Annotated in this window: 51 protein-coding genes and 1 riboswitch (2 of these 52 cut by a window edge); of the genes, 18 read left to right on the top strand and 33 right to left on the bottom strand. The window is 40.4% G+C overall.

What is annotated here, in order from left to right; genetic code table 11:
• Nucleotides 1-1,431 carry the 3' portion of an energy-dependent translational throttle protein EttA gene (gene ettA / locus AAEZ18_RS08560; RefSeq protein WP_011328882.1) on the top strand. The gene continues 243 nt to the left of window position 1, outside the view, so only the last 1,431 of its 1,674 coding nucleotides appear in the window; its start codon lies off the left edge, out of view; the stop codon is at nucleotides 1,429-1,431.
• An 86-nt stretch (nucleotides 1,432-1,517) separates the two neighbouring features.
• Complete coding sequence (locus AAEZ18_RS08555) at nucleotides 1,518-2,426, top strand: histone deacetylase family protein (RefSeq protein WP_011328883.1); 909 nt, start codon at nucleotides 1,518-1,520, stop codon at nucleotides 2,424-2,426.
• A 158-nt stretch (nucleotides 2,427-2,584) separates the two neighbouring features.
• Here the strand turns inward: AAEZ18_RS08555 and cyoE are convergent, their stop codons facing one another.
• The 17 genes from cyoE to AAEZ18_RS08470 form a co-directional block, all read right to left on the bottom strand.
• Nucleotides 2,585-3,469, bottom strand: a complete 885-nt coding sequence (gene cyoE, locus AAEZ18_RS08550) for a heme o synthase (protein ID WP_011328884.1) — start codon at nucleotides 3,467-3,469, stop codon at nucleotides 2,585-2,587.
• Between the two features lie 9 nt (nucleotides 3,470-3,478).
• Nucleotides 3,479-3,838, bottom strand: a complete 360-nt coding sequence (gene cyoD / locus AAEZ18_RS08545; RefSeq protein ID WP_011328885.1) for a cytochrome o ubiquinol oxidase subunit IV — start codon at nucleotides 3,836-3,838, stop codon at nucleotides 3,479-3,481.
• The gene (gene cyoC, locus AAEZ18_RS08540; RefSeq protein ID WP_350594415.1) at nucleotides 3,838-4,485 is read right to left on the bottom strand and encodes a cytochrome o ubiquinol oxidase subunit III; all 648 of its coding nucleotides are present in this window, start codon (nucleotides 4,483-4,485) and stop codon (nucleotides 3,838-3,840) included. The genes cyoD and cyoC overlap by 1 nt, the downstream gene beginning before the upstream one ends.
• Nucleotides 4,482-6,485 (bottom strand): cytochrome o ubiquinol oxidase subunit I, encoded by a 2,004-nt coding sequence (gene cyoB / locus AAEZ18_RS08535; RefSeq protein ID WP_350594414.1) that lies wholly within the window; start codon nucleotides 6,483-6,485, stop codon nucleotides 4,482-4,484. The genes cyoC and cyoB overlap by 4 nt, the downstream gene beginning before the upstream one ends.
• Nucleotides 6,486-6,487: 2 nt before the next feature.
• A complete protein-coding gene (cyoA, locus tag AAEZ18_RS08530; protein ID WP_058373916.1) occupies nucleotides 6,488-7,402 on the bottom strand; it encodes a ubiquinol oxidase subunit II in 915 nt (304 codons plus the stop codon).
• A 315-nt stretch (nucleotides 7,403-7,717) separates the two neighbouring features.
• Nucleotides 7,718-8,137, bottom strand: a complete 420-nt coding sequence (locus AAEZ18_RS08525; RefSeq protein WP_041454755.1) for a hypothetical protein — start codon at nucleotides 8,135-8,137, stop codon at nucleotides 7,718-7,720.
• A gap of 453 nt (nucleotides 8,138-8,590) precedes the next feature.
• Nucleotides 8,591-8,803: a (Na+)-NQR maturation NqrM gene (gene nqrM, locus AAEZ18_RS08520; protein ID WP_011328891.1), complete on the bottom strand. Its 213-nt coding sequence runs from the start codon at nucleotides 8,801-8,803 to the stop codon at nucleotides 8,591-8,593.
• 94 nt (nucleotides 8,804-8,897) lie between these two features.
• Nucleotides 8,898-9,929, bottom strand: a complete 1,032-nt coding sequence (locus AAEZ18_RS08515) for an FAD:protein FMN transferase (protein ID WP_011328892.1) — start codon at nucleotides 9,927-9,929, stop codon at nucleotides 8,898-8,900.
• A 159-nt stretch (nucleotides 9,930-10,088) separates the two neighbouring features.
• On the bottom strand, nucleotides 10,089-11,321 hold the full coding sequence (gene nqrF / locus AAEZ18_RS08510) for an NADH:ubiquinone reductase (Na(+)-transporting) subunit F (RefSeq protein ID WP_011328893.1): 1,233 nt from the start codon (nucleotides 11,319-11,321) through the stop codon (nucleotides 10,089-10,091).
• Between the two features lie 18 nt (nucleotides 11,322-11,339).
• Entirely contained in the window at nucleotides 11,340-11,948 is a 609-nt protein-coding gene (nqrE, locus tag AAEZ18_RS08505; protein ID WP_011328894.1) for an NADH:ubiquinone reductase (Na(+)-transporting) subunit E, read from the bottom strand.
• Nucleotides 11,949-11,958: 10 nt separating this feature from the next.
• Complete coding sequence (locus AAEZ18_RS08500; RefSeq protein WP_011328895.1) at nucleotides 11,959-12,591, bottom strand: NADH:ubiquinone reductase (Na(+)-transporting) subunit D; 633 nt, start codon at nucleotides 12,589-12,591, stop codon at nucleotides 11,959-11,961.
• Nucleotides 12,591-13,364, bottom strand: a complete 774-nt coding sequence (locus AAEZ18_RS08495; RefSeq protein WP_011328896.1) for a Na(+)-translocating NADH-quinone reductase subunit C — start codon at nucleotides 13,362-13,364, stop codon at nucleotides 12,591-12,593. Before AAEZ18_RS08495 ends, AAEZ18_RS08500 begins: the two co-directional genes overlap by 1 nt.
• On the bottom strand, nucleotides 13,357-14,559 hold the full coding sequence (locus tag AAEZ18_RS08490) for an NADH:ubiquinone reductase (Na(+)-transporting) subunit B (protein ID WP_011328897.1): 1,203 nt from the start codon (nucleotides 14,557-14,559) through the stop codon (nucleotides 13,357-13,359). The genes AAEZ18_RS08495 and AAEZ18_RS08490 overlap by 8 nt, the downstream gene beginning before the upstream one ends.
• 4 nt (nucleotides 14,560-14,563) lie before the next feature.
• Nucleotides 14,564-15,907, bottom strand: a complete 1,344-nt coding sequence (locus tag AAEZ18_RS08485) for a Na(+)-translocating NADH-quinone reductase subunit A (RefSeq protein ID WP_011328898.1) — start codon at nucleotides 15,905-15,907, stop codon at nucleotides 14,564-14,566.
• A gap of 345 nt (nucleotides 15,908-16,252) precedes the next feature.
• Complete coding sequence (gene fabV / locus AAEZ18_RS08480) at nucleotides 16,253-17,446, bottom strand: enoyl-ACP reductase FabV (protein ID WP_086993907.1); 1,194 nt, start codon at nucleotides 17,444-17,446, stop codon at nucleotides 16,253-16,255.
• A gap of 116 nt (nucleotides 17,447-17,562) precedes the next feature.
• Nucleotides 17,563-17,868, bottom strand: coding sequence for a BolA family protein (locus AAEZ18_RS08475; RefSeq protein WP_011328900.1), 306 nt, complete (start codon nucleotides 17,866-17,868; stop codon nucleotides 17,563-17,565).
• A gap of 62 nt (nucleotides 17,869-17,930) precedes the next feature.
• On the bottom strand, nucleotides 17,931-18,521 hold the full coding sequence (locus AAEZ18_RS08470) for an alpha-ketoglutarate-dependent dioxygenase AlkB family protein (protein ID WP_011328901.1): 591 nt from the start codon (nucleotides 18,519-18,521) through the stop codon (nucleotides 17,931-17,933).
• 43 nt (nucleotides 18,522-18,564) lie between these two features.
• Here AAEZ18_RS08470 and AAEZ18_RS08465 point away from each other — a divergent pair, with 43 nt between their 5' ends.
• The 4 genes from AAEZ18_RS08465 to AAEZ18_RS08450 are packed head-to-tail and all read left to right on the top strand — an operon-like array spanning nucleotide 18,565 to nucleotide 22,327.
• Nucleotides 18,565-19,713 (top strand): methyltransferase, encoded by a 1,149-nt coding sequence (locus tag AAEZ18_RS08465; RefSeq protein WP_011328902.1) that lies wholly within the window; start codon nucleotides 18,565-18,567, stop codon nucleotides 19,711-19,713.
• The gene (locus AAEZ18_RS08460; protein ID WP_182678696.1) at nucleotides 19,714-20,274 is read left to right on the top strand and encodes a YajG family lipoprotein; all 561 of its coding nucleotides are present in this window, start codon (nucleotides 19,714-19,716) and stop codon (nucleotides 20,272-20,274) included. It abuts the gene before it with no gap.
• Nucleotides 20,275-20,276: 2 nt separating this feature from the next.
• Nucleotides 20,277-20,897, top strand: coding sequence for a peptidylprolyl isomerase (locus tag AAEZ18_RS08455; protein WP_011328904.1), 621 nt, complete (start codon nucleotides 20,277-20,279; stop codon nucleotides 20,895-20,897).
• 50 nt (nucleotides 20,898-20,947) lie between these two features.
• Complete coding sequence (locus AAEZ18_RS08450) at nucleotides 20,948-22,327, top strand: AmpG family muropeptide MFS transporter (protein ID WP_011328905.1); 1,380 nt, start codon at nucleotides 20,948-20,950, stop codon at nucleotides 22,325-22,327.
• A 75-nt stretch (nucleotides 22,328-22,402) separates the two neighbouring features.
• Here AAEZ18_RS08450 and AAEZ18_RS08445 read toward each other — a convergent pair whose 3' ends face one another.
• Entirely contained in the window at nucleotides 22,403-22,642 is a 240-nt protein-coding gene (locus tag AAEZ18_RS08445) for a helix-turn-helix domain-containing protein (protein ID WP_011328906.1), read from the bottom strand.
• A 387-nt stretch (nucleotides 22,643-23,029) separates the two neighbouring features.
• Here AAEZ18_RS08445 and AAEZ18_RS08440 point away from each other — a divergent pair, with 387 nt between their 5' ends.
• Nucleotides 23,030-23,218 (top strand): hypothetical protein, encoded by a 189-nt coding sequence (locus AAEZ18_RS08440; RefSeq protein ID WP_011328907.1) that lies wholly within the window; start codon nucleotides 23,030-23,032, stop codon nucleotides 23,216-23,218.
• A gap of 315 nt (nucleotides 23,219-23,533) precedes the next feature.
• On the opposite strand, the gene erpA is transcribed toward AAEZ18_RS08440, so the two are convergent.
• Nucleotides 23,534-23,872, bottom strand: coding sequence for an iron-sulfur cluster insertion protein ErpA (gene erpA, locus AAEZ18_RS08435; RefSeq protein WP_011328908.1), 339 nt, complete (start codon nucleotides 23,870-23,872; stop codon nucleotides 23,534-23,536).
• Nucleotides 23,873-24,125: 253 nt separating this feature from the next.
• On the opposite strand from erpA, the gene AAEZ18_RS08430 reads away from it, so the two are divergent.
• From AAEZ18_RS08430 to hemL, 4 genes are all read left to right on the top strand, one after another.
• A complete protein-coding gene (locus AAEZ18_RS08430; protein WP_058373927.1) occupies nucleotides 24,126-25,808 on the top strand; it encodes a chloride channel protein in 1,683 nt (560 codons plus the stop codon).
• Between the two features lie 16 nt (nucleotides 25,809-25,824).
• Nucleotides 25,825-26,259, top strand: a complete 435-nt coding sequence (locus AAEZ18_RS08425) for a CopD family protein (RefSeq protein ID WP_011328910.1) — start codon at nucleotides 25,825-25,827, stop codon at nucleotides 26,257-26,259.
• Nucleotides 26,260-26,376: 117 nt separating this feature from the next.
• Nucleotides 26,377-27,393: an aspartate carbamoyltransferase gene (locus tag AAEZ18_RS08420; RefSeq protein WP_011328911.1), complete on the top strand. Its 1,017-nt coding sequence runs from the start codon at nucleotides 26,377-26,379 to the stop codon at nucleotides 27,391-27,393.
• Nucleotides 27,394-27,429: 36 nt separating this feature from the next.
• Complete coding sequence (gene hemL / locus AAEZ18_RS08415; RefSeq protein ID WP_011328912.1) at nucleotides 27,430-28,710, top strand: glutamate-1-semialdehyde 2,1-aminomutase; 1,281 nt, start codon at nucleotides 27,430-27,432, stop codon at nucleotides 28,708-28,710.
• Nucleotides 28,711-28,784: 74 nt separating this feature from the next.
• Here the strand turns inward: hemL and mrcB are convergent, their stop codons facing one another.
• The 4 genes from mrcB to AAEZ18_RS08395 form a co-directional block, all read right to left on the bottom strand.
• Nucleotides 28,785-31,127 (bottom strand): penicillin-binding protein 1B, encoded by a 2,343-nt coding sequence (gene mrcB, locus AAEZ18_RS08410; protein WP_182684582.1) that lies wholly within the window; start codon nucleotides 31,125-31,127, stop codon nucleotides 28,785-28,787.
• 176 nt (nucleotides 31,128-31,303) lie between these two features.
• Nucleotides 31,304-32,533, bottom strand: coding sequence for an ammonium transporter AmtB (locus AAEZ18_RS08405; RefSeq protein WP_011328914.1), 1,230 nt, complete (start codon nucleotides 32,531-32,533; stop codon nucleotides 31,304-31,306).
• Nucleotides 32,534-32,542: 9 nt separating this feature from the next.
• Nucleotides 32,543-32,881: a P-II family nitrogen regulator gene (locus AAEZ18_RS08400; RefSeq protein ID WP_011328915.1), complete on the bottom strand. Its 339-nt coding sequence runs from the start codon at nucleotides 32,879-32,881 to the stop codon at nucleotides 32,543-32,545.
• Nucleotides 32,882-33,062: 181 nt separating this feature from the next.
• Nucleotides 33,063-34,328 carry a GGDEF domain-containing response regulator gene (locus AAEZ18_RS08395; RefSeq protein WP_011328916.1) on the bottom strand — a complete coding sequence of 422 codons (1,266 nt, stop codon included), beginning with the start codon at nucleotides 34,326-34,328 and terminating at the stop codon, nucleotides 33,063-33,065.
• 351 nt (nucleotides 34,329-34,679) lie between these two features.
• Here AAEZ18_RS08395 and AAEZ18_RS08390 point away from each other — a divergent pair, with 351 nt between their 5' ends.
• A complete protein-coding gene (locus AAEZ18_RS08390) occupies nucleotides 34,680-36,200 on the top strand; it encodes a S10 family peptidase (protein ID WP_011328917.1) in 1,521 nt (506 codons plus the stop codon).
• Between the two features lie 60 nt (nucleotides 36,201-36,260).
• Here the strand turns inward: AAEZ18_RS08390 and AAEZ18_RS08385 are convergent, their stop codons facing one another.
• Nucleotides 36,261-37,781 (bottom strand): CYTH and CHAD domain-containing protein, encoded by a 1,521-nt coding sequence (locus AAEZ18_RS08385; RefSeq protein WP_182684338.1) that lies wholly within the window; start codon nucleotides 37,779-37,781, stop codon nucleotides 36,261-36,263.
• 216 nt (nucleotides 37,782-37,997) lie between these two features.
• On the opposite strand from AAEZ18_RS08385, the gene AAEZ18_RS08380 reads away from it, so the two are divergent.
• Nucleotides 37,998-38,603, top strand: a complete 606-nt coding sequence (locus AAEZ18_RS08380) for a TIGR04211 family SH3 domain-containing protein (RefSeq protein ID WP_011328919.1) — start codon at nucleotides 37,998-38,000, stop codon at nucleotides 38,601-38,603.
• 67 nt (nucleotides 38,604-38,670) lie between these two features.
• Here AAEZ18_RS08380 and AAEZ18_RS08375 read toward each other — a convergent pair whose 3' ends face one another.
• The gene (locus tag AAEZ18_RS08375) at nucleotides 38,671-39,153 is read right to left on the bottom strand and encodes a winged helix-turn-helix transcriptional regulator (RefSeq protein WP_011328920.1); all 483 of its coding nucleotides are present in this window, start codon (nucleotides 39,151-39,153) and stop codon (nucleotides 38,671-38,673) included.
• 169 nt (nucleotides 39,154-39,322) lie between these two features.
• Between AAEZ18_RS08375 and putA the strand changes: the two genes are divergently transcribed.
• Nucleotides 39,323-43,126 (top strand): bifunctional proline dehydrogenase/L-glutamate gamma-semialdehyde dehydrogenase PutA, encoded by a 3,804-nt coding sequence (gene putA / locus AAEZ18_RS08370; RefSeq protein WP_179808038.1) that lies wholly within the window; start codon nucleotides 39,323-39,325, stop codon nucleotides 43,124-43,126.
• A 120-nt stretch (nucleotides 43,127-43,246) separates the two neighbouring features.
• Complete coding sequence (locus tag AAEZ18_RS08365; RefSeq protein WP_182677831.1) at nucleotides 43,247-44,440, top strand: cyclic di-GMP phosphodiesterase; 1,194 nt, start codon at nucleotides 43,247-43,249, stop codon at nucleotides 44,438-44,440.
• Nucleotides 44,441-44,447: 7 nt separating this feature from the next.
• Here the strand turns inward: AAEZ18_RS08365 and AAEZ18_RS08360 are convergent, their stop codons facing one another.
• From AAEZ18_RS08360 to AAEZ18_RS08335, 6 genes are all read right to left on the bottom strand, one after another.
• Nucleotides 44,448-45,563 (bottom strand): general secretion pathway protein GspB, encoded by a 1,116-nt coding sequence (locus tag AAEZ18_RS08360; protein WP_182677833.1) that lies wholly within the window; start codon nucleotides 45,561-45,563, stop codon nucleotides 44,448-44,450.
• An 11-nt stretch (nucleotides 45,564-45,574) separates the two neighbouring features.
• Entirely contained in the window at nucleotides 45,575-46,492 is a 918-nt protein-coding gene (locus AAEZ18_RS08355) for an ExeA family protein (RefSeq protein WP_089368647.1), read from the bottom strand.
• 147 nt (nucleotides 46,493-46,639) lie between these two features.
• Nucleotides 46,640-47,155, bottom strand: coding sequence for an Lcl C-terminal domain-containing protein (locus AAEZ18_RS08350; protein ID WP_089368648.1), 516 nt, complete (start codon nucleotides 47,153-47,155; stop codon nucleotides 46,640-46,642).
• 9 nt (nucleotides 47,156-47,164) lie between these two features.
• Nucleotides 47,165-48,826, bottom strand: a complete 1,662-nt coding sequence (locus AAEZ18_RS08345) for an Lcl C-terminal domain-containing protein (protein WP_350594410.1) — start codon at nucleotides 48,824-48,826, stop codon at nucleotides 47,165-47,167.
• Nucleotides 48,827-48,893: 67 nt separating this feature from the next.
• Complete coding sequence (locus tag AAEZ18_RS08340; protein WP_011328927.1) at nucleotides 48,894-49,226, bottom strand: hypothetical protein; 333 nt, start codon at nucleotides 49,224-49,226, stop codon at nucleotides 48,894-48,896.
• A gap of 21 nt (nucleotides 49,227-49,247) precedes the next feature.
• On the bottom strand, nucleotides 49,248-49,955 hold the full coding sequence (locus tag AAEZ18_RS08335; protein WP_179808032.1) for a DUF2982 domain-containing protein: 708 nt from the start codon (nucleotides 49,953-49,955) through the stop codon (nucleotides 49,248-49,250).
• Between the two features lie 244 nt (nucleotides 49,956-50,199).
• On the opposite strand from AAEZ18_RS08335, the gene AAEZ18_RS08330 reads away from it, so the two are divergent.
• The 3 genes from AAEZ18_RS08330 to msrA all read left to right on the top strand — a co-directional run bounded on the left by AAEZ18_RS08330 (nucleotide 50,200) and on the right by msrA (nucleotide 54,978).
• The gene (locus AAEZ18_RS08330; RefSeq protein ID WP_350594408.1) at nucleotides 50,200-51,252 is read left to right on the top strand and encodes an efflux RND transporter periplasmic adaptor subunit; all 1,053 of its coding nucleotides are present in this window, start codon (nucleotides 50,200-50,202) and stop codon (nucleotides 51,250-51,252) included.
• Between the two features lie 3 nt (nucleotides 51,253-51,255).
• On the top strand, nucleotides 51,256-54,354 hold the full coding sequence (locus AAEZ18_RS08325) for an efflux RND transporter permease subunit (protein WP_089368652.1): 3,099 nt from the start codon (nucleotides 51,256-51,258) through the stop codon (nucleotides 54,352-54,354).
• A gap of 87 nt (nucleotides 54,355-54,441) precedes the next feature.
• A complete protein-coding gene (gene msrA, locus AAEZ18_RS08320) occupies nucleotides 54,442-54,978 on the top strand; it encodes a peptide-methionine (S)-S-oxide reductase MsrA (RefSeq protein ID WP_350594406.1) in 537 nt (178 codons plus the stop codon).
• A 70-nt stretch (nucleotides 54,979-55,048) separates the two neighbouring features.
• On the opposite strand, the gene AAEZ18_RS08315 is transcribed toward msrA, so the two are convergent.
• Both AAEZ18_RS08315 and AAEZ18_RS08310 read right to left on the bottom strand, forming a co-directional pair.
• On the bottom strand, nucleotides 55,049-56,887 hold the full coding sequence (locus tag AAEZ18_RS08315) for a TonB-dependent receptor domain-containing protein (protein WP_350594404.1): 1,839 nt from the start codon (nucleotides 56,885-56,887) through the stop codon (nucleotides 55,049-55,051).
• Between the two features lie 37 nt (nucleotides 56,888-56,924).
• Nucleotides 56,925-57,089: riboswitch (cobalamin riboswitch) on the bottom strand.
• Nucleotides 57,090-57,338: 249 nt separating this feature from the next.
• Nucleotides 57,339-57,671: the 3' portion of a YajQ family cyclic di-GMP-binding protein gene (locus AAEZ18_RS08310; RefSeq protein WP_011328934.1), read on the bottom strand. The gene runs 150 nt beyond the window's last position; only the last 333 of its 483 coding nucleotides appear in the window; its start codon lies beyond the right edge, outside the window; the stop codon is at nucleotides 57,339-57,341.

Genomic DNA, 57,671 nt, shown 5'->3' with positions numbered 1-57,671 from the left:
GTTTTAGACGAAAGCAAAACCGTACGCGAAATCGTTGAGCAAGCTGTTGGCGAAGTTAAATACGCGCTTAAACGCCTTGACGAAGTGTATAACGAATACGCCATGGAAGACGCTGACTTTGACGCACTTGCAAAAGAGCAAGGCGAGCTTGAAGCGGTTATTCAAGCGCACGATGGTCATAACATAGACAACGTTTTAGAGCGCGCTGCCGATGCACTACGTTTACCTGAGTGGGATGCTAAAATTGAGCACCTTTCGGGTGGTGAACGCCGCCGTGTTGCTATATGCCGACTGTTACTTGAAAAACCAGACATGCTTATTCTCGATGAGCCAACTAACCACTTAGACGCTGAGTCGGTTGCCTGGTTAGAGCGCTTCTTACACGATTACGAAGGCACAGTTGTGGCGGTAACGCATGACCGTTACTTCCTAGATAATGTAGCAGGTTGGATTTTAGAGCTTGACCGTGGTGAAGGTATTCCATGGGAAGGTAACTACTCTTCGTGGTTAGAGCAAAAAGATGCGCGCCTACAACAAGAGCAAAAATCTGAAAAAGCACGTCAAAAGTCAATTGCGCAAGAGCTTGAATGGGTTCGTTCAAACCCTAAAGGCCGCCAAGCTAAGTCAAAAGCACGTATGGCGCAGTTTACCGAAATGCAGCAGTCTGATTATCAAAAACGTAACGAAACCAACGAAATGTTTATTCCGCCTGGCCCACGTTTAGGGGATCAAGTGCTTGAAATAACTAACTTACGTAAAAGCTTTGGCGACCGTGTATTAATCGACGATTTAAGCTTTAGCATGCCAAAAGGTGCCATTGTGGGCATTATTGGTGCTAACGGCGCGGGTAAATCAACACTGTTTAAAATGATCAGCGGCGAGCAACAGCAAGACAGCGGCAACATCACCATAGGTGAAAGCGTACACATTGCAACGGTTGATCAGTTCCGTGACGGTATGGACGAAAGCAAAACTGTTTTCCAAGAAATATCTGACGGGCAAGACGTACTTAAAATTGGTAATTTTGAGTTCCCAAGCCGTGCTTACGTTAGCCGTTTTAACTTTAAAGGTAACGATCAGCAAAAGTTTGTTAAAGACCTATCGGGTGGTGAACGTAACCGTTTACACCTTGCTAAGTTATTAAAAGCTGGCGGTAACGTGTTACTACTCGATGAGCCAACTAACGACTTGGACGTTGAAACACTACGTGCACTAGAAAACGCTATTTTAGAGTTTCCTGGTTGTGTAATGTGTATATCGCATGACCGTTGGTTCCTTGACCGTATTGCTACACATATTTTAGATTACCGCGACGAAGGCCAAATTAACTTCTTTGATGGTAACTACACTGAGTACGAAGAGTGGCTTAAAAAGACCTTAGGTGCTGAGGCAACTCAACCTAAGCGTATTAAGTACAAAAAGATTGGTTAATAGCTAATTTTAAGCTCTAGGCAATAATTAAGCCCTGCATTTATGTAGGGCTTTTGTTTTATAACTATAACTACAAATAGAATTTTATGACCCTAAATCCTCACTTGCCGTTAGTTTATCATCCTAATTACTCGTTTAGCTTTGATCCTAAACATCGCTTTGTAATGAGTAAATTTGCACATTTATACCAGCACGTTAAGCAGTTAGGATTAGTTGGCGATAACTTAGTACAGCCGTTATTAGGTACGCCAGAGGCACTAGAATTAGTACACTGCGAAAACTATATTCACGACCTGTATCATAATCAATTAGACGAAAAAGCCATGCGCCGTATTGGTCTACCTTGGTCAAAAGAGCTAATGGCGCGTACCTTTACAGCCCCACAAGGTACACTACAAACCGCTCGCTTAGCCCTTAAACACGGTATGGCATGCCATTTAGCAGGCGGTACACACCACGCGCATACTGATTTTGGCTCAGGCTATTGCATGGTTAACGACTTGGCTTTTACTACGCAAACACTAATTGAGTCGGGTGAGGTTACTAATGTACTTATTTTTGATTTAGACGTACATCAAGGCGATGGCACCGCGGCCATGCTGCAACATCAGCCTTATGCGTATACCTGCTCGATTCATTGCGAAAAAAACTTTCCGTTTCGTAAATCCCCTAGCGATTTAGATATTGGTTTAACTAACAATATGCAAGACGCTGAGTATTTAGGCATAGTTGACGACACCCTACAATTTTTGCTCAAAGAGCTAAACCCCGATTTAGTGCTGTACGATGCGGGAGTTGATGTGTGGCAACAAGACGGTTTAGGCAAACTCGATATTAGCTGGCAAGGTATAGAGCAGCGCGACCATCTCGTACTTAAACGCTGCCTTGAGCACAACACTCCGGTAGCTACGGTTATTGGCGGCGGTTACGACAGAGATCACCAGCGTTTAGCTCAGCGTCATGGCATTGTAGTTGAGCAAGCTGCACGTTTTTAATAGCTTTAGAGTTTTGGTATAAGTACATATTGCAGCGGCGCGTTAAAACGAAAAAAGGCTCCTCGAATATCTCAGAGCCTTTGTTAACTTTGGAATTAACTCGGTACTATTAACTAGGTGTATTAACTAGGTATGGTTAAATTAACCGCGACTTAAACTTAATTCAGGGCTAGTAACTGCGGCGCTATGCTTTGATAATCTACCGCCATAGCAATACTAAGTGCGGTAATATTAATAATTGAAAACGCGAATACTTGGCGTGCCCAGCCGCTTATATCTATATTACGACGATAGCCCCGCAGCGCCATTAACAGCCACCAAAAACTAGTAATACAGGCAACCGCCATAAAAGCAGCACCGGTATAACCACTAATAGGTAGCAGCATTACAACCAAGGCATATATGGCAATATAAAGCACAATATGGCGTTTTGCTTTATCAATACCTTGCGCTACAGGTAATACAGGAATACCCGCTGCTTGGTAATCTTTAAAGCGAAAAATAGCAATGGCGTATGAGTGCGGCATTTGCCACAGGCTAAACATTACCAGTAAAATTAATGCCCCCATATCAAACTCCCCAGATACTGCGCAGTAACCAACAACCGGTGGCACAGCCCCCGATAAACTGCCAATAAAAGTGCCATAAACTGAGTTACGCTTCATGTAAAGGCTATAAACCCCTACATAAATAAAGTAACCAAAGGCGGCAAAAAATACTGCTGCAGGAGTGGTATAAGCTATTAATAAACCAAAGCCTATAATCCCCAATACCACCCCATGACATAAAGCAGCCATTGCAGACATTTCGCCCGTTACTGTTACCCGGGTGCGAGTACGCGCCATGGCAATATCTATATCTCGGTCAATCACATTATTAATAGCACAACCTGATGCAACCACTAGCGATAAGCCAATTAAGGTAGCAACCATTAGCCATGGGTTTATATCACCGCGGGAGGCTAGTAAAAACCCGCCCGCTACGCTGATTAAGTTACCCATAATAATACCTGGCTTAGTTACTGATAAATAACGACGAAACATCTTTAGCTCCTAATACATCATCATTGCGTTAGATTCGTAAATAATCCAAACAGATAGCCCAACCACCATAACAATAATTAGGGCACTGAATAAAAACGAGAAGGTACTTGCACGGCCATCTTCGGTAATAAAATTAAGGTGTAAAAAGTATTTTAAATGTACCCAAATTTGTACTACGGCTAGAGTAATAATGCTGTAAAGCGTGGTTGCTTTTGAAAAGTCGCCACTCATTACCATATAAAATGGTATAGCGGTTAAAATTACCGACAATACAAAACCAATTAAATAACTTTTAACACTGCCGTGAGATTCATCGTGGTGATGCTCATTTTGCATTTGCTTTAAAGCATGTGTTTCACTGTGGCTCATTACATTGCTCCCATTAAATAAACTAGGGTGAATACACAAATCCACACAATATCTAAAAAGTGCCAAAACAAGCTTAAGCAGCTCAAACGCGTTACGGTTACTTTACCTAAGCCACGTTTAGCAACTTCAATCATCATTACACTCATCCAAATTAAACCTGCGGTTACGTGTAAACCATGCAAGCCAACTAATGCAAAAAACGAGGTTAAAAAAGCACTTTTTTGTGGACCATTGCCATGCACAATTAGGTGATTAAATTCGTAAACCTCCATACTAATAAACACCACACCTAAACAAAAAGTAACCGCTAACCATATTAAGGTCAGCGCCTTTTTTTGCCCTTGCGCGGCTATCATCGCAAAACCAAAGGTAATACTACTAATAAGCAGTGCGGCAGTTTCTACTGCTACAAAGTCGAGTTCAAAAATATCTTTACCCGATACGCCGCCAGCGGTGTTCATAAACAACACCGCGTAGGTAGCAAAAAACGAGGCAAACAATAGGCAATCGGTCATTAAGTAAAGCCAAAAACCAAAAGTAGTATTACTAGAGGTATCATGGTGCGCGTGAGCATCATGATCCTGTTTGGTATTTACAATTGCAGAGTTTAAAGTTACTGACTCTTGACTAACAGACAAGGTACTCATGCGTTTAGCTCCTTATCAGTGGCTAAAATAGTGGCACTTAAGTTATGTGCTTGTTCAATACGTGCTACTTCGTCGGGCTGCACATAGTAGTCAACATCGCTTGCATAACAACGTTTGATAAATATAGCTATGCCTCCTACTAAACCTGCCGCAGCTAACCACCAAATATGCCAGATCATGGCAAAACAAAATGCGGTTAAACTAGCAGCCATAAGTACCCCTGCCGAAGTATTTTTAGGCATATGAATTGGGCTATAGCTTATTTTACCTTGATAAGCTTGGCCTTTTTCTTTCATGTCGGTCCAGGCATCAATATCGTCAACATGCGGTATTTGGGCAAAGTTATAAGCCTGTGGTGGTGACGATGTTGACCATTCAAGCGTGTGACCGTTCCATGGATCGCCGGTAGCATCGTCAAGTGCTTCACGGTCTCTAAAGCTCACATACAATTGAATTACTTGGCAAATAATACCAAACATAATAATGATTGCGCCTACTGCAGCTATGTATAACCAAATATTCCAATCTGGGTTATTGGTGTGATTTAAACGACGGGTCATACCTAAAAAGCCTAATACGTACAGCGGCATAAACGCGACAAAAAAGCCAATAATCCAACACCAAAATGCGCCTTTACCCCAGCCTTCATTTAGCTTAAAGCCCATTGCTTTAGGGAACCAAAATGCAAAGCCAGCAAGGTAGCCAAATACCGCGCCACCAATAATAGTATTATGAAAATGCGCGATTAAAAACAAACTGTTATGCAGTACGTAGTCAGCACCAGGTATTGCTAATAGCACTCCGGTCATGCCACCTACGGTAAAGGTAACCATAAAGCCAAGCGTCCACAATACGGGTACGGTTATACGTAAACGACCACGGTAAATAGTAAATAACCAGTTGAACAATTTAACCCCGGTTGGTACGGCAATAACCATGGTCATTACCCCAAAAAACGCATTAACGTTGGCGCTCGAACCCATGGTAAAAAAGTGATGTAACCACACAATAAAGCCTAAAATAGAGATAGCACCACTGGCGTAAATCATCGACTTATAACCAAATAGACGTTTGCTGGTAAAGGTAGAAATTATTTCAGAGAACACACCAAATGCTGGCAGCACTAAAATATAAACCTCTGGATGACCCCACGCCCAAAATAGGTTGATGTACATCATGGCGTTTCCGCCCAGATCATTGGTAAAGAAGTGAAAATCGAGATAACGGTCAAGCGTTAGCATGGCCAATACGGCTGTTAAAATAGGGAATGATGCGGCAATTAAAATATTAGCCCATGTACAGGTCCAAGTAAAAACCGGCATTTTCATTAAGCTCATACCTGGTGCACGCATTTTAAACACGGTAACTAAAAAGTTCACTGCGGTTAATAATGTGCCAAGCCCTGATATTTGCAACGCCCATATATAATAGTCGACCCCCACCCCGGCACTAAAAGTTAGCTCCGAGAGCGGTGGATAAGCCACCCAACCTGTTTTTGCAAACTCACCAAAAATAAGTGACAAATTAATTAAAATAGCGCCACTGGCAGTAAGCCAAAAGCTTAAGTTATTTAAAAATGGAAAAGCGACATCACGTGCGCCAATTTGCAATGGCACTATAATATTCATTAAACCTATCATAAATGGCATGGCCATAAAGATGATCATAATAACGCCGTGTGCGGTAAATATTTGGTCGTAATGTTCTGGTGGCAAATACCCAGGAGCTCCACTGGTAGCAAGTGCTAACTGAGCACGCATCATAATGGCATCAGAAAACCCACGAAATAACATAATTAACGCTAATAAAATGTACATTACGCCTAAGCGTTTATGATCAACCGAGGTGATCCAGTCGCGCCACAGCACGCCCCATTTTTTATATTTTGTAATAAGCCCGACAATAATAAGCCCAGCTAATGCAATAACGGCCATGGTTACCATAATAATGGGTTCATGAAACGGAATTGCATCCATTGAAAGTTTACCTAAAAACAACATGGTTATTCCTCGCCTTGGCTGTGAGATGAGTGCGTTGAATGCTCGCCCATTGCAGGGTGCTTTTTATTCATATCGCCGTGTGCGCCCATATATTTCATCACTATGGTATGAAATAAGCCTGCTTCAACGTCGCCGTAGTAGGCCACTGGGTTGTTTTCGCTCGCTTTAGCCAGCTCAACATAATTGGCGTGAGTAAGGTTATTACCTTGTGCTTTTATATCGCTTACCCATTTGTCAAAACCAGCTTGGGTAGGAGTAGCAATGGCATTAAACTTCATACCGGTAAAACCTGCACCACTGTAATTGGCCGAAAAACCTTTAAAAGTACCCGGTTCATTGGCGATTAAATGCAGCTTGGTTTCCATGCCAGCCATTGAGTATATTTGACTCCCCAATTGCGGAATAAAAAATGAATTCATGGTGCTCTCTGAAGTGATTTTATATTCAACCGGCACGTTTGCCGGAAACACCAATTCGTTAACCGTAGCAATGCCTTGCTCAGGGTAAATAAATAACCACTTCCAGTTTAGCGATACCACTTCAACAGTGAGGTGCTTGCCTTTGCCTTCAATTGGTTTATAAGGGTCTAGCGCTTGTGTAGACTGCCAAGTAATAACACCTAAAATAACAACAATAACAATAGGAACAGCCCACACAACAGCTTCAATCTTATTAGAATGAGCCCATTTGGGAGCGTAAATTTCATGAGTTTGTGTGTCTCTATATTTCCAAGCGAAATATAAAGTCATCACAATAACGGGGATCACTACCAGTAACATAAGCACAGTAGCTATGATGATTAAGTTTTTCTCATCAATGCCTATCTGCCCTTTTGGATCGAGTATCCCGCCTTTACAGCCTGACAACGCCAGTACTGTACTAGCTAAAGCAATATTACAGAGGTTACGAATTATCAAGGGACTATCCTACAAACCTAAAAGTTCTAAGGTGCTGCTTTAAAATAGCGCTAAGCAACGGTTTATCGGTAAACCCAAGTTAACTAATATCAAATTATAAAAAATAAGGGGGCTATTCAAAATCTAAAGCTCATGCCAATAAAGACCTAGCAACAAACCCAGCTTTCTAAACGCATTTATATAACGTAATAAAAGTTAACTTGGGTGAGTGGTGGTTGGCTGAAATGTGTTTAAAAAACACTGAGCTACTTTGTTTACAACAGGCTAATTATTTACAGCAAGACAAAATAATTAAACCAATAACAAGGGGTAACCTTACAGACAACCTGTAAAGCTAGGTGGAGCACGACAACCATGTGCGGCTTGCACTGGTTGGCTAACTTTAGCCTCGCTAAAAGCAAAGGCTGCTTTACGGAGGATTATTCCAGCACGACGTGCTGAAAATGTATGAAACAATAACCAACAAAGGCCAATAAGTAACTGGCTAGAAATAATCGGATAAGCTAAAAATTCAGCAATTGTTAGTAATAACGGCTCTACAAAAGTGTTATCGCTTAACAAAGCTTCAAGGCTAAATGCATCCTCTGCAGCTCCGCTTAGCAGCATTAGGGTATTAAATACGACTAATGTTATAGCCACGCACACGCCTTTCCCAGCCTTATTCAAGCGCCCACACAATGCACTCTCGCCAAAGGCAAGCTGAACATTAGTATGATTACAAGATAGTGCGTTCAAAGACATTAACCTACTTAAATGACTAATAACAAAAATAACTCAATACGCAAATAATGAAAAATAACAAATCACACCTGCTGTAAGCCTAAAATCAGCTGCTAAATACAATTAGATCCGACTAGCACAAACTTGCTAAGTGGAAATTGATTCGTATCAATCGAACTTTCAAAACTTACTGAAAGTTCGAACGTGAGTATAACAAAGCAAGTGGGCTGCACAAGAAAAAATAATAAATATTTAGCATTTTTACTTCATTAATTTTTATACCTAATCAAATTTTGTTTATTTATATTGATAAAACAACGTCCAGTTCAATAACAATTTAATTAGCCTTAAGTTAGTTTTCGTTTTATATGCGTTATTACTCTGCTATTAATAACGCATATAAAAAAGCCCCCAATAATTAAATATCGGGGGCTTTTTTTTACACGTATGTTTTAAATAAAAAATACGTTACATAATTTGATTTTCTTTCCAAACTTGCTCTTTTGCCATGCGCTGTTTACGTTTATCACATGGATCATCGCAATCGCAGGCTTTATCAATACCTACGGCACCTAGGCCACCACAACTACCAGCCATAGATTTTTTTTGTACAATCATGCCCACAGCCATCGCTGCCACAATCAAAATAAGTAAAGTAAAAGTAAGAAGAAAAAGTGACATTGCTTAGCCCCTATTGTTCAGCAATAAATTAGGCTCAAACATATTTGAGCAACTGTTATTATATACCTTAGTGATTAAAATATAAACCTAAGCGTTATAAATAAGGCTTAAATGCAGGGCTTGAATATGTTATTAAACCCTCATCTGACTTTCCTATTAAATACACTGGTAAATCATGTTTTTGTGCATAAGCTTGGGCTTTTTTCATACCCATTACGGTTAATGCCGTTGCAAGCCCGTCTGCTGTCATAGCACTTGGGTGCAATACTGTTACCGATACTAAATCGTGACGGCTAGGCATACCTGTTACTGGATCGATTAAATGGCTGTATGTTTCACCTTCCATTTCATAAAAAATACGGTAATCGCCCGATGTAGCAATACCATTGGTACCGGGCGCTAAAACTCGATGCACTTCACGCTCACCTGGCTGTGCATCAGGTTGTTCAATGGCTATTTTCCAGTCTTGATTATTGGGTTTAACACCGCTTATACGCAGCTCGCCACCAATTTCTACCATATAGTTACTAATATTATGGCTTTCTAAAAGTTGCGCTACTTTATCTATGCCATAACCTTTAGCGGTTGCCGAAAACGTCAGCTCTAAGCCATCAACGGTTTTAGCCAAACCTTGCTCAGTTAAGGTAAGTTTATCAACGCCAATATTTGCCAACATTTTTGCTAGGGCTGCATCGCTTGGGCGCTTAGTTGGTTTTTTATTAGGGCCAAAACCCCATAAATCAATGAGCGGCCCCATAGTAACATCGAGAGTTTTAGTTGATTCGCCTAATCGAATTGACTCAGTAACAACCGCTCTAAAGTCTGCACTTATTGGCATTACTTCATTGGCTGGTAAACGGTTAAAAGTGTTTATTTCAGAGTCAGGTATGTACGTTGACATAGACTGATTTATATCGTGTAAAACAGCGTCAACTTCCTCTTTAAGCACTACTACGTCGCGCTGAGGCTGCTCATCGTAAAATTTAATATGGTAAGTAGTACCCATTGTTTTACCTTCTAGGTAAAAGCTCTCTGGCTGTGGTTTTTCATTACATCCACTAAGTAAAAAAATCAGCGATATTAAAAACAAGGCCATTATGCCTTGGGGAATACTTACACGATTCATCACAACCCTACTTCCATTAATTTAAGAATAAAACTTTATGAATAAAAAAGCCTCGTAGCATAATATGCTACGAGGCTGATATTTTAACCAAAACTAAGTTGTTTTGATATAGATCTTGTTGACCTTTAAGGATTGAAATAGGTTCAACCCATTTAGCTATTAGCCACCGAAATCATCTAGTAAGATATTCTCGTCTTCAACACCTAAATCTTTAAGCATAGTAATAACTGCCGCGTTCATCATTGGAGGACCACACATGTAGTACTCACAATCTTCAGGGGCTTCGTGATCTTTAAGATAGTTCTCAAATAACACGTTATGGATAAAGCCTGTGTAGCCTTCCCAGTTATCTTCTGCTTGCGGATCTGAAAGCGCGGTGTGCCAAACGAAGTTATCGTTTTCAGCAGCTAGGCCGTCAAAATCTTCAACATAGAACATTTCGCGTCTAGAACGTGCACCATACCAAAAGCTCATCTTACGCTTAGAGTTCAAACGTTTAAGTTGATCAAAGATATGAGAACGCATTGGCGCCATACCAGCACCACCACCAACGAAGATCATTTCTGCGTCAGTATTTTTAGCGAAGAACTCACCAAATGGACCAGAAATAGTTACTTTATCGCCTTTAGTTAGTGACCAAATGTACGAAGACATTTTACCACATGGCAGGCTTAGGTTTCTTGGCGGTGGAGCAGCGATACGCACGTTAAGCATAATGATGCCTTCTTCTTCTGGGTAGTTAGCCATTGAGTAAGCACGAATTGTTTCTTCGTCTACTTTTGACTCCAGGTCGAAGAAACCAAAATGATTCCAATCACCACGATATTCTTCTGGAACATCGAAATCAGCATATTTAACATGATGAGCTGGCGCTTCAATTTGGATGTAACCACCCGCACGGAACGGCACTGACTCGCCATCTGGAATTTGTAGTACAAGTTCTTTAATGAACGTTGCTTTGTTATCGTTAGAGATAACTTCACAATCCCATTTTTTAACACCGAAAATTGACTCTTCAAGCTCAATTTCCATGTCATTTTTAACATTTACCTGACACGCTAAACGACAGCCTTCACGGGCTTCACCTTTAGAAATGTGATCAAGTTCAGTTGGCAGAATATCGCCGCCACCTTCTTTAATGTGTACACGACACTGACCACAAGAGCCACCGCCACCACATGCAGAAGATACGAAAATACCTGACTCAGATAGCGCGCCTAATAGCTTGCTACCTGCTGATGTTTTAATGGCTTTGTCTGGGTCGCCATTAATCCCAATGATGATATCGCCACTTGCAACTAACTGAGATTTAGCACCAATGATCACTAAAACTAGTAGTACAACGATAGCGATGAAAACACCAACTCCTAAGAAAATATCAGTATAACCCATGATTTATCCTCGCTACCTTTACAGTGAAATACCAGAGAATGACATAAAGCCAAGAGCCATTAAGCCAACAGTAATAAAGGTAATACCTAAACCACGTAAGCCATCTGGAACGTCTGAATATTTCATTTTCTCACGGATACCTGCAAGTAATGTAATTGCAAGTGCCCAACCAACACCAGCGCCAATACCATAAACCACAGACTCGCCGAAGTTATAGTTACGCTCAACCATGAAAGATACCGCACCAAAAATTGCACAGTTAACTGTGATTAGTGGTAAGAAGATACCTAACGCGTTGTAAAGTGCTGGGAAGAACTTATCTAATGCCATTTCCAAAATTTGCACAAGTGCTGCAATAACACCAATGAAAGTTAAGAAACGTAAAAAGCTAAGATCTGCATCTGGGTAACCAAGCCACGTAAGTGAACCCGGTGCTAACACTGCATGGTAAACTAAGTTGTTAACTGGTACCGAAATACCTAATACAACAATAACCGCTACACCTAGGCCAATTGATGTGGTTACTTTTTTAGATACTGCTAAAAAAGTACACATGCCTAAGAAGAATGATAACGCTAAGTTTTCAATAAAAACGGCTTTTACAAATAAACTAATATAATGTTCCACTGTGTGCCCCTTACGCTTTAGCTTCTACTTGGTCTTTCTTATAAGTACGTAGTACCCATATGAATAAACCAATGATGAAGAATGCACTCGGTGGTAATATCAATAGACCCATAGGTTGATACCAACCACCATTTTGTACTAATGGGATAATATCAACACCGAATAGTGAACCCTTACCAAATAGTTCACGAATGAAACCAACGGTAAGTAGTACTACTGAATAACCTAAACCGTTACCAATACCGTCAAGAAACGACATAAGTGGCGGTGACTTCATTGCGTATGCTTCAGCACGACCCATTACAATACAGTTAGTAATAATTAGACCGATAAATACCGAAAGCTCTTTTGCCGTAGCGTAAGAAAATGCTTGTAGTACTTGGTCAACAACAATTACCAAAGATGCAATAATCGTCATTTGTACAATAATACGTACTGACGATGGGATCTGGTTACGAATAGTCGAGATAAAGAAGCTAGAAAACGCGGTTACCAAGGTCAAAGCAATTGACATGATTAATGCGTTTTTTAAGCTAGATGTTACCGCTAGCGCAGAACAAATACCAAGTACTTGTAGTGCGATTGGGTTGTTAGCTAAAACCGGACCAAATAGGACCGCTTTCATTTCTTTAGTATCAGCCATTATTTCAATGCTCCTTTACGTACTTCCGCAAGGAATGGACCAAAGCCATTGTCACCAGTCCAAAAGTCAACTGTATTATCAACACCGTTAGACGTTAAAGTTGCACCCGATAGACCATCAATTTGATGCTCATTGCTAGCGCCACTTTTTACAACATCGATAGGTAATTCTTTACCTTCCCATTTTGCAGTCCACTGTGGATTTTGGATTTCGCCACCTAAACCAGGTGTTTCACCATGCTTATAAAAGATAATGTTTTTGATTGTTTCGCCATCGTTTTCAAGCGAAAGGAAACCATACATTAAGCCCCATAAACCGTAACCTTGAATAGGAACAATAATAGTGTCAACTGACCCATTATCTGCTCTAGAGATGTATACAGGTGCCTCTGTCGTTACGCGCTGAATGCCCGCAATGTCAGTAATGCCTTTTTCAGCAAGCGCAAAGCTTAGCTTAGGGTCAAATTTACTTTTTTCAAAGTCAAATGCATTAACCTTAGCCTGAACTTCTTCACTTGAGTCGCTTGCAAAAGACTCACCCGTTTTCATATTAACTAAGCGTACTTCGATTTTGTTGTTGAATGTTTCAGAAACATTTTCAACTTTTCCGATTCCCGCTGCAACTAAGATATTACTTTGAATATCTTTCGCTTTATTAGCTTGCTGTAAAGGACGAAGCTGTACAGCAGCAAACGATACGATAATTGCACACACTAAACATAGCGCAACAACTACTGCTAACGTTTTACCGATTGATTCGTTATTACTAGACATTACGTGCCAACCTCCGTTTGATATTAGCTTGCACTACAAAGTGATCGAACAGTGGAGCAAATAAGTTAGCAAATAAGATTGCTAGCATCATACCTTCTGGGAAAGCAGGGTTCACAACACGGATCATAACAACCATAAAACCAATAAGCGCGCCATAAGCTAACTTACCTTTATCGGTAAATGCAGCAGACACAGGGTCGGTAGCCATAAAGAACATACCAAACGCAAAACCACCTAGTACAAAGTGCCAATGCCAAGGCATAGCAAATACTGGGTTAGTCTCAGAGCCAACTGTATTTAGCAGTAATGCAGTGATTACCATACCGAAAAATACACCTAGCACTATACGCCAAGAAGCGATACGCACGTAAATAAGGAACAAGCCACCCACTAATAATGCAAGTGTTGATGTTTCGCCTACAGAACCTTGAATGAAACCGTAAAACGCATTCCACCATAACTCCATGTTTGAAAAATCAAGTGTGCCAACAAACGCTTGACCAAGCATAGTCGCACCAGAGAACGAATCTACTGCTGTCCATACTGTGTCACCTGAAATTTGTGCAGGGTATGCGAAGAATAAAAACGCACGACCAGCTAACGCAGGGTTTAAGAAGTTACGACCTGTACCACCAAAGATTTCTTTAGCAATTACAACACCAAATGTAATACCAAGCGCAACTTGCCATAAAGGAATAGTTGCTGGCAAAATAAGTGCAAATAACACTGATGTTACGAAGAAACCTTCGTTAATTTCGTGTTTACGCACTGAAGCAAATATAACTTCCCAAAAACCACCTACAGCAAAAGTAACTGCATAAATTGGTAGGAAGAAACACGCTCCGTAGAACATTTTAGCGCCCCAGCCTGCATCAGCGGTTAATTGACCGCCTAACAGTTGAAACAAATCAACTTGCCATATATTAGCTAGTTCAAAACCTTGTGCTAAAGCACCAGCGGCCTGATGGCCAATATTGAACATACCAAAAAACATAGCAGGGAACGTTGCCATCCACACTAAAATCATCATGCGTTTTAGGTCGATGTTGTCACGAACGTGTGTCGCGCCTTTATTTACGTAGCCTGGTGTATAAAAAATAGTTGCTGCTGCTTCATACAGAGCATAAAACTTTTCATATTTACCACCGGCTTCAAAATTCGGCTCGATATCTTCAAGATATTTTTTTAAACCCATCTCTCTAGCCTTCCTTCTCGATCGTAGTTAAGCAATCGCGTAGGGCTGCGCCATACTCGTATTTGCCCGGACAAACGAAGGTACATAACGCTAAATCTTCTTCATCTAGTTCAAGCGCGCCTAATGACATTGCACTGTCTACATCGCGTGACAATAGGTCGCGTAATAATAGAGTTGGCAAAATATCTAACGGCATTACACGCTCATAGCTACCAATTGGTACCATGGCACGTTTTGAACCACCTGTTGACGTTGTCATTTTAAATAAACGACTCGGTGCAAGGTGAGAAATAAAGGTACGCGTTACGGAAAATTTATCACTACCTGGTGCAATCCAACCAAACAATTCTTTTTCGCGACCTTCAAGTAAAACAGATACTTGAACGTGGTAACGACCTAAGAATGCATGAACACCGTTTGAAATAGAACCTGACAATACTGAACCAGAAATAACACGGTTATCACCGTCTTCTAATTCGCCAGCAACTAAATCATCCAATGAAGCACCTAATTGTGTTTTCACTAAACGAGGGTTTTTAACGCGAGGACCTGCAAGAGAAATTACACGATCAGTGTAAATTTCACCGGTAAGGAATAAGTGACCAAAGGCGATAACGTCTTGGTAACCAATATGCCAAACCTGCTTGCTAATAGATACTGCATCAAGATGATGGATATGTGTGCCAACAAGGCCAGCCGGATGCACACCACCAAACTCATGTACTTCTACTTGAGCTATAGATGAGCTAGGAACTTGGCTACCTGCTTGTTTACAAACAAATACTTTACCGTCGGTTAAACGCGACACAACAGCTAAACCTGCTTCGAATGCTTGCACATTTTCAGCAATAATTACCGCAGGATCTGCAGCAAGTGGATTAGTGTCGATTGCGGTCACAAAAATAGAGCTAGGATTTGCATCCACTGCCGCTACTTTACTGAATGGGCGAGCACGAAGTGCTGTCCACTGACCAGACTGTATAAGTACTTCTTTGGCTTTTTCACGATCTAAGCTCGAAAGCTCGGCATCAGAAAAAGTACCAAAGGTGATTTGCTCACTGCCGTTAACTTCAATAACAACAGATTGCAGTACACGTTTAGCACCACGATTAATTTCTTTTACTGTGCCAGAAGCTGGAGCAGTAAATAATACACCTGGGTTCTTTTTATCTTCAAAAAGTACCTGGCCTTTTTTCACTTGGTCATCCACACGAACATGCATGGTTGGACGCATACCGATAAATTCTTCACCTAGCACAGCTACACGTTTGACGGTAGAACCATCATGAATAACTTGCTGAGGAGCGCCCTCTATGGGTAAGTCCAGACCTTTTTTTATATTGATCATACGCACTTGCACTACATTAACGGAAAGAAACTGAAAAATCGTATCAACCACGTCGCCATATTAACTATAACAAGTTGTGTAAAACTAACTTGCTATAAATACTAAACAAGCAACGCAGTAAAACTCCTCACATATTGCTATGATTTTAACATCATTGTGCAACACTATGCGAGTGTATTTATAAAAATTATACCAGAGAAAGACTTATTTACGCTTGATGTAGCTATTTAATAAAATTCAAGCTAGACCAAAGTTGTACGTTTACTAAGAAACATTATTTTTATAAAAAAATCAGTAATAAAAAAGTCGCACTAGGCGACTTTTCAAACTGTTTTGTACAATTGATTAGTCAATCATATTCGCAATAGGCTGAACAGGGTCAACCTCTTGCTCATAATCTACGCCTTGTATACCAAAACCAAACAAGCGTAAAAACTCATTATGATAACCAACATAATCGGTTAGTTCATCAATGCTACTAGTATCTACTTTATCCCAAATAGCTTGAATACGTGCTTGTACGTCATCTTCTAGCTCTTTATAGTTTTGGAATAAATGACCGCCTTCGTCAAAACGTGGCGTGTCGCCGTATAAGTTTTCGCTAAATAACGCCTGTATTTGCTCAATAGTACCTTCGTAGGTGCCATCGGCCTTCATCACTTTAAATAAAGCAGAAATATACAAAGGCATAATAGGAATAGCCGAGCTAGCTTGTGTTACTACCGCATTAAGTGACGATACATACGCTTCGCCATTTAAATCACTAGTCGAAGCTTTAATAGCAGCCGTTGCACGATCCAAATCTTCTTTTGCTTTACCAATCGTTGCATGCCCGTATATTGGCCATGTTAGCTCTTTACCTATGTAGGTATAAGCAGTGGTTTTGAAGTTATCGGCTAGCACATCGGCTTGTTTTAGTGCATCAATCCACATTTCCCAATCTTCACCGCCCATTACTTTAATAGTATTGTCGATATCATCTTGGTTTGCCGCTTCAACGGTTATTTCATCAATTTCACGCTTTGAGGTATTCAGATTTTTAGTTGTAACTGCATTACCAATTGGCTTAAGCGTAGATGAGAACACTTCACCGGTATTAGGATCGGTACGACGCGGAGACGCTAAGCTGTAAATAATTAAATCTACTTTGCCTAAATCGGCTTTAATAGTATCAATTGCTTTTTGCTTAATTTCGTTTGAGAACGCATCGCCATTAATATTTTTTGACCAAAGGCCTGCTTCGTCTGCAGCATTTTGAAATGCAGCTGTATTGTACCAACCTGCAGAACCCGTTTTGCGCTCAGTGCCTTCTTTTTCAAAGAAAATACCTAATGTTTTAGCACCGCCACCAAACGCCGCAGTAATACGCGATGCAAGGCCATAGCCTGTAGAGGCACCAATAACTAATACATTTTTAGGCGCATTTTTTAATGCACCTTGTTGCTTTACATAATTAATTTGTTCTTGAACATGTTCGCTACAGCCCACTGGGTGGGCATTGGTGCAGATAAATCCACGAATTTTAGGCTTAATGACCATTGATCATCCTATATCTTTACAATAAAAATTAGCGCTAGTTTAAAGGCTAATACTAAAAACACTGATCTGATCAGTTAATCTTGAGTGTAAACATCAATCAAATCGCTATTAATTGTTTAAGCTGACTTAGAGCCACCCATACAATTGGGTGAATCAGGCGCTTCACCATTATGTTCAGCAAACTCATCTGGCGTATAAGTATGAATAGCCAGTGCATGAATATGATTGGCTAATTCATCTTTTAAAATTTCATTAATTTCGCGATGGCGCTGTAATAAGCGCTTACCAGCAAACTCTTCGCTAACCACTATCACTTTAAAATGCGAGTCGCTGCCAGCACTGTGCATATGGCTTTCGTTAATTACATTTAAATGCTTACAGGCAATTGCATCGCTGATTTTTTGTTGAATTTGTTGCTGCATGACATAAACCATTATTGTTACTTATTTATAAGCCCACTATAGCAACTTGCTAAGCCTAATGGCTAACGCTTTATCAAGCGAAAGGTTAAACTTATTCGCGGATGAGCCAAGGTAGTTTGCTTAGCAATAGCGTGTTGATAGTCGCGCTGACTATTGCCACTCATAATTAAACAGCTGCCGCTATGTAGCTTTAAATTAGTAACTTTATTGCTAGCTTTGTGTTTTAGTTTTAATACTCGCTCAGCCCCAAGCGATATACAAACGATAGTAGGTTGATGGCCAAGCTCTGCTTCATCGTCGCTATGCCACCCCATAGTATCGTTACCATCGCGGTAATAATTTACTAATAGTGAATTTAATGGCTGGTTTAAATGCCGCTCTAAACGTTTGCGCATCGCCAGTAAAACATCAGGCCAAGGCTCTACTATTAACTTACTGTGAGAATAACCATACTCAATATTGTTTTCACTGATAAAACACTGCAGCCGAGGAATTGGCCCCGTTTTATTGTAAACCGTAACATTAGGCTGCTGCCAACACAGGTTTTGCTGTAAATAGTAGAACAAATCGAGGCTTTTTTGTGCACTAAGCGCCCTACTTTGATAAGAAAAGCCATTTGGTAACAGTTGGGGGTTGGCGTTTGGCCGTTGCATGTTAGAATTTACCTATCATTTGATTACTGATCACTAAACTATTATGACCATGCAAGCACAGCTCGGCGATAAAACCTTTACTCTTGAACGCTTTCCTTTGGATCAAAAAAACCGCAGCTTACAAGCTTGGGATTCAGCCGACGAATATTTAATCGACTATGTTAGCGAACATCATCCTGATTGTCGCTCTTTGCTGATTTTAAATGATAGTTTTGGCGCGCTTTCTTGTTATTTTAGCCACAAGCAATTAACGGTTTGTTCAGTAAACGACTCTTATATTAGCCACCAAGCAGCAGCTTATAACTTAGCAGAGAATAAAATACCTGCTATTACCTTTAGCCAGCTCGATAGTTTATCGGCTTTACCTGAACAAGTTGATTTGGTACTTATTAAAGTACCACGCACATTAGGCTTTTTACAGTATCAACTGTCTGAGCTTAGCGAAGTGCTTGCACCCGGAACGCCTGTTATTGCCGCGGCAAAAACAAAAGATGTGCATAATTCAACAATTAAAGCGTTTGAGCAGTTTATTGGCGAAACAAAAACAAGTTTAGCGGTTAAAAAGTCACGCTTAATTATAAGCCACGCACAAGGTGGGTATAAAGCCGCTGATTTTCCGGTAAATTGGCCACTTGAAGGCACTGACTTTACTATTAGTAACCATGCAAATGTGTTTTCGCGTGATTCATTAGATATTGGCGCACGGTTCTTTTTTAACTACTTACCAGAAACCAATAAAGCTAAAAGCATTATTGATTTAGGCTGTGGTAATGGCGTGGTGGGTTTAATGGCATTATCGCGTTGCCCAAATGCAAATATTACTTTTGTTGATGAGTCGTATATGGCCGTTGAATCGGCACGCTTGAATGTAGAGCTCAATATGGAAGCTAAATATGAGCAATGTTCATTTGTTGAAAATGACTGTTTATCGGGATTTGAGCGCGACAGTGTTGATATGGTGCTATGTAACCCGCCATTTCATCAAGCTCAAGCGGTTACCGACCACATTGCATGGCAAATGTTTAAAGAAGCAAAAGATACTTTAAAAGAAGGTGGCGAATTGCGTATTATTGGTAACCGTCATTTAGATTACCACGACAAACTAAACCGTATGTTTGGTAACTGCAAGCTACTAGGTTCTAACAAAAAGTTTGTTGTACTTAGTGCCACAAAAAATACCGGAATGTTATAAATGCAAATTATAAAATACCTTTTACCTTGGTTGGTGTTTTTGGCACTGCCTGCATGTAGTAATCAGCCAAATCAGATAATACTTAATCCTGTTTATAAAAATGGGCAAATAAGTTCAATCAACAACAGCTTAAGTACCAGTGTAATTGATTTAAGAGGCGATACTGCCACCTTAAAACTTATAGAGTCTGACAAAACTAAAACTTTTGCCAGCCATGGTATTACAGCCTCAGTAAAAAGTGCGCTCGACAGCGCCCTAAGTCGTAACGGTGCCAGCATTTCTAACTTAGCCACGGTGCGCTTTGAAGTAGATATTCATGCTTTGCAAGCAGTTGTTACCGAAAAACTAATGAGCCACACCAGCGCGGCTTCTATAGAGTTTGGCGTGCGTGTTATTCGCGCTACCAGTAACTTTAGCAAAGTATACCGAGGCAATGCTAATTTAGCAGGGCCACTGGGGCACGACAGAGCAAAAATAGAAGGTCAGCTTAATAAGTTGACTGAGCAAATTATTACCCGCATTGTATCTGACCCTGAATTAATAGAATTTTTAGAAGGTTAACAATGAAACGACTTTTTTTAATCTGCTTAAGCCTATTCTTTAGTACCACTACGCTTGCTGCTCAAGAAGGCCGTTTTGTACAAAAAGATAATATTTTTCCGCGTGTTGAAATAGTCACTTCACTGGGTAGCATAGTGATTGAGCTTGACCGCTCTAAAGCCCCCATTACTGCAAATAACTTTTTAACCTACGTAATGGATAAAAGCTATCAAGGCAGTGTGTTTCATCGTATTGAGCGTGATGTAGAAAACGACCGCGACTTTGTTATTCAAGGTGGCGGCTACGATAAAGACTACGATGGACTACACGAAAACGATCCTATTTTTAACGAAAGCGGTAATGGCTTAAAAAACGATATGTATAGCATAGCTATGGCGTATCAAGACCGCCAACCTCATTCAGGAACGCGCCAATTCTTTTTTAATATGGACGATAACGACCATTTAAACCCTGGCAGAGAATGGGGGTTTGCGGTATTTGGCAATGTAATGGACGGCTACGACACGCTAGATAAAATTATGGCGGTAAAAACCGGATTTAACGAAAAAATTGGCTACGACTTTGTACCCAAAGAGCCTGTAGTTATTTTAAATATTAAATTACTTGAACAAGTTCCCCTGTAACAATTAAAAGAGCAGCCTAGCTGCTCTGTGTTAAAGCCAATGAAGGCCCTATGAGCAAAACACTCTCTATTCGCGAATATTTTTCTTATTTTAAAGACAAACGCCTTATCAATATTTTTATATTTGGTATGAGTAGTGGTTTTCCATGGGTGCTGATTGGCTCTGTAATGTCGGCATGGCTAAAAGACGAAGGCTTAAGCCGCAGTATGATTGGCTTATTTGGCATTGTGTTTGGCGCTTACAGCATTAACTTTTTATGGTCGCCGTTAATTGATCGTACCAAACTACCCTTTTTATACAAATGGTTAGGCCAACGCCGAAGCTGGATACTGTTTTGCCAAAGCTTTATTTTACTTGGCACACTGCTATTAGCAGGGCTTGATTTAAAAGCCAATTTAGCGCTCGTCGCCGCACTTTGTTTATTAATAGCCATAGCCTCTGCCACTCAAGATATTGCTATTGACGCTTTTAGAATAGACGCCCTGGGCGAAAATGAATCTCACAAAGCGACCGCCGCCGCTGCCATGGCAACCTCGGGTTGGTGGTCGGGTTATGCGCTACTTGGGGCCATTCCGTTTTATATGGCCGATATACCTTCGATAGATTGGCCGCAAGTATACTACTTTTTATCCGCCATAATGCTGCTACTAATGAGCTGTGTATTTTGGGCAAAAGAACCCGAATCAAACCGCGAAGCAGTGCACGCTGAGCTTGAGCGGGTATACCTTGAAAAACTTGCCGCCAGCAAGCAAACACCATTAACTAAAACACTCGCTTGGCTTGCAGTTACTGTGGTTGATCCGTTTAAAACCTTTTTTGCTAAAAATGGCGTTAAAACCGCGTTGGCACTGCTTGCATTTATTTTCTTATTTAAAATTGGCGAAGCGTTTTTAGCTCGCATGTCGATTGTATTTTATAAAGAGGTTGGCTTTAGTAATACCCAAATAGCCAATTACTCTAAGCTAGGCACCGGATTAATTACCATCGTATTTGCCTTTTTAGGCAGTATTTTTAATCATAAATACGGCATTGTTAAAGGCTTATTTATTAGTGGTGTGGCAATGGCGGCATCTAATTTAATGTTTTCTTGGATTGCACTTGCCGGCCCACAAGAGCATTTATACGCCATGGCTATTGTGGTTGATGGTTTTACTCAGGCATGGTCGCTAGTAGCTATGGTGGCATTTATATCTATGCTATGCGATAGAGCATTTAGTGCAACACATTATGCGTTACTTGCGTCGCTGGGTAACTTAGGGCGTACTTTACTGTCGAGTTACAGTGGGGTAGTAATAGATGATTGGCTGGCGGGTAACTGGTCGCTATTTTTTATTCTTACGGCATTAATGGTGTTGCCATCGTTGATATTTTTATACTTAATTCGTCATAAACTGTATCAGCTAGAGCGTAATTATCACCAAAATACTTAAACTCAATACTTAAAATAAATTATTTACTTGGCATATTTAAAGGTGCATTAAAATATGCCAAGTAACTTGCGGCTATTAATCAACTTTAAGTAAGTTTAATGCCTCATGCGGATCAACTTCGAGTGCATTACAGTAGCGCACAAATTCAATTACATCTAAGCGGCGCTCTTGGTTTTCAATTTTGCCGATAAACGAATGTGGTGTGCCTAATAACTGCGCTAAACTACGCATTGTATGCCCTTTGTCATGACGTTTACTTTTAAGCCATTTGGTCAGTTTTGCATTTTCTTCTGATGAAACTGTTTTACCCATCATGTACATCTCCTACTTAATGCGGTGTAAATACTAATTGATGCAATTTATTAATAGCGCTCAGTGAGTACACTGCACAACAGCCTAATTGGGCATTGATTGCAACTCAGCTTTACTAATTACTCATTGTGGGCTAAAAAACGCTATAAATAATACTTACTTATTGTGGTGGTGAATGAAATTTTGCCCGTCTCATTCTTATATATTGTATACTATTAACTCATTGGTAAAATGGCTAATTACATTCGGCACAGGTTAAATAATGAATATATATTTACCAAGCCTGAATAGATAGCTTAAACCATTAATAAATATTTGTAACAATTTTGTTCCATTTTAGTGTTACATGTTTATGCTTAATCAATAACGAGCACCCTAAAAGGCTAAATAATGTTCAGGCTACTTTTTTTACTTCCTATTATACTGTGCTTAGGCTGGTGTTTTTTTCTTCGCCACCATGGTGTGCCTATTAAAAAAGGCAAAAGAGGCTTTGTATATATACTCGCGTTTTCTACTTTTGTACTTGGCTTTTTTATATTAATGATGCAAATAACCGAATTCACTCCTAGCGAATTTTAGGCATTAAAAAAGCCGCAAAAGCGGCTTTAATATTTTATTGTTTACCCAGGGTTTGTTGACCTTTGCGGGTTAATATTTGTTCCAACTAGGGGCAATTTAATCGCGGCGCTAGGTTTGTAACCTAGTGGGCTAAGTGAAAACCGAGCAACAAAGAGTTAATTGCCCCTAGGCAGAACCCTTCGGGCAGCGCCTGTTTGGCATTGATGCTACGTTATCGCCTATTTATGGGGAATAACCACACCACATAGGCTCTGCCTTGCCTAAACACCAAACAGACTGCTGCAAATTTAACCTTGAAAGATCAACAGACCCTTGTTAAATAGTAAAGCTTGAACCACAGCCACAGGTTGTAGTTGCATGAGGATTAGTTACAAAAAAGCGTGCGCCTTCTAATCCTTCAGTGTAATCAACTTCGCCGTCTACTAAATATTGTAAACTCATCGGATCAACCACCAGCATCACGCCATTTTTGACGATTTCTAAATCACCTGGATTGGCCTTTTCATCAAAGGTAAAACCGTACTGAAAACCAGAACAACCACCACCCGTTACATATACGCGTAATTTAAGTTCTGGATTTTCTTCTTCATCGATTAACTGTTTAACACGATCGGCTGCCGCGTCAGTGAACTTAATTGGTAATTCTTCAGACATTTTAAAACCCTCAATATCGTAATGCCGTGATTATCTAATACCCGAGTGTTTTAATCAAGTATAGTAAAATAAAGGTTGCAGGCACTCGCTGCTGTTAGTAGCAAACTAAACCTAAATATTGAGTCCAGCATCGCTTATTTGCGTATTTTAACGTTAACTTTTCTATAAATGTAATTATTTTACAAAATCACAACGACTTAGCGAGTGGCTTTTGCTAAAATGACCGCTGAAAAATGCTGCGGGGAAATAAAGCATGTGGCTTGAGCAACTCAGGCGTCGATTAGCCAAACCTAAAACATCCGTACAATTATGCTTATTAGGCGTAAGTGCCGGATTAATAGCTGCATTTTTTATTATTTTATTTCGCTTAACGATTCTTTTTTTTCAAAGTATATTTTTAGAAACTCCCGACGACTTTACCACCCTCCCCACTTTAGAACGCGTATTAATGCCCCTTATTGCGGCACTCTTAATTGCGCTTTTTGCGGCTTTTACTGGCTTTAAACATTATCGCTTGGGTATTCCGTTTGTAATTCATCGTATTAAACGCCATTACGGGCAAATGCCACTGTATAACACCCTTAACCAATTTGTTGGTGGTGCATTGGCTCTCATCAGCGGCTTTTCGGTGGGACGCGAAGGACCTTCGGTGCATTTAGGTGCAACTGGGGCAAGTATCTTAGCAACTAAACTGCACTTACCTCATAATGCCATGCGTACCCTTAGTGGCTGTGGCATTGCAGCTGGTATTGCCGCCTCGTTTAACACGCCGTTAGCAGCGGTTATTTTTGTAATGGAAGTAGTACTTCGAGAATACAAAGTACATATATTTGTGCCAATTATGCTTGCAGCTGTTACTGGCGCTTTAGCAACCCAATTTGTATTTGGCGAAGGCTCAGAGTTAGCACTTATAAGCATTGCTCCGTTAAGTGGCTGGCATTACCCGTACTTAATACTGTGTGGCATGGCGCTGGGCGCAATAGCCTATAGTTTTAATCAAAACTTAATGTTAATTATTAAAACGTTTAAACCACTTAGCATGTTTCCTCGCTTACTTATTGCTGGCTGTATTGCCAGCTTAATTGCGTATACCGTCCCCCAAGCTATGGGGTCGGGTATGAGTGCGATAACTATTGCGGTTGAATCCCCTGAAGACATGCAATTATTAACTACTATTTTAATTGCTAAGTTACTCGCCACATTATTTGCGATAGGTTTGGGTATTCCCGGTGGTTTAATTGGACCGGTTATAGGGCTGGGGGTTTTAATTGGTACTTTAATGGCCTTTTTTGCCCAGTTTATTAGCCCAGGTACAGATATAGCAGGCACTTATGGTGTACTTGGCATGGCAGGATTATTAGCAGCAACGCTGCATGCACCGCTTGCGGCTTTAACCACAGTGATGGAGCTCACTTCGTCTCCAGAAATAATAGTGCCTGCAATGATAGTTATTACCACCGCTTATGTTACCGCGCTGCAAGTGTTTGGTAATCGCTCGATATTTTTACAACAGCTGGATTTTCAAGAGTTACCTTACCAGGTATCTCCCGCTACTGAGGCACTACAAAAAGTAGGGGTAATGGATGAAATGGATGAAGACTTTAAGTTGCTTTACTCCGACGATAAACAGCAAATAAAAAACACCCTTGATGCGATGGACAGCCAAACCCCATTAATTGTATTTGATGAAGAAAATGGTTACCGATTGGCTGAATATGACTTGAGCTTAATGTCGGATCAAGCAACTAACCTTAGCTATATTAGCTTGGCCGGTATTAGCAGCCAAGCCACTTTAGCTGATGCCTTTGAGCTATTAAATGATAAGCGCAGTGGCGCATTGTATGTATATAACTTATTAGATAATCAACAAATTATGGGATTACTACGTTGGGATCAAATCCATCATATTTTAACCATTCGTAACAGCTTACTTTAATTTAAATGAGGGTAATATGAGCGCATTATTAATTTACAAAACCTTGCATATATTTTTTATGATTGCCTGGTTTGCCGGTATTTTTTACTTACCACGGTTATTTGTGTACCACGCTATGAGCGAAGAAAGGGCATGCAACTCTATGCTTAAAGTAATGGAACGTAGGCTGCTTTTTTTTGTCACTCCGTTTGCCGTGTTAACCGCGGTATTTGGTGTACTCACTATAGTTGAATATGGCCGCGATTGGTTTAAGTACAGCATGTGGTTGCATTATAAACTAGTGCTAGTAATTATTTTATACCTATACCATGGTTACTGTTTTAAGCTTTTAGCTGATTTTAAACATGACCGTAACACTAAAAGTGACCGTTTTTATCGTATTTTTAATGAGTTACCCGTTATAGCACTATTAATAATAGTGGCACTGGCGGTAATAAAACCCAGTTTATAATAAAATGTTTCTAGGTAATTTACTCTGCCAACTAGCTAAGTAACTTTGCTATAATATGCGCGATTGCGTGCTCCTTTAAGGATTATCGCGCCTTTTTGAATAAGTAGGAATAACCCCATGTTAAGTTTCCAAGGTGAAAATATACTCTCAGTTAATCAACTCGACAGAGACTGTATTGAACGTATATTTGCAGTAGCTAAAAAAATGGAACCCTACGCTAAAAAACAAAAGCGTACTAACGTGCTAGAAGGTGCCATTTTAGCCAACTTATTTTTTGAACCTAGCACACGCACACGCGTAAGCTTTGGCACCGCTTTTAACTTACTCGGCGGACTCGTTCGCGAAACAACCGGCATGCAAAGCTCAGCGCTCGCTAAAGGCGAGTCGCTTTACGACACCGCCCGTGTTATTTCGGCGTATGCCGATGCTGTCGCTATGCGCCACCCCGATGCAGGTTCGGTAAGTGAATTTGCAACAGGCTGCTCAATCCCTGTGATTAATGGTGGCGATGGCCCTAACGAGCACCCCACTCAAGCACTGCTCGATTTATTAACCATTGAGCGTGAGCTTAACCGTTTTGAGCAAAACATAGATGGTATGCACATTGCGCTAGTAGGCGATTTAAAATATGGTCGCACTGTGCACTCTTTATCAAAACTATTATGCCACTATAAAAACGTGAAATTCTCGATGGTTGCACCCGATGGTCTACAAATGCCTAGCTATATATTAGATGCAGTAGATAATGCAGGTCATAAAATTGAATTGGTAAACAAAATGGAAGGTAACTTAGCTGCCGACATAGTTTATCAAACGCGTATTCAAGAAGAGCGCTTTCCTTCGCAAGAAGAAGCCAACAAATACCGTGGTGGGTTTAGAATTAGTCAATCAATTTACACTGCACATTGCAAACCTAATTCAGTGTTAATGCACCCGCTACCACGCGATAGTCGCCTAGAAGCCAACGAGCTAGATAACGACTTAAACGCAAATGACAATTTAGCTATATTTCGCCAAGTACAAAATGGCGTATTAATTCGTATGGCACTGTTTGCTTTAACCCTCGGCGTAGAAAACAAAGTCGAGCAGTATGAAGTAGACGTACCTTGGTTTAGCCGCAAACGCGATAGCTAAACCCACTTTTTTTGTGACAAAACAATAGGATTTTTCATGACAATTAGCCAAGACTTATTTGCACGCGCTCAAGCTTCTATTCCTGGTGGCGTAAATTCACCAGTACGTGCTTTTAATGGTGTAGGCGGCACACCGCTATTTATCACTAAAGCTGAGGGTGCGTTTACATTTGACGCCGATGGTAATCGCTATATCGATTATGTTGGCTCTTGGGGCCCTATGATCATGGGCCATAACCACCCTGCAATTAAACAAGCAGTACACGACGCGGTAGAAAACGGCCTAAGTTATGGCGCGCCTACCGAAGCCGAAATTTTAATGGCTGAAAAAGTAAAAGAGCTAGTACCATCAATCGAAAAAGTACGTATGGTTAGCTCAGGCACAGAAGCCACCATGAGCGCTATTCGCTTAGCGCGTGGTTTTACTGGCCGCGATAAAATACTTAAATTTGAAGGCTGTTACCACGGCCATGCCGACTCATTATTAGTTAAAGCGGGCTCTGGCGCATTGACTATGGGCGTGCCTAATTCGCCGGGCATTCCTGAAGATTTTGCAAAACATACGCTTACTGTATCGTTTAATAATTTAGATGAAGTGAAAGCTATTTTTGCTAAATATGCCGACGAAATTGCATGCATTATTGTTGAGCCTGTTGCTGGTAACATGAACTGTATTCCACCGGTTCCGGGATTTTTAGAAGGTTTGCGCGACGTTTGTGACGAATACAAATCGGTACTTATTTTTGACGAAGTAATGACCGGGTTTCGAGTTGCACTTGGCGGCGCACAAGCCTACTACAATATAAAACCAGACTTAACCTGTTTAGGTAAAGTAATTGGCGGCGGCATGCCAGTTGGCGCTTTTGGCGGCAAAACCGAAATTATGGATTATATTGCACCGGTTGGCCCAGTTTATCAGGCGGGTACATTGTCGGGTAACCCAATTGCCATGGCTGCAGGTTTAAAATCGCTAGAGTTATTAAGCGAGCCAGGATTACATGCAAAACTAGAAGCAACCAGTAAAGCAATTTGTGAAGGCTTTGAAGCCGGTGCTAAAAAAGCAGGCATTGCATTAACCACTAATTACGCCGGTGGCATGTATGGTTTTTTCTTTACTGATGCTGAAAAAGTAACAACTTACAAACAAGCTACTGAGTGTGATTTAGAGCGTTTTAAACGTTTTTTCCACCTGATGCTTGAAGAAGGTGTTTACTTAGCCCCCTCTGCTTTTGAAGCAGGCTTTGTATGTGCAGCGCACAACGAGCAAGAAATAAAAGATACCATTGCAGCCGCAGAGCGCGCGTTTGCTAAGCTGTAAAACATCAGTTTTATTCAGCCAATAAAAAAAGCCCTAACGGGCTTTTTTTATGTCTTGTAGTTATTCAAAACAGCTTAACGAATACACTGCGGCCTTGGTTCAAATTCACTGGCTCTTAGTGGTAGCTGAATAACTTTGCCGCACCCTGGTGGCGCTTGTTTACCCGTTAGCTCGTTAATAAACGCCCAGCGAATTGAAGGTGGACGAGTATCGGCTATCGCTTCGGGATTTAGCGGTTTTAAATAACGAATATAGGTCTCTAAAGCCCCTACACTACCGGTTAAGCCGGTACTTTTGTTATCATCTCGGCCTAGCCAAGCAACGGTCACTGTGTTTTGATCAAACCCCGCAAACCAGCTATCGCGTAAATCGTTACTAGTGCCCGTTTTACCCGCAAGTTGAATCGACGGAAAGTGTAAGTTTAACCGTTTTGCGGTGCCATCTTTAGTCACTCGTTTCATTGCGTATTTTGTCATGTACATGGCATCTTTAGCAAAACGCGGCTCAGATTTCACCTCATGCTTATACAATACTTTGCCTATTGAGTCGGTTAACGCAGAAATAGCGGTTAACTTTCTATATTCGCCATCGGCAGCAATGGTTGTGTACAATTGTGCTACCTCAAAACTAGACATTTCAAGTGCCCCCAATAACAACGATGGGTATTCGTTTATTCTTCCCTGCGCGCCTAACCCTCTTAGTGTATTTGCAACTTTATCTACCCCTACATCAAGGCCAAGATTTACCGCAGGTATATTTATACTGCGACTAAAAGCTTTGTATAACGGGATCGCTCCGCGAAATTGACGATCGTAGTTTTCAGGTTGCCATACTTTACCTTGCTCATTGGTAACTTGCACCGGTGAGTCGTCAAGTAAAGTGGCTAGGTTATAATGTGGTAACTGCAACGCGCTTAAATACACCGCAGGCTTAACTAATGAGCCAATATTACGTTTGGTATCAAGTACTCGGTTAAAGCCTGAATAACGCACATCGCGCCCAGAAACTAATGCCGATACGCCACCTTTTTCTACGTTAACTGAGATCATCGCCGCTTCAAGCGCGCGAGTATTAGGGCGTTTTTCTAAATAAGGCAAACTTGCCTGAATCGACTCTTCCATTGCCGTTTGTTTTTGCAAGTCAAAATAGGTAAACACACGAACACCGGCATCTAACACATTTTGATCGGGCAATAACTGCTTGAGTTCACGATTTACTAGTTCTAAATAACCTGGGTACGATTTTTGTAAACTGGCTTTCATTGGCGCTATATTCAAAGGACGTTTTAATGCAGCGCGGTATTCATTAGTACTCAAAAGTTTGTCTTCAACCATTAAGCGCAGCACTAAGTCACGACGTTCCATTGTGCGCTCTTCGTAACGACGTGGATTGTAATAAGACGGCCCTTTTACCATAGCCACCAGCAGCGCTATTTGATCGTACTCTAGCTCATCTACTGGTTTAGAAAAGTAAAATTCAGCAGCCAAGCCCATACCATGTACACCTTGGTTATAAGACTGCCCTAAATATACTTCATTTAAATACGCTTCAAGTATTTGATCTTTTGAATAACGGTAATCTAAAATAAGCGCAATAAACGCTTCGTTTATTTTTCGTGTAAGTGAGCGCTCTCGGGTTAAGTAAATATTTTTAGCCAGTTGTTGCGTTAGCGTACTGCCGCCCTGAACTGTTCGCCCAGCACGAATATTACTGTACAACGCACGTAAAATAGAAAATACCGATACGCCGTGGTGCTGATAAAAATTACGATCTTCAACCACTAAAAGCGTGTCTTTTAGCATTGCCGGAAATTTATCCAGCGGTACAAATTCACGGTCTTGTTTAGAGTCGTTACCTATACGCGCTATTTGCACCGGCTCCAGCCTAGCGTTGTTTAAACGCCGACCAAACTTGTCTTTAATACTAGCCACTTTTTGCCCAGCAAAACGCAGTTCAATTATATGCGCTTGTTCTAGCGCGTCATAAAATTCAAAATCGCGACGATATATTTTAATGCTGTTGGCGGTTTTAACATATTGCCCTGTACGACTTAACCTATTAACGGCTGAGTAGTTTAGCCGCTCTAACTCCCAAATAACCTCTTGGCTTGATAAGAACTGCCCGGGGTAAAACGCCATCGAGCGTGCATAAACTTGCGCAGGAAGCTGCCATTTATTACCTTCAAATTGACGAGTTATTTTTGCATCGAGGTAAATAAAATAAAGCGCCATAGCAATAAATGTCGCTAAACTAAGTTTCCAAAAAATAGACCATAGTTTATTGAGTAAAGATCGCTGAGCAACTGATGATTTGTTTTTTGTACTTTTTTTAGCGCCGTTACGCGGTGTACTTTTAGAGGGTTTAGCGCTGCGCTTTGTGGGGGTTTTACCTGTCGGTGTTTTTTTGTTATCAGCCATTTAAATGTAATTTATTCCAAGGTTTATTTTACGGACGTGAGCTTAGCATAGTCACCTACTAGTTCACCATTATAAGGTAAATTAACAACCCATCTTAGCAGCACTAAAGTTAACCTCCCCTGAAATAAAAAAGCGCTACCTAAGTAGCGCTTTGGACAACACACAATAACTTAAATTTAATTACTACGAACCGATACAAATTCTGGGTAGGCGTCAATGCCACAATCGTGTTGATCCATACCGTTTAGCTCTTCTTCTTCGGTAACCCTAATGCCCATAGTATGCTTTAAGATTGCCCACACCAGCAGCGAAGAAATAAACACAAAACCAATAATACACAACAAGCCTATTAACTGAGTTACCAAGTTTGCCTCGGCGTTTGTCACAGGTACTAGCATAATACCAAGTACTCCACATACGCCATGCACAGAAATAGCGCCAACTGGGTCGTCTATTTTTGCCTTATCAAGTATAACAATACTAAATACCACTAATGAGCCGCCTAATAACCCTAATAAACACGCCATCAATGGTGAAGGTGAAAGCGGATCGGCGGTAATCACAACCAGCCCAGCTAACGCGCCATTTAATACCATAGTTAAATCGGCTTTACCCCATAATGCTTTACAAACAAATAGTGCTGAAACAGCCCCCATTGCAGCAGCAGCATTGGTGTTTAATAAAATCTTTCCTACAGCAGTCGCGTTTTCTGCATCTGATATAAGTAGCTGCGAGCCGCCGTTAAAACCAAACCAGCCCATCCATAAAATAAACGTACCTAACGTTGCCAAAGGCAAGTTTGACCCCGGAATTGGGTATATTTCGCCATTTTTACCATATTTTCCTTTACGTGCACCCAGTAATAATACGCCAGCTAATGCCGCTGATGCGCCGGTTGCATGCACTATTGCTGAGCCCGCGAAGTCAACAAAACCCATTGCCGATAAAAATCCAGAGCCCCAAGTCCAGTAACCCTCAATAGGATATATAAGCCCAGTTAACACCAAGGTAAACACCAAAAATGCCCACAACTTCATGCGCTCAGCCACCGCACCCGAGACAATAGACATAGCCGTGGCAACAAAAACAACTTGAAAGAAAAAATCAGATTCTAGAGAGTGATCAGCATCAGCGGCTTGTGTACCAATTAAGCCACCAAATGAAGGAATGATGCCTCCCTCGGTATTCCCTACATACATAATATTGTAACCAACGAGTAAAAACATGGTGCATGCAATTGAATACAAGGCGATATTTTTAGTTAATATTTCGGTGGTGTTTTTTGAGCGTACTAAACCCGCTTCTAGCATGGCAAACCCTGCGGCCATCCACATTACTAATATGCCACAAATTAAAAAATAAAAGGTGTCGAGCGAAAACTTTAGTTCTATCAGTGTACTTTCCATAAATCCCCCTTAAAGTGCATCTTCATCAAGTTCGCCCGTACGAATACGAACAATTTGATCTAGGTCGTACACAAAAATCTTACCGTCACCTATTTTTCCGGTGCCTGCAACTTGCGTAATTGAGTCAACTACGCGTTGGCAGTTTTCAGTACGAGTGGCAATTTCGAGTTTAATTTTAGGAATAAAATCAACTTGGTATTCAGCCCCACGATACAATTCGGTATGACCACGCTGTCGACCAAAGCCTTTTACATCAACAACTGTCATCCCTTCTATGCCTAAATCAGCGAGTGCTGTACGCACTTCATCTAATTTAAATGGCTTTATGATTGCACTAATCATTTTCATTTTAGTCCCCTTAGGACACGTTATTGTTTTTCTTAGTTAATACAATCCAAGCTTTATGCCATTTATATATGGCAATAAAAAACAATAACTTATAAAAATATTTTATATTTAAAACAAAAAAACGCACCAATTAGGTGCGTTTTTTTATATATAATACTTGATTGGTGCGTGTGTATTTAACTCAACGTATAGCTGTAACCTCTGCTAGCTGCAAAGTACTATTTAAAACCACACAATTGCGCCCTTGCTCCTTAGCTTGATACAAAGCTCTATCGGCAACACGCATAGCAGCGGTTAAACTGGTATTTTGAAATTCGGCTAGGCCTATACTTGCTGTTATTGATAAGGTTTTATCACTGATAGTAAAGTCGTAACTTGCGAACTTTTGTATAAATAAATTTAAACACTTCTCGGCTTGTTCAACTTCTACTTGCGTTAATATAATTGCAAACTCTTCACCGCCAATACGTGCCACTGTACTGTTAGAAAATGAAGTCCGGATTAAATTACTCACTTGTTTAAGTGCCTGATCGCCGCCGTCATGCCCAAATTCATCGTTTATTGCTTTAAAAAAATCTATATCGAGTAACACTAAGCTATTTTTCTGATTTTTATTTTTGAGTAGTTTTTCAGCATACTGATAAAAGTAACGACGATTATAAAGCCCGGTAAGATGATCTCGAAAAGCACTTTCTTTAATGTCTGCAATTAACGATAACTGCTCCATGGTTTGCAATACACGACAATGAAACTCTTCATTCATAAAAGGTTTAGTTAAAAAATCATTAGCACCATATTTAATAAATCGCGCCGATAAACCATGCTTACTCGCGCCTGATAACCCAATAATTGCTAAGTCATCACGGCCTCTAAAGTTTCTCACCGCTTTAACTAATTCAAAACCATCCATTGTTGGCATTGCATAGTCTGTCATGAGTAATTTAATTTCAGCATCGTTTTTGAGCATATCTAATGCTTGGCGTCCATCGTGCGCCTCACTGACTGCAAATAATTGTTTTTCTAGCATTTGCTTCATTAAAGTACGACTTAAAACCGAGTCGTCGGCTATTAATGCTTTACAGCCTTGGTTACGCAACAGCTGTGCAACTAATTTTATAGCGTAATTATATGAGTCACGGTTATCTTTTATCACATAATCAATTACGCCTAATTCTAACATTTGCAGGCGCTTGTACTCATCCATCTTAGAAGTAAGCACCACAGTAGGAATACCTTTTAATAAGGTATATTTGGCCACCTCACCATTTGGTGCGTCGGGGAGCGTTAAATCAACTAAGGCTAATGTATAGCTGTGCTTACTTACAAACTCTTTACACTCAGATAAAGACCAAGCAAAATCAATGGCAACATCAAGATACTGTGCAGATATATGGCGAAGGACTTGTTGTACTACTTTACTATCTTCAACTATCAACAGTCTTTGCATAGGGCTTCTCTTTACTTCTAATTTGATTACTTGTTTTATAACCATGTGTTCATCATAAATTTAAAGCCTTTAATGAGATTTTAAATTTATTAAAAAGCAAATTACACACCCTGTCGGTTTGCCACTATTTTTTAAAGTAAATCTCACTTATTTAAGCTGTTACTTATAAATAAATGCGAATATACATTACTTTCATTACGATCGGAATAAAGAGCGATACAAGGCGTTAAAAGCTAAGTTTTTACACATTCTATTTACTCAACCACTATTATCGGCAACTAGTCTCAATACTTTTGTTTTTTTACTGAATATTTCTTTTAATAGAACATTAACAATAAAAAAGGGTCATTCATGAAGTTTAGCCAAAGTATTTTTTTACCTATTGCCGCCATTGCCTTAACACTTAGTAGTGCCTCCTTTGCCGATAATAACCAGCGTCGTATTGATATCGACAGCAAAGTGGTTACTGAGCACAAAGCAAAAATTAATAATCAGCGCTTTTCATATACGGTTGCAACCGGTACGCAACCTGTTTGGGATGACAAAGGCGATGCTATAGCAACCTTGCAATATACTTACTACACCCGCGATAAGGTAGATGACAGAGCAAAGCGCCCTTTGCTTATTTCGTTTAATGGCGGCCCTGGCTCGGCATCGGTTTGGATGCACCTTGCTTATACTGGCCCTCGCGTATTAAAAATTGATGATGAAGGCTACCCTATTCAACCATATGGGGTTAAAGACAACCCTTACTCAGTGCTCGACATTGCCGATATTGTATATGTAAATCCGGTAAACACCGGCTACTCTCGCGTAGTTGAAGATAAAGACGGTAAATTACTCTCTAAAGCTGAGCAAAAAGAGCAGTTTTTTGGCGTAAAAGCCGATATTAAGTACCTCGCTGAGTGGCTTAATACCTTTGTAAACAGAAACGAGCGCTGGCGCTCTCCTAAGTTTTTAATTGGCGAAAGCTACGGTACAACACGTGTATCGGGCCTTGCCCATGAACTGCAAAATAGCCAATGGATGTACATTAACGGCGTAGTATTGGTTTCACCAACCGATATTGGCATTAAGCGCGACGGCCCAATTAAAGCAGCTAACCGCCTGCCTTACTTTGCCGCTACAGCTTGGTATCACAAAGCATTAAATGCCAACTTACAAGCTAAAGACCTAGACGAGTTACTGCCTGAAGTTGAGCAGTTTACAATTAACGAACTGATCCCCGCACTGGCTAAAGGCGGCTTTATTGCAGATGATGAAAAGCGCCGCATAATTAAAAAAATGGCGCAATATGCTGGGCTTTCTGAAACCTTTGTAGAGCAAAATAACTTAGATATTCCAACGCAGTTTTTTTGGAAAGAGCTATTACGTGACCGCGGCCAAATGGTAGGACGCTTAGACTCGCGTTATTTAGGTATTGATAAACGCGATGCGGGCGAGTCGCCTGATTACTGGGCAGAACTCACGTCGTGGTTACACTCTTTCACACCCGCTATTAATCATTACTTACGTGAAGAGCTAAATTATAAAACAGATATTAAATATAACCTGTTTGGTAATGTGCACCCATGGGATAGAAGCGGTAATAACACCGGCGAAAACTTGCGTTTAGCTATGGCGCAAAACCCGTATTTAAAGGTAATGATTCAATCGGGTTATTATGACGGTGCAACTAACTACTTCGATGCTAAATATACGTTATGGCAGTTAGACCCAAGTGGCAAAATGCAAGACCGCTTAAGCTTTAAAGGCTACAGAAGCGGACATATGATGTACTTACGCCATGCGGATTTAGAGAGCTCTAATACCGACTTACGTGAGTTTATAAAGGCGGCATTACCTAAAGAAGGCCAAGCTGCTAAATACTAATCAGCAAATATAAAAAAAGGCTCATAATGAGCCTTTTTTATTTAATCATATTCTGTAAATCTAAAGCCAATAAGGCTTTATATCGAACGAAGCCAATCTACTTTGCTCCATTGCACTTACCAAATATTCTGTCTTTTGTGCTAGCCATGTTTGAATTTTAGCTAGCTTTTCATCTTCTTGACCACCGCAAAGCTGCTTTAAATAGTCAAGGGTACTAAGCTCGTACATACCATGAGAAATATCAAGCCAAGGGAGTCTAAACTCTAAGCGCTCTTCTTTATCAAATAACGCACCTAAACAATTACCACTTAGTAAACTGTTCTCTAATTGTGTGCGTATATTAAGGTAATCATTCGCGGTTAAAGTTTGTTCTTTAGGTAACAGCTTATGCAAATTTCGCCAATCTTTATCAAACAAACGGTTAGCAATGCTGGCTACCGATTGGTCAGCGTTTTGTAATTGCTTTTGATCCCAAAACTTGCGCCATTGTTTGTCTATTAACCAGGTTGTTAACGACAGTATTAAACGATTATAGCGTGCACTATGAAACAGCGCATAAATGTCGTCAATGCTAGGCTGTAGCTCTTTTAGGTCATTAATAACTTGTGTTAATGCCGGTGCGTTGTTTATTTTTTTATAAAAAGCGTGGCGTTTAGAAGTATAGGTTTTTAATTGAATTGCATTTTCAACCCACGCTAACTCGCTGAGTAACCACTTTAATTCGTTGCGTAAATGCTCAGTACTTTCTTTGCTAACAATATCGTCAAACAACCAAAAGTTATGACGAATTAAGCTTATACCGTCGGTTACTCGCTTTAATGTTTTTAAACTTGGCTTATCGAAATAACATTGTTCGTGCTTTTGCACAAAACGAATACCAAAACCCATAGCCTCTATTAATGCTTGCTCTTGGGTTACTTGCCCTTTGAGTTTAACAAACCCAATAGATTTACTTGGTTGCAGTGGCGTGTCGTCAGCAAGGCGATACCCTCTTGCGGCCTTTGAATACAAACCTAAGCGAATACAGTTTTGGCTTACTAATTTATCGGCTAGCGCAAATAATTCATTACGGCTGCCCTCAACAAGTTCAATTTCAAGCTCGCTGATCACCTCAACTTTACCCGCTGCGGCAATTTCACCTTTATCAAGCACTACTTCAATTTTTGCACCGTTTTGAGTCTCAATTAACCAAGTACGGCGAATAAAGTTAGTACTAAAAATCGGATGTATATTTTCTGCAATAACATTGGCTTGCATGCCATGAGGCCAAATAGATGGGTCAAATGCCATTAAATCTGGACGATTAGACTCTATTGGTAAGTTAAATTCAGGGCGTTGATGTAAGCCCCCAACAACCTCACCGGCGAGTTTAATTGTTTGCTCACATTTATTATCAGCACAACGCGTTCTATAGCCAATATCAAGGGCTCTAAGCTCACGGCTTGGCGTATCATAATAAGCATTTTGTAAACTTCGAGATGGCTTATTAGTAACTGTTTTTGCAAATTGTGTAATTAATGAGGGGATCAGTGGAATGACGGCATCTGATACCAAAAATTTTAGTTCTATCTCAGTATCCATTAGTTATGCGGATTACCCTTAAAATTAATAAGTGGTCAAAATAAACAAAGCCGCCCCATATTGCAAATATTTTAGTCAAAATGGGCCGCTAATAAAATAACACCGGTTACAATATCAACCTTGCTATTGCGCTATTTAATCCATATTATCGCTATACTTATGTGAAATATAAAATCACGTTCTAAACGGACACGGTTAGATTAACAAGGTAAATAAATGCTAAAACACTGTTTATTATGGCTGTTTTTAACAGCCTCAACATTTGCGAGCCAAGCAGAAGAAGCTCAAACAGCAGCCCCCACCAATGCAAAAACAGCTTATATAATTGACAATCTTTATACGTTTATGCGCTCTGGTGCGAGCAAAAACTATCGTTTACTCGGCTCTATTGATGCAGGCACACAACTGACCTTATTATCGAGTGAAGAAAACGGTTTTTTAAAAGTTAAGGATGATAAAGATCGTGAAGGTTGGGTTGAAGCTAAATACATCACACAAACAGCTGGCTTACATAAGCAGTACCAAACGTTAAGTGATGAAATGAGCTCAATACAAAATGAACTGCGCCAAGCACAAGTTGAATTACCGCAGTTGCAAGAGCAAAACGTGCAGTTAACAAACCAAAACAAACAATTGTTTACACAAATAACTCAATTAAAAACTACACTTGAGCAAGAGCGCACTTTAAAGCAAGCTACTAGCTCTAAAGAAAAACGCCAATTACTTACTTATGGCGGTGCTATTGCATTTTTAGGATTGTTTTTAGGTATTATATTAACGATTGTGTTGTCTCGCCGTAAGCGCTACCAAGGCTGGGCATAACACGACAACTTAATTAGTCGCATAAAAAAAGCATCATTAGATGCTTTTTTTATGCCTGCAGTTTATATTACAAATCTAGGCGCAGACCCGGATCTTGTTTTATTTTTTCAATTACCATATAAGTGTGGTGCGTCCCCACTCCTGGAATATCAACTAAGTCGCCAAGCACTTGCCTGTACTCGTCCATGTTTGATACCCTGATTTTCAGCAAGTAGTCGTAGCCACCAGCAACCATGTCGCACTCCACTACTTGCCTAATTTTTAAAATGTGTTCTCTAAACACTTTAAATACCGCGGTATTTGAAGTCACCAGCGACACTTGTACATGTGCAACTAAGCTTTGATTAAGCTTGGCTTCGCTAAGCTTGGCAACATAGCCTTCAATATAGCCTTCTTGCTCTAAACGCTTTACACGATCAAGACAAGGGCTGGGGCTTAAATTAACCTGCTTTGCGAGGTTAACATTTGAAATTCTGCCGTTCTGTTGCAGAACGTCTAAAATAGCTAAATCGATACGATCAAGCAGGCGTAATCTATTTGGACTCGTCATAACAGAACTTTATACGGATAAGTAGAAAATATGCCCTGTAAATTAGCGTAAAACGCCAAATTTAACCAGCATATTCTGCTGAATTTTAATTAGAATGCACGCCTTACACCAACGAATATTTAGTGGTAATTAATTTTACCTTAAGTTTTAACACTCCTGAGGGTTGCTTATGTTATTCAATAGCGATTTGACAACGACTTGTCCAATTCGACAAAAAATCCGTGACTTCTACCGCATCGACGAAAATGCGGTTATCGATCATATTTTACCACTTGCTGAAGTAGGTGTTAAAGCACGAAGTCGTGCCTGGGAAAGAGCTCGCCAAATTGTTTTAAATATTCGTAAAGACCAAGATGGTCAAAGCGGTGTTGATGCACTATTAAATGAGTTTTCACTCTCTAGTGAAGAAGGCGTAGTATTAATGTGCTTAGCCGAAGCCCTGCTTCGCGTACCAGACAAAGCAACTCAAGACACATTAATTCGTGACAAATTAGCAAAAGGCGACTGGAGCTCTCATTTAGGCAGCAGCGATTCGTTATTTGTTAACGCATCGTCTTGGGGTCTATTAGTAACCGGTAAAATGGTTAACTACACAGATAAAACCAAAGAACAGCAATTTGGTATGCTTAAAAAAACCATAGGTCGTTTAGGCGAGCCTGTTATTCGTAAATCAGTAAACTTTGCGATGAAAATTATGGGTAAGCAATTCGTTATGGGTCGTACCATTGACGAAGCAATAGTACGTGCTGCCGATAAAGAACAAAAAGGCTATGTATATTCATACGACATGCTAGGCGAAGGCGCGCGCACCATGAAAGATGCGCAGCGTTACTTTGACAGTTACATGAACGCGATTCATGCTATTGGTAAAGCGGCAAATGGCCGTGGCCCAATAAAAAGCCCAGGCATTTCAGTTAAGCTTTCTGCTATTCATCCTCGTTATGAGTTTACGCATAAAGAACGCGTAATGGCCGAGATTGTGCCTAAGCTTAAAGAGCTTGCGCTAGCAGCTAAACAATATGATATTGGCTTTACTGTTGACGCTGAGGAAGCAGACCGTCTAGATATTTCTTTAGATGTAATTGAAGCGGTATTTAGTGATGACGACCTAGCAGGTTGGAACGGCTTTGGTTTAGCGGTTCAAGCGTATCAAAAACGCGCTATATTTGTAATTGAATGGCTAACTGAACTTGCAACCCGTGTGGGTCGCAAAATGATGGTGCGTTTAGTTAAAGGCGCTTATTGGGACACTGAAATAAAAACCACACAACAAGATGGTTTAGAGCATTTTCCGGTATTTACTCGCAAAGCAACCACCGACGTGTCTTATAAAGCGTGTGCCATGAAAATGCTCGAAGCACGTGATGTACTTTACCCACAGTTTGCTACCCATAATGCCTACTCAGCAGCAACTATATTAGAAGTGGCTAAAGGTGATAACACCGGTTTTGAATTCCAACGTTTACACGGTATGGGCGAATCTTTATTTGACCAAATTGTTACCGAGGAAAAAATTCAGTGCCGCGTATACGCACCAGTGGGCCAACACGAAGACCTGCTGGCTTACTTAGTACGCCGTTTATTAGAAAATGGTGCTAACTCATCGTTTGTTAATGCCATTGTAGATACCACTAAGCCAGTTGAGTCACTATTACCTGACCCGGTAGAAACACTGCAAGGTTTACGTAATAAATACAATACGCAAATTAAAATGCCAATTGACTTATATGGCGCCGAGCGTGCCAATTCAAAAGGCATGGATTTAACCGATATAAACGTGATCACTCCGTTTAAAGAAAACCTTGATCTGTGGTTTAACGAGCACTTAATTGAGCCAAGCCAAGTACCTGAGGGCTCTGTGGCAGTTAAAAACCCGGCAAACCACAAAGAAGTAATTGGCCATATAAAACTGCAATCTAGCGATGAAATGCAAATTTTGCTAGCCAACGCAGAAAGCGCTTTTGAATCATGGTCACAAACATCGGTAAAAGAACGTGCTAATTTATTACGCCGTGTTGCCGATATTTTAGAGCGTCATCATGACGAACTAGTGGCTATTTGTATTAAAGAAGCCGGTAAAATAGCTAAAGATGGTATTGATGAAGTACGCGAAGCGGTTGATTTTTGTCGTTACTACGCAGCCCGCGCTGAAGAGCTATCGCAAGATGAGCGCTTTGAAGCTCGTGGTGTTATTTTATGTATTAGCCCATGGAACTTCCCGCTAGCTATTTTCTTAGGCCAAGTAGCCGCTGCCATTGTGACTGGTAATACCGTTATTGCAAAACCAGCTGAGCAAACCAGCCTAATTGCGCTGCGTGCCATTGAACTTATGCTGTCGGTAGGTTTACCAGAGCATGTTGTGCAAGCGGTAATAGCCCGCGGTAGTGACGTAGGTAAAACAATTGTTCCGGATGAACGCGTTCAAGCAATTATGTTTACTGGCTCGACTGAAACAGGCACGCTTATTTCACAAACACTCGCGGCGCGTAGCGATATTCAAGTACCGTTAATTGCTGAAACAGGCGGCCAAAACTGTATGATCGTTGACTCAACAGCACTCCCTGAGCAAGTGGTTGACGATGTAATTAGTTCTGGTTTTCAAAGTGCTGGGCAACGCTGTTCAGCGTTACGTGTATTGTTTATTCAAGAAGACGTTGCCGATGGCATAATCGAAATGCTTAAAGGTGCACTGGCTGAGTTACATATAGGCGACCCATCGTTACTATCTACTGACGTAGGCCCGGTAATTGATGAAAAAGCATTGAAAAGCTTAAATGATCACGTTGAGTACTTAAAAGGTAATGCGACATTACATTACGAGTGTAAAATTCCAGATAACACAGTAAATGGTGCGTACTTCTTTGCTCCTCGTTTATACGAAATAAAAGACTTATCGGTACTTAAGCGCGAAGTATTCGGCCCATGTGTACATGTTATACGCTTTAAATCGAGCGAACTAGACAGTGTTATGGATCAAATAAACAACACAGGTTACGGCTTAACTATGGGCGTGCATTCGCGCATTGAAGAGCGCTGTGAATACCTAGCTAAAATGTCGCGTGCAGGTAACGTATACGTTAACCGTAATATGATTGGCGCTATTGTTGGTGTGCAACCATTTGGTGGCCGTGGTTTATCTGGTACTGGTCCTAAAGCCGGTGGCCCTAACTACTTACAACGTTTAGTAAAAGAAAAAGCATCACCAGAAAACGTGCAAATGACCAATCTAACGCCAGACGAGCTGGATTTACACCACTACAGCGGTGCAAACGAGCAAGTAGAAAAGCTAATGATTAACTCTATGCGCGATGAAAAAATTTGGCGCTCAACACCACTAAACGACCGTGTCTCTGCGGTGCGTCAATTGCTTGCTAAAATAGCCACAGTTGAAATTATTGACGACTTAGCAGACGATTTAGCACTAACACTTGCCGATGCACGTGCACAACTTAATCGCTTAGAAAAGCACATGCGTAAATTTACTACATTACCAGGGCCAACGGGTGAGTCTAATACATTGCATCTTGAAGCACGTGGTTGTGTTGTATGTTACGCCGATAAGAGCACATCGTTTAACTTTTGGGCATTATCGATCATTACTGCAATTGCTGCGGGTAATACGGTAATTACCGTGGCCTCTGAAATATTTTATGAAGAAGCGGTTGCCTTTAGAGATAAATTTATTGCCACCGGTGTTGCCGAAGGCGTGTTCCAAGTAGCTAAACCAAATCAGTTACAAGCTATATTGGCACATCCGCACTTAGCCGGCGCTGTTGTTGCAGCGCGCTCTTCTCGCTTTGGTTATTTCAGCCAGCAGCTAGCGCAGCGTAAAGGTGCTATTTTGCCAGTGATCAGCTCTGAATATTACGATACGCTTATTAAACGTTTAGTAACTGAAAAAACCATCAGTATAGATACAACGGCATCGGGTGGTAATACATCGCTGATGACGCTTGTTGAAGATGATGAGTAACTAGTTTAGCACTAATTACTTATTCGTATGAAAAGGCACCTTAGGGTGCCTTTTTTACTATGTTAATTGTAATATTTTTGTTACTTTAACCAGTAGAATACTTATATGAAGTGAATTAAATTGAAAGTCATTCCAATTTCGCAGTTATTACCTGGCATGTTTGTACAAAGCGTAACAAAGCAAACCGGACGTATAAAAATAAAAAGCCAAGGCTGGGTTAAAACTCAAGCCGGTATCGATAAATTAAAAAATGTCGGTATTTTAGAAGTTGAAATAGATCCAGATAAAACCCTCATCGAATCAGTGCCTGAAAAAGATCCAGCTAAGACACCTTCCCCTATAGCAAAGCGCGATCCTTGGCAAAAAACGCACAGTGCCGAGCAAGAAATGGGCAAAGCTAAAAAGCTTTACGATGAAGCTAAATCACTACAAATTAAAGCATTTAAAGATATAAAAGCAGGTAAAAATATAGACATAGCGCCTTTTAGAGAGCTTGCTAGTGGTTTTATGGATTCGGTATTTAGAAATCAAGATGCACTTGCATGTCTTACTCAAATGCGCCAAAAAGATGCCTACCTGTTAGAGCACTCTATTAATGTTTCTATTTTAATTAGTATTTTTGCCAAGCATTTAAATATAGATAAAAATATAATTGAACAGCTAACTACTGGCGCGCTACTGCATGATATTGGCAAAATAAAAATTCCCGATGCAGTACTCAATAAGCCAGGACGTTTTACTGATGAAGAATTTACAATAATGAAAAATCATGCGCGCTTTAGTAAAGAAATTTTACAAGCTGCAGGGCTCAAAGGTATAGCTGTTGATATTGCCGGTATGCACCATGAACGCTTAGATGGTAAAGGCTATCCGTTTGGTAAAAAAGGCGATGAAATAAGCCAGTATGTGCGTATGGCGTCAATTGTTGACGTGTATGATGCACTCACTGCTGAGCGCGTTTATAAAGCGGGCATGGAGCCGATAAAAGCCTTTAAAATATTAAAAGAAGGTTGCCCTGATAGTTTTGATAGTGAGTTATTAACTAAATTTATTCAGTGTATCGGTATTCACCCGGTAGGCACACTGGTTAAGCTCTCGAGTCAAAAAGTGGGACTGGTGACACAGAGCAACCCTGCCAGCCCACTAAAGCCCGTTGTTAAAACTTTCTATAGTGCAAAGCATGGGCGCTACACCCAAGTGCAAGACATAGATTTAGCACATAAAAAAAGCCAAGATACGCTTGAGTCGGCAGTTAAAACTAACGAATACAATATTGACTTACAACGCTTTTATAAAAATTCAATTTTACCCTAATTAGCCGCTATTGCGGCCAATCTTGTAGCGCCTTTAAGCTAAATTCGTAGCCGTCAAAATCAAGTACGCTTTGCTCTGGTGTTATTTCTCGCACTGTTAATGCACCTATACTATCGCCCTCAAAAAGCTCGCGACCATTGAGCTTGATCCAACGCTTATCGAGTGCAGACGAATATATATGCGCCTGATATTTAAGTGGCGGTAACATGGCTTGTAATCCATCTGGCAACAGCTCTATTGGTTGCACGCGTGATGAGCTGCGCGTTGCTTGCGTTACTTCGTAGTTTTGTGTTTTTTCTGTATCTTGAATAGCTTGATCAAAAGCTGTTTCTAGTAATGTTGGGCTCTTTCCAAGCGCAGGTCTTTTAGTTTGTTGTGCTGTAGAGCCTTGCGAATCGAGCGGTTTACCAAGCACTTTATACTTACTTAAATCAAGCGATGCCGATGAAGGCATATTTGTTTGAGGTTGCTGCCCAGCTGCTTGTGTTGCCTGGTTATTCGTTTGATTGAAGCTAGGTTGATTATAATGTGGTTGTGAATATCCCTGCTGATTAATTGCGCCTTGCGCATACGTACCCTGAGCAAAACTATTTTGCGGATTTAGGTTTTGCTGGAGTGTGGCTTGATTTTCCATTATTGGAATATATTGCCCTTGCGGCGTAAGTAACATTTGTACAATACCACTTGGGGTTTGTACATATACTAACTGCCCTTGAATGGAAGTTGCTGTATTTACTGCGTCTGGCGGGGCCGTTTTTGGCGCTGATGGTTGCGCCGCTAATACAGCTATGTTTTGCTCTGCACTTTGTAATTTTGCTGTATTATCTATATCCGATTTGGTTGTTATTGTTGGTTCTTTATCGGCATTAGTATTTTTTAATATTGCTGTAGTGCTAACTTGCTCATTATTACTATTAAATGAGCTGTTTTGTAGCCATTTTCCACTAACAAAACCACCAGCAACACTAAAGCTAACCGCTAAGCTGCCACCAATCACAAACGCCAAGCGGCGGTATCGCACTAGAGACTGTTGTTGTTTAGCCTGCTGTGCCTGTAAGTCATACTGCTCGGCGCTTATATCGGCTTGTTGCGATTGCTTTAACGCATCTAATAAATAAGACATTAATCACCTAACTATAAAATAAATGAAAGCCCTAAGCCTGCTGCAAATAAAGCAACAAAAGCAGAGCAATATAGCCAATATGGCACGGTTTTAGGTGGCGTATTATTAGCCGCAATAAAATCGGGTGGTAATGATTCCTGAGCAGATTTTTTTATAATCTCGCTATCTATTGTTAATTGCTGTTTTGCAAATGCCCCTACTAACGCCCGCTCACACACTAAGTTCATTAATCGTGGCACGCCACCGGTAAGTTGATGAACGCTTTGCATTGCTTCCAACGAAAAAATACCTTTATCACAGCCTGCAATATGTAAACGATGCTTAATGTATGCCACCGTTTGCCCTTGTGTTAAAGGTAGTAAGTGATAGCGAGCTGTTATACGTTGTGCAAGCTGCCTTAACTCATTTCGTTTTAATAATACTTGCAACTCAGGTTGCCCCACCAGCACTATTTGTAATAGCTTTTTATGATCGGTTTCTATGTTGGTTAGTAGCCGCAGTTGTTCTAGTACATCGGGGGCAAGTAACTGCGCTTCGTCAATAATAAGTATGGTATGCCCACCCGCTTTATTATTTGCTTCTAAGTGCTTTTTTATAACATCGGTAAGGCTTTTTAAACTCGCATTTTGTGCATCATAATTAATTTTAAGCTCATCACAAATACTCGCCAAGAGCTCAAGCTCTGATAATGCCGGATTATGGATCATCGCAACTTGAGTATTCTCTGGCAGTTTTTCTAGCATACTGCGAGTAATGGTTGTTTTACCGGTACCCACTTCGCCGGTTAATAATACAAAGCCGCCGTCTTCACCTAATCCATAGGTAAGGTGCGCTAACGCTTCTTTATGTCGCTCACTTAAAAACAAATAATGGGGGTTAGGCGAGATTGAAAAGGGTTTTTCATGCAAACCAAAATAGCTTAAATACACCTGAGTATTCCTTGGTAAATAAATCCCCCCCATAATGGCAAAAAAAGAGCCTTAGTGACAACACTCAGGCTCTTTTATTATTGAAATAACGTAAATTAATGTAAAAAACGCTGCTTTAAATTTAGCTGTGCATTTACTTATATTGGATTATTTTTCGTAACGCATTAAGCGCAAATAAACACTGCTGGTTTTAGCGTGCAAACTATTTAATCCACTGTCAAACTGATATACCCAAGCAGAGTTAATCGTGTTTACACCTGAGGTATTGGTCCAATAGTTTTGTAGCTTTGTGCCCAAAAACACCGATTCGTTAATACTTGGCTCTGTACATCTGTGTTCAATAATACTTGCTAACTCTTTAATATTTGGTACTTGCCAGTCATTATAACTTGCCGTTGTATCGTTAACTGCGCCTCGCAATGCAGTTTGCCAGGTTAATGATGGTGTAGAGCCTTCGCATGTTGCTGTAGCATTGTTATACACTTGTCCGTAACTACAACGCTGCCACATTAAACCTGTTTTGCTATCTGACACTGTGCCATCGGGATTTATTGTAAATCGCTCTGTTGGTGTTGTTTGCGTAACAGAGTCATAACAAACCCCAGCAATTACGTTAAAGCTTAAACTCATTGCCGCAAATGTAGTTATTAATTTAAATTTCATATACTTCCCCTAACGGCTTCTAACTAAACGAACATAAGCAGTCTTACTTTTTGGATAAGCAAGGTCATTACCATCGCTCATATCTATAATATAAGCTTGCGATAAACTGGTGCCATCAACCGCTGTTTGAGAGGTCCAATAACGCAAGTGACCCAGTAAACTAACCGCAGGCGTATTAGGGAAAATACTCTTATCTATTAATACATTTTGCCCTTGCTTGCCATAATCTACTAAGCTTAGTAGCTCGGTGTAAGTAGGTACTCGCCAATTTGTGCCACCACAAAAATCTAACGCATTTACTTCTTGTATATAGCTTTGCAATCCGCAATCGGTATTACTTGGGCAACTAGAGTTGGCTGCGCCTCTTGCTCCGCCTACCTGAGGAATAGCAGATTCAGTAAGGTACCATGTGTAATGATTTTGCCCATCGCGTAATGTAGTGTTAGGTACCACACCTGACACAGGGCTTTTAACCTCCCACACTAAACCGGTTACGTTGTCGCGAATACAACTAAAATTTTGTGCGTCATCAGCCACTTCATCGGCAAACTCATTTAGTTTGGTGTAATCAAACGCTAAATTACCTTGCCCTACTTTGGCTAAACGATTCGCAAAGCTGTCTCGACCAAGTTCAGCATCTTGATTTGGAAAATCTTTACTAACACAGTTTATACGTTGAGTATTGTTGTAACACTCCCCTACACCTGTATCGTTTATTAACCCAAGCGCTTTAGGTGCAACATCTACAAATACACTATCGTTTGCGGTGCGCCCTTTTGAATCAGTAACCATTACTTCAAAGCTTAAAGTGGCGTTAGTGTCTATGTCTGAGGCATAAAAAGTAGTAATACATTGATTACTATTAGCTAATGTTTCCGCTTTTCCGGTTAGTTGTTGCCAGTCACATTTATAAGTACTGGTTGCGGCAGCGCTGTTACTTGCATCTAAGGTTACTTTATCAAACTCGTTAACTTGCTGATCAGCCCCGGCATTGGCAATAACAACTTGCGCTGTTTTATTTAAAGTCATGTCATATTCAGAGGTTGACTCTCCCCCTTCATCATCGGTAACCGTTAATGACCACTTTAAATTTGTATGGTTTTCAAGCAGTGGATGGCTAAAGCTTAAGGTAGAATTAGTAAAACTATTAATATTGAGGGCTGGTCCTGATATTAATTGCCACAAGTAGCTATTAATTTGACCATTTGTATCTGGATCTGTTGAGTCTGCTGCGCTTAGCGTTACGGTATCGTTATAAACCGATGGCAATACTTGCGGTGCTGTTTGAGTAATTACAGCTTGGGGTAATTGATTGTTTGAAGTAATAAAAATACTAATATCGTCATGTACTAAACCACCACCGGTTGTTTGATAGCTTACTCTGAGCACCAGTTCACTGTCTGCCTTTACATCTGGCGCGGTAATAGTTTGCACTGCACCATCGAGCGGAAATCCATCAACAATGGGGCCGCTTACGCGCTGCCAAGTAAACGTACCCTCGGTAGGTGAGCCTTTTGCAGTAATAGTAAAATCGGTTTTTTCAATAATTTGCAAATCGTTACCTGCAAATACTGAAGCTTGAGTGTTATCACCATCATCAGAGCTCCCCCCACCTCCGCATGCAACCAATAGCCCACACGACAATAACGGGATTAACGCAATTGCTCTCATACTAAGCACCTTTTTATATCAAAAAATAATTAATAATTATTTAAAGCAATAAAAGTGCCACTAAGTACTATAAATAACTATCTTGATGAATACGTACAAATAACTTAGTACCTATTTTACTGTAATCAACCTTGTATTCCCGCCCATCAAGGGCTTGAATAAATAACAATCGTTTTTCTTCGCCAAACACATCGGCGCTACCAACATAAACAACTTCTAAGTAACGCTCTTTTGCGTCACGGCGGTTTTTTGGCAGCTCTTCTTTAAATGGTTCTAAGCCATTTTGGGTCACTTTAATTCGAGGGTGGATCTCAGAATTAACAATGACTAAATCAAGTTTTTTGTCTTTATGTATTATGGTATTACGACCACTTTTTAAAAAAGCTCTTTCTTGGCTCATTATTATTCCTACTGCCGCGTTTTAATTACTTACTTGCGACGCTATAAATTTAAGGGGGTCGCGCTGCCATGCATTTAAGTTAGCACTAAATTCCCAAATATTTCTATCTAATACACTCGCTGGTAATAATAGCTCATAGCCTGTTAGTAACTGCAAATGCTTAGCCCTGTTGGCAAACATTGCTATTAACCCATTATAGCTAATTCCATTTTTAGATCTATATTGTGTATCCTCTACCAGCCATTCTGATGGGCAATCGCCATTTTTGCAATTCTTTTGAATTAGTTGCATAAATAAATGACGCTGCTCTATCAATAATTTCCCTGCGATTCTTGGGGCTAAACCCGTTAAAAACTCATCCATATCGTTTACCTTAATTCCTACCACGTTAAGCTCTAAGTGCTCAAGCCCTACTGCTATTTTGGGTATTCCGCTTGATTTAAAATTACTATGAGCTAAATGCCAAACACCATATTTGTGCTGATAAGTTAACTGCTCAGTGGTTAACACTAAGCTATAAAATGGCTCTTGGGTTTTAAAAAAACCAATTGTTATTGCTGCAATACACAAACTAACTAAAAAAATTTCTAGAATGCTAATTTCACCAGGGCGTAATAAATTAAACAGCATAATAAATAACAAACCAATCGCACCAACAATTAATACTTCTATGCCATGCTTAGCTCCCTGCGCACGATACTTAATTTGCATAGCGTTAAACTCATCCATATTGATAATAAACACTGTAAAAAATGAACATAATAATGCCCCACAATGCTATTTTTCTGAGCATTAAACATTTTTTGCACGACGTATTTAACTTCATAAAATACCTTTTAAAGCTCAAGCATGAGTTTATTTAATTAATTATTATAACTTTTACGCTTAATTCACAAATTAATGGGACATAATACCGCCTTTTCTCGGTGTTATTTCGTACAATAGTTATAATTTATTTTTTGGTATTAAAGCAATGTACTCAAGACAATCAGGTAGAGCTCTTTTTCCATTTATTATTACGCTACTCGTAATATTTAGCGTTTATTTATATTTACCCGCTAGCCAAGGTGAACAAGCAGATTTTTCACAAATGGCCACGCAAGTGTCTGCTCACACTGTTACCTCGCAAGAAAATGCAGTAATGATTGAAGCTATTGGTAGCGCTCGCGCTAACCAAGCTGTATATATTACCAGCGCACAAAGTGATTACGTGACTAATATTTTCTTTGAAGATGGCGACCTAGTTAGCAAAGGCCAAAAGCTAGTACAACTGCAAAGCCAACAAGAACAAATTGCTGTAAAAGAGCTAAATATTAATTTACGCGAAGAAAAACGCCAACTCGATAGACTTACCGAACTTTCACGTTCTCAGTCAACAGCAAAATCGTTACTTGAAGAGCAATTATCACGAGTTGATGCCACCCAAGCACAATTAGAAAGTGCTAAAACCAAGCTAGCTGAAATGACCATTACCGCGCCATTTTCTGGCATGTTGGGCAAGCGTGAAATATCGATTGGTGCCTATGTAAATAACAGTTCAATTATTACCACCCTCGATGACATAAGTATCATTAAAGTAGACTTTAAAGTACCTGAAAAATATTTAGCGCAATTAGCTACCGGTATGAAAGTGCTCACTCAAAATGATGCTTATCCAGATCAAACCTTTATCGGTAAAGTAACGCATATTAGTTCGCGTATTGACTCGGTAACCCGTAGCGTAGAAGTAACCGCCAGCTTTGCAAATAATTCAGGTTTGCTTCGCCCTGGTATGCTACTTAAAACAGCGTTAGAGCTAAGTAGTAACCAAGCATTAATGGTTCCAGAAAAAGCAATTATTCCGCTACAAGACAAACATTACGTATTTCAAATTTTGGACGGTGTTGCTAATCGTGTTGAAGTGCATATTGCGAGCAGAAATAACGGCTGGGTTGCTGTTGATGAAGGCTTAACCGATGGTGAGCAAATTATAACTGAAGGGCTAATAAAAATTCGCTCTGGCAGTAAAGTTAGCGTGAAGGGATAACCCGTGAAAATTACCGATATTAGCGTTAAACGCCCTGTTTTTGCGATTGTAATAAACCTACTTTTACTCACCTTTGGGCTCGTTGCTTTTAGCATGCTGCCACTGCGTGAGTACCCTGATATTGAAACACCTATTGTTAATATTAGTACCGAATATACTGGTGCTTCTGCAGAGATTATAGAAACCAAAATAACCCAAGTCATCGAAAATCGTATATCGGGTATTGAAGGCATTAAAAGTATTAACTCATCGAGCCGTAATGGCCGCTCAAATATTACGATTGAGTTTGATATTAAGCGCGATATAGATGCTGCATCTAACGATGTGCGTGAACGTGTTGCCCGCGCCGCAGATAGCCTACCTGAACAAGTTCGCCCGCCTGAGGTGTCTAAGTCTAACAGCGATGAAAGCCCTATTGTATGGTTTGTGCTAAACAGCGAAACCATGAACTCAATGCAATTATCTGATTACGCACAGCGTTTTATTGTTGATCGCCTAGCCGTAGTTGATGGTGTGTCTAACGTACGCATTGGTGGTGAGCGAAAATACGCCATGAAAATTTGGCTAAACCGCCAAGCAATGGCTGCTCGCGGTATTACTGCGAGCGATATAGAACAAACACTACGCACCGAAAACGTAGAGTTACCCGCTGGCGAAATTGAATCGGTTGACCGTGACTTTACTGTACGTACAGCCCGCAGTTATAAAGATCAGCGCGACTTTCAAAACCTAGTAATAAAACGCGGTGATGACGGTTACCTAGTACGCTTAAGTGAAGTGGCTGATGTACACCTAGAAGCCGCCGATGACGAGAGTTTATTTCGGGGTAATGGCCGCAATATGATTGGTTTAGGCATTGTAAAGCAAGCTAAAGCCAACACCTTAACTGTGGTTGATAACGCCCGCGCCGAACTTGAAAAAATAAAACGTAACCTACCCGAAGGAACCACTATAGAGGATAGTTACGACTCATCTATTTTTATAAAAGAATCGATTAATGAGGTATACAGCACCCTTGCTATTTCTATGGGCTTAGTTGTATTAATTATTTTTATATTTTTAGGTAATATTCGTGCCACCTTAATCCCTGCAGTTACTGTGCCGGTGGCGTTAGTGGGTAGTTTTATGTTTTTACTCGCTATGGGTTATTCCATTAACTTACTTACTTTACTTGCACTGGTACTAGCAATCGGCTTAGTGGTTGATGATGCCATTGTTATGTTAGAAAACATTCATCGCCGCATAGAGCTTGGCGAGCCTCCTTTATTGGCCGCTTATAGAGGCGCGCGCGAAGTGGGCTTTGCAATTATTGCCACCACTTTAGTGCTTATTTCGGTATTTGTACCCTTAGTATTTATGGATGGCCGTATTGGTGCTTTATTTACTGAATTTGCTATGGCGGTAAGTGCCGCAGTGTTTTTCTCAAGTATTACAGCACTTACTCTTTCACCTGCGTTATGTTCTAAAGTATTAAAAGCCTCTGAAAAAGAAAGTAAATTTAGCCAGTCGATGAACCGCTTTTTTGCTAAGGTAGAGCTTAGTTATCGTAACTCACTTGCCTCTAACATGACCCGCAAATGGGGCTTAATGATCAGCTTATTATTAGCTGGCTTTGTTAGTTATTCATTATTTACTCAAATACCGTCTGAGCTAACACCTAAAGAAGACCGTGGTACCTTTTTTGTTATGATGAGTGGCCCTGAAGGCGCCAGTTATGAGAACAATGCCGCTAACATGAGTAAAATTGAAGATCGCTTAATGCCTTACTCTGAATCTGGCGAGCTAAGCCGCGTACTCGTGCGCGTACCAGGCTGGGGCGGCAGTGGCGGTGTAGCAATTGTAGGTATGGCCGATTGGGACAAACGCCAACGTTCTACCTGGGAAATAATGGACGAAATAAGCACTAAACTGCAGGAAGTTACCGACGTGCGAGCCTTTGCTATTATGCGCCGTGGCATTGGCGGCGGTGGTTCATCACGCCCAATCGAGTTTGTACTACAAGGTAACGATTACGCACAACTAGCCGATTGGCGCGACCGTATTATAGAGCGCGCTGAGAAAAATCCAGGACTGGTTAGAATCGATCATGATTACAAAGAAACATTCCCACAGTTTTTAGTCAGCATAGATAAAAACAAAGCGGCCGATTTAGGCATTTCAGTATCTGATGTAGGGCGTACACTCGAAACCATGCTAGGTCAGCGTCGTGTTACTACTTTTATAGATCGCGGCGAAGAGTACGACGTTATTTTAAAAGGCACTAAAGAAGACTTTGCCAACCCTACTGATATATCAAACATTTATCTTAAATCACGCAGTGGCGAGCTAGTCCCGCTTGATAGTTTAATTAGCTTAAAAGAAGAAGCTACCGCATCGCGCTTAAACCGCTACAACCGTATGCGTGCAATTACCTTAAGCGCCAACTTAGCCGATGGTTATACACTTGAGCAAGCACTTAACTTTTTAAACAAAGTGGCCATGGAAGAAAACGACATAGATGGCGCGATTGACTACAAAGGCGAATCGCAGTTGTTTTATGAAGGTGCTTCGGCCATGACCTACGTGTTTATTTTAGCACTTACGGTTACCTTTTTAGTACTAGCGGCACAGTTTGAAAGCTTTATGCACCCATTTGTAATAATGCTTACCGTACCCCTTGGCTTAATGGGTGCTATGTTTGGCTTGTGGGCCACAGGACTTACGCTCAATATTTACAGCCAAATAGGTATTGTGATGCTCATAGGGTTAAGTGCTAAAAACGGCATATTAATTGTTGAGTTTACTAACCAACTACGCGACAAAGGCGTAGAGTTTAGCGAAGCTATTTTACAAGCCGCTACGCAGCGCCTACGCCCTATTATTATGACCTCATTAACCACTGTAATGAGTGCGGTACCTCTGGTTTTAGCCTCGGGCCCGGGTGCTGAAAGCCGTATGGTAATTGGTGTTGTAGTGTTTACCGGTGTTGTTGTATCAACCCTACTGACTCTGTTTGTAGTACCTGCTGCTTACTATGCACTTGCGCGCAATACACAGTCACCTGAGTTTTTGCAGCAAAAACTTGATAAACAAGCCGCTAAAAAGCCATTCGAAGAGATCTAACCTCCTAATAGCGTCGTAACCTTGTTGTTACGACGCTTTAGACTTATGCTCTGCATAATCTAAACTTACAGCTATTTTGGAGTATTTATGAGTTCAACAACGCAAGTCGCTACCTTTGGTGGCGGCTGTTTTTGGTGTATAGACGCCGCATTTAGACGAGTGAACGGCGTATTAAATGTAAGCTCGGGTTACACTGGTGGCAACACAGACACTCCTACCTATAAATCAGTATGCTCAGGCACTAGCGGCCATGCAGAAGTAGTGCAAATTGAATTTGACGACACTATTATTAGTTTTGAAGTATTACTAGCAATGTTTTTCACTTTGCACGATGCCACCCAGCTCAACCGCCAAGGTAACGATATAGGCACACAATACCGCAGTGTTGTGTATTATCACAACCAAACACAGCTAACACTTACTAACGCGGTGATCGCTCAATTACAAAACCAGGTAAGCGAGCCAATAGTGACTGAGGTTAGCCCTGCCACCACGTATTATCCAGCAGAGCATTACCATCAAGATTATTACAACGAAAATCCAAACCAAGGCTATTGCAGTGTTTTAATTGCCCCTAAATTGCATAAATTCGAAACCGAATTTAAAGAGTTTTTAGCTGATTAAACCCATTTTGTAACGCACAAAAAAGCTCGCTAATTTAGCGAGCTTTTAAGTTTAAGCTACGTAGCACATATTAAAACTGGTATGCAGCACCAATAAATAAGCGTCGGTCAGCGGTGTTATAGTAATAAAATTCATCATTTATATAATCGCCATCTAAATCAATACCATAGGCATCAACTTCATCGTACTGCTTATCAAACAGGTTTTCGACCCGTAAAGAAAAGCTTAACTGCTCAGTTGCTTGATAGTTACCGACTAGGTTCCATAATGTATATGAAGATAAATCAGTTAATTTACCTTTCCTATCGCCACGATACTGCAAATCGATACCCGCATCAAAATCTCCCCACCCTTTATTTAAAGACCAGTTAAAGGTATTTTTTGATACATAAGCTAACTCTTGGCCCGTTTCTAAATCTTCTGCAGATAAGTAAGTGAAGTTAAATGCATGCTCAAAACCCATTAGTTGTTGCGAAAAGCTAAACTCAATGCCTTCATGGCGCGCTTCATTTATATTTGTTGGCTGCCAAGGGCCTGCAGGTGTTGGTGCCCACGCTATTTTATTGTCAAAATCATTACGGAAAATAGACACTTCTAAAGCAATATCTTGATAACTTAACAACAAACCTAATTCTTTATTCTCAGACGTTTCTGGTTTTAGGTCTGGGTTACCTGAACCTGGAAAATAAATATCATTAAAGGTAGGCGATTTAAAGCCCGTGCTTTGACTTGCTCTAAACGTAGCAAACTTATTTAAATGATAACCTACCGCTGCTGTATACGTGGTTTTATCACCAAATTGTTGGTCATGATCTTGGCGAACTGCGATATTAGCTAAAACCGTATTATCATCGTAATACGCACCTAAAAAGCCAGCAAAAACCTCACGGCTATCTTTATCATAATTACCTGCGTTGGTTTCGATTTTATCTTTGTACCAGTTCAAGCCACCATTAATATTAAGCTCATCTGAGACAATATACTGCCCAGTATAATCAATTTGATTTCGCTTAGTTTCGTACATACTAACCACACCTTCACTGGTGTTATCTTGGCTATCGCTAGAAAATGCGAATGCTATATGGTGTAGTTGATTTTCGTAGCTTTTCTTCCACCCTAATGATACTTGGTAGTTTTCAAAATCATTACTTTCATCACTGCTGTCTGCTGCACTGTACTGATTATCATAACGAGCATAACCTTCATTATACTGAGTTTGTACGGTTAGCTTGCCTAAATAGTCATCGTTATAAGCGATATTGAAGCCAATATTTTTGTTCTCATAAGCGTCTTCATCTGGTGCATGGTTTTGCAGTACATCAAAACCATCGGTTTTTTCAATTCCAGCGTTAAATGATGCACTTAAATCATTTATATTTGTTCCACCCGCCATTTGGTAGCTTTGATAAGCATTGCTGCCAAAAGTAGCATCTAAGCGAATATTATCAGCTTTACGAGTAATAATATTAATCACCCCAGCTAAGGCATCTGAGCCATAAACAGCAGCGCGAGAACCTTTAACAACTTCAATACGCTCAATAGTATTAAGGGCAATATTACTAATACCTTTATAGCCAAGAGTAGCCGAGCCAACTCTAACACCATCAATTAAAATAAGGGTATGGCGTGAACTTGAACCGCGTAGCGAAACACCTGAATTTTGGCCAAAGCCACCATTTGAGTTAATTTGAAAACCAGCTTGAGAAGCCAACAAACTAGGTAAGTCTCGCACATTACTTTTTTCAATATCAGCACGGTCAATTACGCTAACACTGGCCAGCACATTACTAATAGGTTGTTCGAATTTATTAGCTGTAACGGTAATTTTTTCGATTGGTTGCACTGTTGCAGATACTGAAAATGAAAGTGCAGCCGAAATTGCCACACCTAGAGCGATTTTATTTAACATGATGTCCCCTACCTTTGCCCACCGCAAAGATGTTAATAAGTAAGATTACTTCAAGGCCGGTCTCCGGACTCAGTCAACACTATAATAGCTGCTAATACTTTACCGTTGCGGGGGCAGTGTTGGGGTTGTTATCGTCTTGAAAACGCACCAACTTCCCGATTATCTTGCTGTTAATTTCAATACTTTGAAACGTATACAAAGGTATTAAGCAAGCACCTTGAAAATAGGTCGCTATTGTGAGTATTTTGTTTATAAATGTCAATAGACGTCTATATAGCCAAAGTTTAATTTTTAACGATATAAACCCTCAACAATCACTGTAAAAGAGTTAGATTACATACCAAGCTACTAATAGCAAAAAAGCCAAACTTCATTGCTGTAGCTTGGCTTTTTTAACGCAAATTTTTAAAAATTAGTCTCCTAATCTCTATAATATCTGTAATCTGTTTTATTAATCGCGGAAGTTTTTAAACTGAAATGGCTGGCCTAAATCGGCGCTGCGTACTACTTGCATAGCTTCTTGAAGATCATCTCGCTTTTTACCCGTTACGCGTACTTCTTCGCCTTGAATGGCGGCTTGTACTTTAACTTTTGAATCTTTAATGGCTTTAACTATTTTTTTAGCCATCTCTTTTTCAATACCTTGCTTTAAACCAACGTTACGAAAAACATTTTTACCCGCTCGGCTAATATCTTGCAATTCAAGGCTTGATACATCCATACCACGCTTAGAAATTTTACTCGCTAAAATATCAAATAATTGTATAACCTGAGAGTCAGCTTC

Source organism: Pseudoalteromonas sp. 19-MNA-CIBAN-0066, from assembly GCF_040308705.1.
Classification (GTDB): Bacteria; Pseudomonadota; Gammaproteobacteria; order Enterobacterales; family Alteromonadaceae; genus Pseudoalteromonas; species Pseudoalteromonas nigrifaciens.
The sequence above is the reverse complement of the archived record's forward strand: the minus strand, read 5'-3'. Positions and strand labels throughout refer to the sequence as shown.

Excerpts from the sequence above, each read along its gene's own strand:
- AAEZ18_RS08555 (WP_011328883.1), top strand. The coding sequence starts at position 1,518 with ATGACCCTAAATCCTCACTTGCCGTTAGTTTATCATCCTAATTACTCG.
- cyoE (WP_011328884.1), bottom strand. The coding sequence starts at position 3,469 with ATGTTTCGTCGTTATTTATCAGTAACTAAGCCAGGTATTATTATGGGT.
- cyoD (WP_011328885.1), bottom strand. The coding sequence starts at position 3,838 with ATGAGCCACAGTGAAACACATGCTTTAAAGCAAATGCAAAATGAGCAT.
- cyoC (WP_350594415.1), bottom strand. The coding sequence starts at position 4,485 with ATGAGTACCTTGTCTGTTAGTCAAGAGTCAGTAACTTTAAACTCTGCA.
- cyoB (WP_350594414.1), bottom strand. The coding sequence starts at position 6,485 with ATGTTGTTTTTAGGTAAACTTTCAATGGATGCAATTCCGTTTCATGAA.
- nqrM (WP_011328891.1), bottom strand. The coding sequence starts at position 8,803 with ATGTCACTTTTTCTTCTTACTTTTACTTTACTTATTTTGATTGTGGCA.
- AAEZ18_RS08515 (WP_011328892.1), bottom strand. The coding sequence starts at position 9,929 with ATGAATCGTGTAAGTATTCCCCAAGGCATAATGGCCTTGTTTTTAATA.
- nqrF (WP_011328893.1), bottom strand. The coding sequence starts at position 11,321 with ATGGGTTATACTGATATTTTCTTAGGAGTTGGTGTTTTCATCGCTATC.
- AAEZ18_RS08500 (WP_011328895.1), bottom strand. The coding sequence starts at position 12,591 with ATGGCTGATACTAAAGAAATGAAAGCGGTCCTATTTGGTCCGGTTTTA.
- AAEZ18_RS08495 (WP_011328896.1), bottom strand. The coding sequence starts at position 13,364 with ATGTCTAGTAATAACGAATCAATCGGTAAAACGTTAGCAGTAGTTGTT.
- AAEZ18_RS08490 (WP_011328897.1), bottom strand. The coding sequence starts at position 14,559 with ATGGGTTTAAAAAAATATCTTGAAGATATCGAGCCGAATTTTGAAGCC.
- AAEZ18_RS08485 (WP_011328898.1), bottom strand. The coding sequence starts at position 15,907 with ATGATCAATATAAAAAAAGGTCTGGACTTACCCATAGAGGGCGCTCCT.
- fabV (WP_086993907.1), bottom strand. The coding sequence starts at position 17,446 with ATGGTCATTAAGCCTAAAATTCGTGGATTTATCTGCACCAATGCCCAC.
- AAEZ18_RS08475 (WP_011328900.1), bottom strand. The coding sequence starts at position 17,868 with ATGCAGCAACAAATTCAACAAAAAATCAGCGATGCAATTGCCTGTAAG.
- AAEZ18_RS08470 (WP_011328901.1), bottom strand. The coding sequence starts at position 18,521 with ATGCAACGGCCAAACGCCAACCCCCAACTGTTACCAAATGGCTTTTCT.
- AAEZ18_RS08465 (WP_011328902.1), top strand. The coding sequence starts at position 18,565 with ATGACCATGCAAGCACAGCTCGGCGATAAAACCTTTACTCTTGAACGC.
- AAEZ18_RS08460 (WP_182678696.1), top strand. The coding sequence starts at position 19,714 with ATGCAAATTATAAAATACCTTTTACCTTGGTTGGTGTTTTTGGCACTG.
- AAEZ18_RS08455 (WP_011328904.1), top strand. The coding sequence starts at position 20,277 with ATGAAACGACTTTTTTTAATCTGCTTAAGCCTATTCTTTAGTACCACT.
- AAEZ18_RS08450 (WP_011328905.1), top strand. The coding sequence starts at position 20,948 with ATGAGCAAAACACTCTCTATTCGCGAATATTTTTCTTATTTTAAAGAC.
- AAEZ18_RS08445 (WP_011328906.1), bottom strand. The coding sequence starts at position 22,642 with ATGATGGGTAAAACAGTTTCATCAGAAGAAAATGCAAAACTGACCAAA.
- AAEZ18_RS08440 (WP_011328907.1), top strand. The coding sequence starts at position 23,030 with ATGTTCAGGCTACTTTTTTTACTTCCTATTATACTGTGCTTAGGCTGG.
- erpA (WP_011328908.1), bottom strand. The coding sequence starts at position 23,872 with ATGTCTGAAGAATTACCAATTAAGTTCACTGACGCGGCAGCCGATCGT.
- AAEZ18_RS08430 (WP_058373927.1), top strand. The coding sequence starts at position 24,126 with ATGTGGCTTGAGCAACTCAGGCGTCGATTAGCCAAACCTAAAACATCC.
- AAEZ18_RS08425 (WP_011328910.1), top strand. The coding sequence starts at position 25,825 with ATGAGCGCATTATTAATTTACAAAACCTTGCATATATTTTTTATGATT.
- AAEZ18_RS08420 (WP_011328911.1), top strand. The coding sequence starts at position 26,377 with ATGTTAAGTTTCCAAGGTGAAAATATACTCTCAGTTAATCAACTCGAC.
- hemL (WP_011328912.1), top strand. The coding sequence starts at position 27,430 with ATGACAATTAGCCAAGACTTATTTGCACGCGCTCAAGCTTCTATTCCT.
- mrcB (WP_182684582.1), bottom strand. The coding sequence starts at position 31,127 with ATGGCTGATAACAAAAAAACACCGACAGGTAAAACCCCCACAAAGCGC.
- AAEZ18_RS08405 (WP_011328914.1), bottom strand. The coding sequence starts at position 32,533 with ATGGAAAGTACACTGATAGAACTAAAGTTTTCGCTCGACACCTTTTAT.
- AAEZ18_RS08400 (WP_011328915.1), bottom strand. The coding sequence starts at position 32,881 with ATGAAAATGATTAGTGCAATCATAAAGCCATTTAAATTAGATGAAGTG.
- AAEZ18_RS08395 (WP_011328916.1), bottom strand. The coding sequence starts at position 34,328 with ATGCAAAGACTGTTGATAGTTGAAGATAGTAAAGTAGTACAACAAGTC.
- AAEZ18_RS08390 (WP_011328917.1), top strand. The coding sequence starts at position 34,680 with ATGAAGTTTAGCCAAAGTATTTTTTTACCTATTGCCGCCATTGCCTTA.
- AAEZ18_RS08385 (WP_182684338.1), bottom strand. The coding sequence starts at position 37,781 with ATGGATACTGAGATAGAACTAAAATTTTTGGTATCAGATGCCGTCATT.
- AAEZ18_RS08380 (WP_011328919.1), top strand. The coding sequence starts at position 37,998 with ATGCTAAAACACTGTTTATTATGGCTGTTTTTAACAGCCTCAACATTT.
- AAEZ18_RS08375 (WP_011328920.1), bottom strand. The coding sequence starts at position 39,153 with ATGACGAGTCCAAATAGATTACGCCTGCTTGATCGTATCGATTTAGCT.
- putA (WP_179808038.1), top strand. The coding sequence starts at position 39,323 with ATGTTATTCAATAGCGATTTGACAACGACTTGTCCAATTCGACAAAAA.
- AAEZ18_RS08360 (WP_182677833.1), bottom strand. The coding sequence starts at position 45,563 with ATGTCTTATTTATTAGATGCGTTAAAGCAATCGCAACAAGCCGATATA.
- AAEZ18_RS08350 (WP_089368648.1), bottom strand. The coding sequence starts at position 47,155 with ATGAAATTTAAATTAATAACTACATTTGCGGCAATGAGTTTAAGCTTT.
- AAEZ18_RS08345 (WP_350594410.1), bottom strand. The coding sequence starts at position 48,826 with ATGAGAGCAATTGCGTTAATCCCGTTATTGTCGTGTGGGCTATTGGTT.
- AAEZ18_RS08340 (WP_011328927.1), bottom strand. The coding sequence starts at position 49,226 with ATGAGCCAAGAAAGAGCTTTTTTAAAAAGTGGTCGTAATACCATAATA.
- AAEZ18_RS08335 (WP_179808032.1), bottom strand. The coding sequence starts at position 49,955 with ATGGATGAGTTTAACGCTATGCAAATTAAGTATCGTGCGCAGGGAGCT.
- AAEZ18_RS08330 (WP_350594408.1), top strand. The coding sequence starts at position 50,200 with ATGTACTCAAGACAATCAGGTAGAGCTCTTTTTCCATTTATTATTACG.
- msrA (WP_350594406.1), top strand. The coding sequence starts at position 54,442 with ATGAGTTCAACAACGCAAGTCGCTACCTTTGGTGGCGGCTGTTTTTGG.
- AAEZ18_RS08315 (WP_350594404.1), bottom strand. The coding sequence starts at position 56,887 with ATGTTAAATAAAATCGCTCTAGGTGTGGCAATTTCGGCTGCACTTTCA.